General features: G+C 43.0%; 58 protein-coding genes and 2 tRNA genes (2 of these 60 cut by a window edge). 56 read left to right on the top strand and 4 right to left on the bottom strand.

The genetic code is table 11. The features are described from left to right. The 43 genes from metG to BT147_RS07330 form a co-directional block, all read left to right on the top strand. A protein-coding gene (metG, locus tag BT147_RS07540) for a methionine--tRNA ligase (protein ID WP_072333064.1) crosses the window boundary here: on the top strand, positions 1–1,483 show its 3' portion. The gene continues 515 nt to the left of window position 1, outside the view; the window shows 1,483 of its 1,998 coding nt (coding positions 516–1,998); its start codon lies off the left edge, out of view; its stop codon occupies positions 1,481–1,483. A 27-nt stretch (positions 1,484–1,510) separates the two neighbouring features. After that, positions 1,511–2,029 (top strand): signal peptidase I, encoded by a 519-nt coding sequence (gene lepB / locus BT147_RS07535; RefSeq protein ID WP_072333061.1) that lies wholly within the window; start codon positions 1,511–1,513, stop codon positions 2,027–2,029. A gap of 43 nt (positions 2,030–2,072) precedes the next feature. Then, positions 2,073–2,846, top strand: a complete 774-nt coding sequence (locus tag BT147_RS07530; protein WP_072333058.1) for a TatD family hydrolase — start codon at positions 2,073–2,075, stop codon at positions 2,844–2,846. A 105-nt stretch (positions 2,847–2,951) separates the two neighbouring features. Continuing rightward, positions 2,952–3,497 carry a ribonuclease M5 gene (rnmV, locus tag BT147_RS07525; protein WP_072333113.1) on the top strand — a complete coding sequence of 182 codons (546 nt, stop codon included), beginning with the start codon at positions 2,952–2,954 and terminating at the stop codon, positions 3,495–3,497. Then, entirely contained in the window at positions 3,487–4,365 is an 879-nt protein-coding gene (gene rsmA / locus BT147_RS07520) for a 16S rRNA (adenine(1518)-N(6)/adenine(1519)-N(6))-dimethyltransferase RsmA (RefSeq protein WP_072333056.1), read from the top strand. Before rnmV ends, rsmA begins: the two co-directional genes overlap by 11 nt. Before the next feature lie 40 nt (positions 4,366–4,405). Further along, on the top strand, positions 4,406–4,879 hold the full coding sequence (locus BT147_RS07515; protein WP_072333053.1) for a ribonuclease H-like YkuK family protein: 474 nt from the start codon (positions 4,406–4,408) through the stop codon (positions 4,877–4,879). 101 nt (positions 4,880–4,980) lie between these two features. Continuing rightward, a complete protein-coding gene (gene veg, locus BT147_RS07510) occupies positions 4,981–5,262 on the top strand; it encodes a biofilm formation stimulator Veg (RefSeq protein WP_072333050.1) in 282 nt (93 codons plus the stop codon). Between the two features lie 104 nt (positions 5,263–5,366). Then, complete coding sequence (locus BT147_RS07505) at positions 5,367–5,543, top strand: small, acid-soluble spore protein, alpha/beta type (RefSeq protein WP_143187944.1); 177 nt, start codon at positions 5,367–5,369, stop codon at positions 5,541–5,543. 138 nt (positions 5,544–5,681) lie between these two features. After that, a complete protein-coding gene (ispE, locus tag BT147_RS07500; RefSeq protein WP_072333044.1) occupies positions 5,682–6,539 on the top strand; it encodes a 4-(cytidine 5'-diphospho)-2-C-methyl-D-erythritol kinase in 858 nt (285 codons plus the stop codon). Between the two features lie 78 nt (positions 6,540–6,617). After that, positions 6,618–7,454 carry a pur operon repressor gene (gene purR / locus BT147_RS07495; RefSeq protein WP_072333042.1) on the top strand — a complete coding sequence of 279 codons (837 nt, stop codon included), beginning with the start codon at positions 6,618–6,620 and terminating at the stop codon, positions 7,452–7,454. 38 nt (positions 7,455–7,492) lie between these two features. Beyond that, positions 7,493–7,867, top strand: a complete 375-nt coding sequence (locus BT147_RS07490; RefSeq protein WP_072333039.1) for a RidA family protein — start codon at positions 7,493–7,495, stop codon at positions 7,865–7,867. Between the two features lie 128 nt (positions 7,868–7,995). Continuing rightward, on the top strand, positions 7,996–8,298 hold the full coding sequence (gene spoVG, locus BT147_RS07485; RefSeq protein WP_072333036.1) for a septation regulator SpoVG: 303 nt from the start codon (positions 7,996–7,998) through the stop codon (positions 8,296–8,298). Between the two features lie 147 nt (positions 8,299–8,445). After that, entirely contained in the window at positions 8,446–9,834 is a 1,389-nt protein-coding gene (glmU, locus tag BT147_RS07480) for a bifunctional UDP-N-acetylglucosamine diphosphorylase/glucosamine-1-phosphate N-acetyltransferase GlmU (protein ID WP_072333033.1), read from the top strand. A 25-nt stretch (positions 9,835–9,859) separates the two neighbouring features. Beyond that, positions 9,860–10,807 (top strand): ribose-phosphate diphosphokinase, encoded by a 948-nt coding sequence (locus BT147_RS07475; protein WP_072333030.1) that lies wholly within the window; start codon positions 9,860–9,862, stop codon positions 10,805–10,807. A 69-nt stretch (positions 10,808–10,876) separates the two neighbouring features. Further along, positions 10,877–11,434 (top strand): aminoacyl-tRNA hydrolase, encoded by a 558-nt coding sequence (pth, locus tag BT147_RS07470; protein ID WP_072333028.1) that lies wholly within the window; start codon positions 10,877–10,879, stop codon positions 11,432–11,434. A 68-nt stretch (positions 11,435–11,502) separates the two neighbouring features. Continuing rightward, entirely contained in the window at positions 11,503–11,733 is a 231-nt protein-coding gene (locus tag BT147_RS07465; protein ID WP_072333025.1) for an anti-sigma-F factor Fin, read from the top strand. Between the two features lie 119 nt (positions 11,734–11,852). Next, positions 11,853–15,401: a transcription-repair coupling factor gene (mfd, locus tag BT147_RS07460; RefSeq protein ID WP_177239729.1), complete on the top strand. Its 3,549-nt coding sequence runs from the start codon at positions 11,853–11,855 to the stop codon at positions 15,399–15,401. Continuing rightward, on the top strand, positions 15,379–16,344 hold the full coding sequence (locus BT147_RS07455) for a peptidylprolyl isomerase (protein WP_072333019.1): 966 nt from the start codon (positions 15,379–15,381) through the stop codon (positions 16,342–16,344). The genes mfd and BT147_RS07455 overlap by 23 nt, the downstream gene beginning before the upstream one ends. A 238-nt stretch (positions 16,345–16,582) precedes the next feature. Further along, a complete protein-coding gene (gene spoVT, locus BT147_RS07450) occupies positions 16,583–17,125 on the top strand; it encodes a stage V sporulation protein T (RefSeq protein WP_072333016.1) in 543 nt (180 codons plus the stop codon). A gap of 87 nt (positions 17,126–17,212) precedes the next feature. Beyond that, complete coding sequence (locus BT147_RS07445; RefSeq protein WP_177239727.1) at positions 17,213–18,814, top strand: putative polysaccharide biosynthesis protein; 1,602 nt, start codon at positions 17,213–17,215, stop codon at positions 18,812–18,814. Positions 18,815–18,829: 15 nt separating this feature from the next. Continuing rightward, a complete protein-coding gene (yabN, locus tag BT147_RS07440; RefSeq protein ID WP_072333010.1) occupies positions 18,830–20,293 on the top strand; it encodes a bifunctional methyltransferase/pyrophosphohydrolase YabN in 1,464 nt (487 codons plus the stop codon). Positions 20,294–20,400: 107 nt separating this feature from the next. Continuing rightward, positions 20,401–20,697, top strand: coding sequence for an RNA-binding S4 domain-containing protein (locus BT147_RS07435; RefSeq protein WP_072333006.1), 297 nt, complete (start codon positions 20,401–20,403; stop codon positions 20,695–20,697). Positions 20,698–20,743: 46 nt separating this feature from the next. After that, on the top strand, positions 20,744–21,028 hold the full coding sequence (yabP, locus tag BT147_RS07430) for a sporulation protein YabP (protein ID WP_072333003.1): 285 nt from the start codon (positions 20,744–20,746) through the stop codon (positions 21,026–21,028). Continuing rightward, positions 21,025–21,606: a spore cortex biosynthesis protein YabQ gene (yabQ, locus tag BT147_RS07425; RefSeq protein WP_072333000.1), complete on the top strand. Its 582-nt coding sequence runs from the start codon at positions 21,025–21,027 to the stop codon at positions 21,604–21,606. Before yabP ends, yabQ begins: the two co-directional genes overlap by 4 nt. Continuing rightward, positions 21,603–21,989, top strand: coding sequence for an FtsB family cell division protein (locus BT147_RS07420; protein WP_072332997.1), 387 nt, complete (start codon positions 21,603–21,605; stop codon positions 21,987–21,989). Before yabQ ends, BT147_RS07420 begins: the two co-directional genes overlap by 4 nt. 136 nt (positions 21,990–22,125) lie before the next feature. Beyond that, a tRNA-Met gene (locus BT147_RS07415) sits at positions 22,126–22,200 on the top strand. 5 nt (positions 22,201–22,205) lie between these two features. Beyond that, positions 22,206–22,282 (top strand) — tRNA-Met (locus BT147_RS07410). Between the two features lie 107 nt (positions 22,283–22,389). Further along, entirely contained in the window at positions 22,390–22,902 is a 513-nt protein-coding gene (locus tag BT147_RS07405; protein ID WP_072332994.1) for a ribonuclease FAU-1 family protein, read from the top strand. A gap of 306 nt (positions 22,903–23,208) precedes the next feature. Then, positions 23,209–25,671: a stage II sporulation protein E gene (spoIIE, locus tag BT147_RS07400; RefSeq protein WP_072332991.1), complete on the top strand. Its 2,463-nt coding sequence runs from the start codon at positions 23,209–23,211 to the stop codon at positions 25,669–25,671. A gap of 128 nt (positions 25,672–25,799) precedes the next feature. Continuing rightward, positions 25,800–27,227, top strand: a complete 1,428-nt coding sequence (tilS, locus tag BT147_RS07395; RefSeq protein WP_072332988.1) for a tRNA lysidine(34) synthetase TilS — start codon at positions 25,800–25,802, stop codon at positions 27,225–27,227. Positions 27,228–27,272: 45 nt separating this feature from the next. Next, positions 27,273–27,812: a hypoxanthine phosphoribosyltransferase gene (gene hpt, locus BT147_RS07390; RefSeq protein WP_072332985.1), complete on the top strand. Its 540-nt coding sequence runs from the start codon at positions 27,273–27,275 to the stop codon at positions 27,810–27,812. A gap of 81 nt (positions 27,813–27,893) precedes the next feature. Further along, positions 27,894–29,906, top strand: coding sequence for an ATP-dependent zinc metalloprotease FtsH (gene ftsH, locus BT147_RS07385; RefSeq protein ID WP_072332982.1), 2,013 nt, complete (start codon positions 27,894–27,896; stop codon positions 29,904–29,906). 73 nt (positions 29,907–29,979) lie between these two features. Continuing rightward, positions 29,980–30,855: an Hsp33 family molecular chaperone HslO gene (hslO, locus tag BT147_RS07380; protein ID WP_072332979.1), complete on the top strand. Its 876-nt coding sequence runs from the start codon at positions 29,980–29,982 to the stop codon at positions 30,853–30,855. 278 nt (positions 30,856–31,133) lie between these two features. Then, positions 31,134–32,057, top strand: coding sequence for a cysteine synthase A (cysK, locus tag BT147_RS07375; RefSeq protein ID WP_072332975.1), 924 nt, complete (start codon positions 31,134–31,136; stop codon positions 32,055–32,057). A 171-nt stretch (positions 32,058–32,228) separates the two neighbouring features. Then, complete coding sequence (locus tag BT147_RS07370) at positions 32,229–32,801, top strand: anthranilate synthase component II (protein WP_072332971.1); 573 nt, start codon at positions 32,229–32,231, stop codon at positions 32,799–32,801. A gap of 12 nt (positions 32,802–32,813) precedes the next feature. Further along, positions 32,814–33,638 (top strand): dihydropteroate synthase, encoded by an 825-nt coding sequence (gene folP, locus BT147_RS07365; RefSeq protein WP_072332968.1) that lies wholly within the window; start codon positions 32,814–32,816, stop codon positions 33,636–33,638. Positions 33,639–33,650: 12 nt separating this feature from the next. Then, positions 33,651–34,010 (top strand): dihydroneopterin aldolase, encoded by a 360-nt coding sequence (gene folB / locus BT147_RS07360; RefSeq protein WP_072332965.1) that lies wholly within the window; start codon positions 33,651–33,653, stop codon positions 34,008–34,010. Further along, the gene (gene folK / locus BT147_RS07355; RefSeq protein ID WP_072332960.1) at positions 34,010–34,558 is read left to right on the top strand and encodes a 2-amino-4-hydroxy-6-hydroxymethyldihydropteridine diphosphokinase; all 549 of its coding nucleotides are present in this window, start codon (positions 34,010–34,012) and stop codon (positions 34,556–34,558) included. Before folB ends, folK begins: the two co-directional genes overlap by 1 nt. Then, on the top strand, positions 34,536–35,540 hold the full coding sequence (gene dusB / locus BT147_RS07350) for a tRNA dihydrouridine synthase DusB (protein WP_072332957.1): 1,005 nt from the start codon (positions 34,536–34,538) through the stop codon (positions 35,538–35,540). Before folK ends, dusB begins: the two co-directional genes overlap by 23 nt. A gap of 29 nt (positions 35,541–35,569) precedes the next feature. Continuing rightward, the gene (gene lysS, locus BT147_RS07345) at positions 35,570–37,057 is read left to right on the top strand and encodes a lysine--tRNA ligase (protein ID WP_286119175.1); all 1,488 of its coding nucleotides are present in this window, start codon (positions 35,570–35,572) and stop codon (positions 37,055–37,057) included. A 312-nt stretch (positions 37,058–37,369) separates the two neighbouring features. After that, positions 37,370–37,999, top strand: coding sequence for a nucleotide exchange factor GrpE (locus BT147_RS07340; RefSeq protein ID WP_072332951.1), 630 nt, complete (start codon positions 37,370–37,372; stop codon positions 37,997–37,999). A 35-nt stretch (positions 38,000–38,034) separates the two neighbouring features. Continuing rightward, positions 38,035–39,558 (top strand): Hsp70 family protein, encoded by a 1,524-nt coding sequence (locus tag BT147_RS07335; RefSeq protein WP_072332947.1) that lies wholly within the window; start codon positions 38,035–38,037, stop codon positions 39,556–39,558. A gap of 179 nt (positions 39,559–39,737) precedes the next feature. Beyond that, complete coding sequence (locus BT147_RS07330; protein ID WP_072332944.1) at positions 39,738–40,589, top strand: hypothetical protein; 852 nt, start codon at positions 39,738–39,740, stop codon at positions 40,587–40,589. A gap of 38 nt (positions 40,590–40,627) precedes the next feature. Here the strand turns inward: BT147_RS07330 and BT147_RS07325 are convergent, their stop codons facing one another. Then, complete coding sequence (locus BT147_RS07325) at positions 40,628–41,896, bottom strand: MFS transporter (RefSeq protein WP_353640709.1); 1,269 nt, start codon at positions 41,894–41,896, stop codon at positions 40,628–40,630. A 109-nt stretch (positions 41,897–42,005) separates the two neighbouring features. On the opposite strand from BT147_RS07325, the gene BT147_RS07320 reads away from it, so the two are divergent. Beyond that, a complete protein-coding gene (locus BT147_RS07320; protein ID WP_072332939.1) occupies positions 42,006–43,109 on the top strand; it encodes a site-2 protease family protein in 1,104 nt (367 codons plus the stop codon). Positions 43,110–43,255: 146 nt separating this feature from the next. Here BT147_RS07320 and BT147_RS07315 read toward each other — a convergent pair whose 3' ends face one another. From BT147_RS07315 to BT147_RS07305, 3 genes are all read right to left on the bottom strand, one after another. Continuing rightward, on the bottom strand, positions 43,256–44,005 hold the full coding sequence (locus BT147_RS07315) for a FixH family protein (protein WP_072332936.1): 750 nt from the start codon (positions 44,003–44,005) through the stop codon (positions 43,256–43,258). Positions 44,006–44,125: 120 nt separating this feature from the next. Beyond that, positions 44,126–44,767, bottom strand: a complete 642-nt coding sequence (locus BT147_RS07310; protein ID WP_072332933.1) for a response regulator — start codon at positions 44,765–44,767, stop codon at positions 44,126–44,128. A gap of 1 nt (position 44,768) precedes the next feature. After that, positions 44,769–45,590: a sensor histidine kinase gene (locus BT147_RS07305; RefSeq protein WP_072332931.1), complete on the bottom strand. Its 822-nt coding sequence runs from the start codon at positions 45,588–45,590 to the stop codon at positions 44,769–44,771. 161 nt (positions 45,591–45,751) lie between these two features. On the opposite strand from BT147_RS07305, the gene BT147_RS07300 reads away from it, so the two are divergent. The 12 genes from BT147_RS07300 to ispF form a co-directional block, all read left to right on the top strand. Beyond that, positions 45,752–46,462, top strand: a complete 711-nt coding sequence (locus BT147_RS07300) for an MgtC/SapB family protein (RefSeq protein WP_143187942.1) — start codon at positions 45,752–45,754, stop codon at positions 46,460–46,462. 145 nt (positions 46,463–46,607) lie between these two features. Continuing rightward, positions 46,608–47,078 (top strand): CtsR family transcriptional regulator, encoded by a 471-nt coding sequence (locus tag BT147_RS07295; protein ID WP_072332925.1) that lies wholly within the window; start codon positions 46,608–46,610, stop codon positions 47,076–47,078. A gap of 5 nt (positions 47,079–47,083) precedes the next feature. Further along, on the top strand, positions 47,084–47,617 hold the full coding sequence (gene mcsA / locus BT147_RS07290) for a protein-arginine kinase activator protein McsA (protein WP_072333110.1): 534 nt from the start codon (positions 47,084–47,086) through the stop codon (positions 47,615–47,617). A 12-nt stretch (positions 47,618–47,629) separates the two neighbouring features. Beyond that, complete coding sequence (gene mcsB / locus BT147_RS07285) at positions 47,630–48,709, top strand: protein-arginine kinase McsB (RefSeq protein WP_072332922.1); 1,080 nt, start codon at positions 47,630–47,632, stop codon at positions 48,707–48,709. Between the two features lie 18 nt (positions 48,710–48,727). Further along, the gene (locus BT147_RS07280) at positions 48,728–51,184 is read left to right on the top strand and encodes an ATP-dependent Clp protease ATP-binding subunit (RefSeq protein WP_072332919.1); all 2,457 of its coding nucleotides are present in this window, start codon (positions 48,728–48,730) and stop codon (positions 51,182–51,184) included. Positions 51,185–51,292: 108 nt separating this feature from the next. After that, positions 51,293–52,666, top strand: coding sequence for a DNA repair protein RadA (gene radA, locus BT147_RS07275; RefSeq protein WP_072333105.1), 1,374 nt, complete (start codon positions 51,293–51,295; stop codon positions 52,664–52,666). A 7-nt stretch (positions 52,667–52,673) separates the two neighbouring features. Beyond that, positions 52,674–53,747 carry a DNA integrity scanning diadenylate cyclase DisA gene (gene disA / locus BT147_RS07270; RefSeq protein ID WP_072332916.1) on the top strand — a complete coding sequence of 358 codons (1,074 nt, stop codon included), beginning with the start codon at positions 52,674–52,676 and terminating at the stop codon, positions 53,745–53,747. Positions 53,748–53,829: 82 nt separating this feature from the next. After that, a complete protein-coding gene (pssA, locus tag BT147_RS07265; RefSeq protein ID WP_072332913.1) occupies positions 53,830–54,543 on the top strand; it encodes a CDP-diacylglycerol--serine O-phosphatidyltransferase in 714 nt (237 codons plus the stop codon). A 260-nt stretch (positions 54,544–54,803) separates the two neighbouring features. After that, positions 54,804–55,289 (top strand): CarD family transcriptional regulator, encoded by a 486-nt coding sequence (locus BT147_RS07260; RefSeq protein ID WP_072332909.1) that lies wholly within the window; start codon positions 54,804–54,806, stop codon positions 55,287–55,289. A 106-nt stretch (positions 55,290–55,395) separates the two neighbouring features. Then, entirely contained in the window at positions 55,396–56,490 is a 1,095-nt protein-coding gene (locus BT147_RS07255; protein WP_072332906.1) for a PIN/TRAM domain-containing protein, read from the top strand. 79 nt (positions 56,491–56,569) lie between these two features. Then, positions 56,570–57,259 carry a 2-C-methyl-D-erythritol 4-phosphate cytidylyltransferase gene (gene ispD / locus BT147_RS07250; protein ID WP_218159114.1) on the top strand — a complete coding sequence of 230 codons (690 nt, stop codon included), beginning with the start codon at positions 56,570–56,572 and terminating at the stop codon, positions 57,257–57,259. Further along, positions 57,256–57,671, top strand: the 5' portion of a protein-coding gene (gene ispF / locus BT147_RS07245; protein ID WP_072332900.1) for a 2-C-methyl-D-erythritol 2,4-cyclodiphosphate synthase. It continues 61 nt past the right edge of the window; only the first 416 of its 477 coding nucleotides appear in the window; its start codon is at positions 57,256–57,258; its stop codon lies off the right edge, out of view. Before ispD ends, ispF begins: the two co-directional genes overlap by 4 nt.

Below are 57,671 nucleotides of genomic sequence, written 5' to 3'. Positions count from 1 at the left end.
TGTTCAGTATTATGAAGCGCACCCCGAGTTTATTGAGCCTATTTCTCGGAAAAACGAAATGCTTCAAAACTTTATTAAGCCGGGCTTAGAAGATTTGTGTATTTCTCGATCTACTTTTAGCTGGGGAATTCCTCTACCAAACGATCCAGAGCAAGTGATGTATGTATGGTTAGATGCATTGTCTAATTACATTACCGCAATTGGTTATGAAGCGGATGAGGAATCCTTACGGCATAAATTTGCTAACTATTGGCCAGCAGATGTCCATTTGATCGGAAAGGATATCGTTCGTTTCCATAGTATTTACTGGCCTATTTTCCTGATGGCGCTTGATCTTCCGCTACCTAAGAAAGTCTTTGCTCATGGCTTTTTCTTGGTGAATGGAGACAAGATGTCTAAGTCAAAGGGAAATGTGATAGATCCTGTTTCATTGATCGATCGGTATGGTCTAGATGCATATCGCTATTTCCTCCTGCGAGAGGTTCCGTTTGGGCAAGATGGTGTCTTCACTCCAGAAGCATTTGTGGAACGTGTAAACGCCGATCTTGCCAACGATCTCGGAAATTTATTACATCGCACTCTTACCATGGTGGAAAAGTATTTCGACGGTGTGATTCCGGCTTATGTAGAAGGAGCAACCTCTTATGATGCCGAGTTACAAGCACTTGTGCATCAAGTGGTGACACGTTTTGAAAACGCGATGGAAAATCTCCAGTTTTCGGTAGCGCTATCTTCAGTATGGGAGCTCGTGCGTGCTGGGAATAAATACATTGAGAATAATGCTCCGTGGAATCTAGCTAAAGATCATGCAAATCACTCAGTATTAGGTTCTGTACTATACTCTTTACTGGAGATAGTCCGGATTGTAAGTGTTTGTATCCAACCCTTCTTAGTAAAGACACCGCTTTTAATCTGGGAGCAGATAGGAATTCAGACAGAGGAAGAGAAGAAGTGGGAAAGCATTTACCAATTTGGTGGGCTTGGTTCAGGTGTGCGGATTCATAAACAAAATCCAATCTTTCCGCGTTTAGACGGAAAAGTGGAAGTGGAGGCAATCGTTCAAATGATGAAAGATACAGCAACTCAGCATAAAGGCATTGATCAAGCGGAATCTGGAGCAGGAACGAAGCAAGAGGTGGTGGAAGTACAAGTACAAGATGACTTCATCAGCATTGATGAATTTATGAAGGTAGAGTTAAAAGTGGGCGAGATTCTAGAGGCAGAGTCAGTAAAAGGGGCGAATCGCCTTCTTAAGTTGCAACTGGATCTGGGAACTCAGAAACGTCAAGTAGTCTCTGGAATTGCTGAGTTTTACCAACCACAAGAGATTGTGGGTACGAAGGTAATCGTTGTTACCAACCTAAAGCCAGTAAAATTACGGGGCGAACAATCAGAAGGTATGATCCTAGCAGCGAAAGAAGGAGAGAGATTAGTGCTTTCTACTGTCTCTGCTGATATTCCGAATGGGACACGTGTAAAATAAATTGGGCGTAAGAGCAGGAGGATCATGATGGCAGGGGAGAATAGGACACTTCGTGAATGGCTCATGGCGGCTTTGGTGGCTACGGCGATTCTACTTGTCTGTCGATATATTTTTTTCGCACCTTATCAAGTAAAAGGTGAATCGATGTATCCGACACTGAAGGGGAATGAACTTTTGATAGTCAATAAGTTTATTTATAAGATCAAAGAGCCTAAATATGGAGAAATCGTCGTTTTCCACTCTACGAAGGATAAGGATTTTATTAAGCGGGTGATTGGCCTACCTGGTGATCATATTAAGATTACCAATGGGAAGTTATTTCGTAATGAAAAAGAAGTAGGCGAGTCGTACATTGCTAATCAAATAGATCCTAGCACCTCTTTTGAAGAAGTGGTCGTGCCTAAAGGAGAAATCTATGTGTTAGGGGATAATCGCCCTCACAGTGAGGATAGTCGCGCCATTGGGCCGGTTGATGAAAAAGAGGTTGTCGGCCGAGCTGAGCTTGTTCTAATGCCATTTAGCCAAATGCAACTACTCGAACCATAACAGTCCGCCTGGGGCTGTTTTTCCTTTAGAGAGGATGACAAACATGATTTTTGACACACATACACATCTGAATGATAAACAATTTGATCAAGATCGAGAAGAAGTGATTCGTCGTGCTAGAGAAGAGTATGGGGTTAGCTGGATGTTAAATGTGGGCTTTAACAGAGAGACAATTCAGTCCTCTATCGAGCTAGCAGAGAAATATGATTTTATTTATAGTGCGGTGGGCTGGCACCCGACAGATGCAATTACCTATCAAGAAGAGGATCTTGGCTATTTGCGCGAATTAGCTGCGCATCCAAAAGTGATAGCATTAGGTGAGATGGGGTTAGACTATCACTGGGACACTTCTCCGAAAGAGGTACAAGCCCATGTTTTTAAAGAACAGATTCGGCTTGCACGTGAAGTACAATTACCCATTATTATTCATGATCGGGATGCACATGAAGATGTGATTCGCATTCTGCGATCGGAACATGCTGAAGAAGTAGGTGGCGTGTTACATTGTTTCGGAGGCGATGAGGCCATTATGGAAGCTGCTCTCGAAATGAATTTTTACATTGGACTGGGAGGTCCTGTTACCTTTAAAAATGCAAAGTTGCCTAAAGAGATCGCTCGATTGGTGCCAGAAGATCGACTTTTGTTAGAGACAGACTGTCCGTATCTGGCACCGCATCCGTACCGAGGGAAACGGAATGAAACGGGCTATGTGAGGCTTGTTGCGGAGCAGATCGCTGAGATTCGAGGGATTTCGGTGGAGGAGATCGCTGAGATTACGACGGCTAATGCGATGAGGCTATTTCGGGTTTCGGTTTGAACGTGTGAAATAGATGATAAATGAACAGTCCTGTTAAGTAAAGTAAGCTTACATCGTTTTGTAAAGGTTGTGTAAAAGACATTGTCTGAGATTCAAATACATGAAATGATCGTAGTAGAAGGCAGAAATGATACGGTTACGATTAAACGTGCTGTGAAAGCAGACACCATTGAAACGAGAGGCTCAGCGATTGGAAAAGAAGTGATTGATCAAGTGCGCCGTGCCCAATCCAAGAGGGGCGTCATAATATTTACAGATCCTGATTATGCAGGGGAGCGAATTCGACGAGTGATATCACAAGCGGTGCCTGGCGTGAAACATGCTTTCTTACCACAAGATAAGGCAAGAGGGCGTAAGAAGATAGGGGTTGAGCATGCAACATGTGAGGATATCCGCGAAGCCTTGCTCCATGTGAGAAGTGATATAGGATATGAGCAAGTAGAATCCATTTCGTGGGAAGACTATATTGATATGGGGTTCACAGGGTTTCCGGATTCGAGCCGCTTACGTCAAAAAGTAGCGGATCGCTTAGGAATTGGATTTGCAAATGCCAAGAACTTCTATCAGCGGCTTCATGCTCTGCAGGTTACCAAAGAAGAATTGATTAGTGCCTGGTTACAGGTAAGAGAGGAACTAGAGGATGTCACATAGAACGATTTCACAAAATACAAAGCAAATCCTTGCCAAATATAAACTGGGTTTAAAGAAGAGCTTAGGACAAAACTTTTTAACAGATGATCGAGTTTTAGAACAAATTGCTGATGCGGCGGACTTAGATGAGCGTGCCGGTGTGATTGAGATTGGTCCGGGAATTGGCGCTCTCACGGAACGATTAAGTGAGCGTGCTAAGAAAGTAGTGGCTGTGGAGTTAGATCAACGTCTAATCCCTGTTCTAGGAGACGTCTTTGAGAAGCAGCTAAACATAGAAGTGATTCATGGGGATGCTTTGAAGGTTGACTTTCATGAGATTATTTCGGAAAACTTTGGGGAATGTAATAGTATTCACGTTGTGGCAAATCTTCCTTACTACGTTACTTCACCTATTTTGATTCGTTTATTAGAAGAGAAACTTCCTCTCCAAAATATCGTAATCATGATTCAAAAAGAGGTTGCCGATCGTTTAGTAGCAAAACCAGGGACCAAAGACTATGGCTCGCTTAGTGTTTTGGTTCAATATTACACAGAAACTTCCCTCGTTACCAAGGTCCCAAGCCATGTATTTGTGCCGAGACCCAATGTAGATTCTGCTGTTGTTAAGTTATCGCGACGTGAGGCGCCTGCTGTGAATGTGTCGAATGAAAGTTTATTCTTTAAAATAGTAAGAGCATCCTTTGCCCAGCGTCGAAAAACACTATTAAACACACTCCATTCCCAGCTTTTTTCTCATTTGGCGAAATCAGATGTAGCAGACTTCCTGAATCAAGCGGGAATCGATCCACAGCGAAGAGGAGAAACCCTACATCTAGCTGAATTTGCAACATTAACAGAAGCGTGGGAGCGTTTTTCTCAAGGAAGGTAGTGTGATTCGAGTTCCTTGACTCAAATCTGGAGGGATACTTGTGCATTTTTATCATCCGCGAAGGGGTAAATGTAGCTTCGAGGAAATGATGTCTGAGATTCAGAAGTATGTGCGGGAAGATCCTAACTCGGAGTATAAGTTGATGATAGGGACCGACTCGATGACCCGTTATAAAGAGACTGTCTTTGTAACGGCGATTATTATACAAAGGGTTGGAAAAGGGGCGCTTTTCTTCTATACAAAACGAACACATAGTCAGATGAAGGAACTACGTTATCGGATCTATCGTGAAACTGAGTATAGTTTAACTTGTGTGGATCTACTGAAAGAGCATGGGTTTTTCCGTATGTTTTCTGATATACAGATGGAAATTCATTTGGACATTGGACAACAAGGTGAAACGCGTAAAGTAATTCAGGAAGTAGTCGGATGGGTAACGGCAGTTGGGTATCAAGCGAAAATTAAGCCAGAATCCTATGCGGCATCCGCTGTAGCCGATCGCTTTACACGATAAAAAATAGGATTGACAAAAGGAATTAATGACTGCTATAATACCTGATTTGACTTCGAGCCTCACTTGTTATATAATCTTCTACAAGTGAGGTGGTCGAATTTATGGGCAAAAATGCTCTATCTGAAATCAAGCTAACTCTGGACAGCTTTATTGGAGAAAGAATCCGATTAAAAGCGAACAGTGGACGCCGTAAGACCATTGAACGTACGGGTATATTAGAAGAAACATACCCTTCCGTTTTTATTGTGAAGTTAGATGAAGATCAACACGCCTTTGAACGCGTTTCATACAGTTATGCGGATATACTGACGGAATCAGTAGAGTTGAAAGTTTTTCAAAATGACCAACTCGTTCCAGTTAAGTACATCAGAGCTACTCAATAATCGGACAAGACCTCTAGGGTCTTGTTTTTTTTACATAAACGGCAGTGACTGTTCAGATACTAGGAATACCCTAAATGTCTACTTGAATCAAAGAGGAGGAATGGATTATGTCACGTCGAGGTGTAATGTCCGAGTCCTTTAAGGTCGAATTGGCAAAAGAGCTAGGGTTTTATGAGGTTGTGCAGCGTGATGGATGGGGTGGTATTAAAGCGAGTGACGCAGGCAATATGGTCAAACGCTCAATCCAGATCGCACAGGAGCAACTAGTTCAGAAGTCGTAATCGAGAAGATAGGCTTAGGGTAGCTGGGGAGTAATCCTCGGCTTTTCTTTTTTCATTTCGAGTATGGGAATACCGTGGTACAATAGGATCATCAGATACTTCGGAAGAGAAATGAACAAGGTGCTGGGAGGAAGAGAAATGTACACATCAGAAAAAGCACCCGCTAAGATCAATCTAACTTTAGATGCACTTCGTAAACGCCCAGATGGCTATCACGATTTAGAGATGGTGATGACAACTGTTGATTTGGCCGACCGAATCGACCTTATGGATCTACCTTACTCAGAAATTTCGCTTGAAAGTACATCAGGCCTCGTTCCGCAAGATGAGCGGAATCTGGCATACCTTGCGGCGAAGTTACTACAACAAAAAACAGGTATTGATCGCGGTGTGAAGATAAAAATTTATAAGCATATTCCAGTAGCAGCTGGACTTGCAGGGGGGAGTAGCGATGCGGCGGCGACTCTGCGAGGATGTAATCGTTTATGGAATCTAGGTCTTTCATTGGAAGAATTGGCTGAGATCGGGGCTGAAATCGGTTCAGATGTACCATTTTGTATCTATGGGGATACAGCTATTGCAGAAGGTAGAGGAGAGGTTTTAACGCCGATCTTATCTCCACCTAGTTGTTGGGTGGTGCTTGCAAAACCAACGCACGGCGTTTCAACAGGGGATGTGTTTGGAAAACTTCGTGTGGATGAAATTTTGACACATCCGAATACTAGAGCCATGGTAGATGCACTGCAAACCAACTCATATGAAAAGGTACTTGCGAATTTAGGAAATGTACTAGAGCCAGTTACGATCGGCTTATATCCTGAGGTTTATAAGATCAAACAAAAGATGGAGCAATTCGGTGCCGACGGGGTCTTAATGTCCGGAAGCGGCCCTACCGTGTTTGGTTTGGTTCGAAAGGAATCACGAGCTAAGAGAATAGTAAATGGTCTTCGAGGCTTCTGTGATCAAGTGTTTGCAGTGCGAATGTTAGGAGTTTAATTTGAGTCTCCACTTGATTAAACCCGTACATAATGGTATATTTCCGTCATGATATTCGGATTTTCGGGGGTATTTTTGATGGAAAAAGAGAAATGGAAACGGAGTGCGAGGCTAGTTGATCTAACGAATCAATTACTTGCTCAGCCTTACAGACTGATCCCACTAACCATGTTTGCAAAGAGATATCAGTCTGCTAAGTCATCTATTAGTGAAGATCTAACGATTATTGATGAAGTTTTTCGCAGTGAAGGTAGCGGTGAATTAGAGACAGTAGCAGGAGCTGCGGGCGGAGTCCGTTATATCCCAAAATTGGACTTGGCGCGTACAGAAGAAATTTTAGTAAAACTTTGTGAGGAACTGGAAAAACCAGAGCGAATTTTACCAGGTGGCTTCTTATATATGTCTGATCTTTTGGGAGATCCGACATTGCTGAGTAGAGTAGGTCGAATCTGGGCCACTTTGTTTGCAGGTGTTAAGATTGATGCCATCCTGACAGTTGAGATCAAGGGAATCCCATTAGCTTATGCGGTAGCAAACTATTTACGTGTCCCGGTCGTGATTGCTCGTTATGATTACCGGGTTACCGAAGGATCTGTTGTAACAGTTAACACTGTTTCTGGATCAAGCGGGAAACTAAAGCCGCTCTCTCTATCCAAGCGAAGCCTTCCTCAAGGATCGCGTGTATTGATTATTGATGATTTTATGAAGGCTGGTGGAACGGTTCGCGGCCTGCAAGATCTATGTCTCGAGTTTGAAGCAACGGTGGTCGGTGTGGGAGTGTTAGCGGAAGCTCATGTTCCCGGACGATTTGTAGACGATTTTGTTTCTTTGATCAGTGTGTCTGAGATTCATGAGCGGGATCGTACGCTTCGAGTCGGGATTGGAAATGTGTTTAAAGATAAGTTTGTTGAGTAATCAGAAATTTGAATAGAACAGAGAAAGGTGGAGACAAAATGAAAAAAATTGAAACGAATCATGCACCTCAAGCAATTGGCCCCTATGTACAAGGGATGATTGTAGGGAATATGATCTTTACGTCAGGGCAGATTCCCTTAACGGCTGAAGGCGAACTGGTTTCAGGTGGAATCGTAGAGCAAACGCATCAGGTCTTGCGAAATGTGGAAGCAGTTCTGCAAGAAGCAGGTGTGGGGCTGGAGCAAGTAGTGAAGACGACGCTTTTTATTAAAGATATGAATCAGTTCCAAACGATTAATGAAATTTATGCAGAATACTTTGCGGATCATCGTCCTGCCCGTTCTTGCTTAGAAGTAGCACGTCTGCCTAAAGATGTCTTGATCGAAATGGAAGTAATCGCAGTTAAGAAGTAGTGCAACATCCTATTTGCATCCTGATTTCGAGAAAAAATTTTACCTGAATCCCATTTTTTAGCAGGAAATAAACGATCGATCTCGAAATGTAGAACTATGTCATCTTTGGAAATGGGTGGTGTATGAGGATGCAAATAACTGATGTGCGTCTTAGAAAAGTAAATCGAGAAGGTAGAATGCGTGCGATTGCTTCCATTACGATCGATAGTGAATTTGTAGTACATGATATCCGTGTGATTGATGGAAATAATGGAATGTTTGTGGCAATGCCAAGTAAACGTACTCCAGATGGAGATTTCCGTGATATTGCACATCCAATCTCCCCTTCGAGCAGGGAAAAAATCGAAGCGGCTGTATTGGAAGTGTATAATCGGACGGAAGATCCAGTGGATATGGTCCCTGTTCCTAGTGCTGTGAGCATGGATGCATAAATTGTATAGATATAATCCAAAAAATCATCCTAGATAAGGATGATTTTTTATCGTCTAAATGGACTAGGATTCGTTGGTTGCAATCATGTATACTTTGGGATATATTCAGGAAGGAAGTTTGCTAGGAAACGGGGGCATAAATCGAGTATGCAGAATCTCTTTGCGGTGATCTTAGCAGCAGGGAAAGGTACAAGAATGAAGTCCAAAACGCACAAAGTTCTTCACCCTGTTTGCGGGAAGCCGATGGTACAGCATGTGATTGATCAATTACATGCGATAGGTACGTCGAAGACCATTATGGTAGTTGGTTATTTGGGCGAAACAGTAAAGGCGAAATTATCTTCTGGAGTATTATTTGCCCAGCAAGAGCAACAACTTGGAACGGCCCATGCGGTTATGCAAGCAAAGCCCTTACTCCAAGACTTAAAAGGTACAACGATTGTTTTAAATGGAGATCATCCTCTTTTTACGAAAGAAACCTTACAAAAACTTGTTGAGACACATCAAAAATCGGGAGCTGCAGCAACGGTTTTAACGGCTCATATGCAAGATGCTACCGGTTATGGACGAGTTGTCCGCTATGACGATGGTAGCGTAGAGCGTATTGTTGAGCATAAAGATGCTACTGATGATGAATTGCTCATTCAAGAGATAAATACAGGTACCTTCTGTTTCGATAATCAAAAATTGTTTGCTGCTCTAGAAAAAGTAAACAATAATAATGCGCAAGGAGAGTACTATCTTCCTGATGCCCTCACGATTCTACGTGAAGGCGGAGAGAGAATTAGTGCACAAGTGATTCAAGATGTAAATGAAGCGATGGGTGTAAACGATCGTTTGCAGTTAGCGGAAGCTGAGAAGTTAATGCGTGAGCGAATTCTTCGTGGGCATATGTTAAATGGGGTTACGATTGTTCATCCTGAGAATACCTATATAGAAGCGGATGTCATGATTGGTGAGGATACCGTTGTTGAGCCAGGTTGTTTTTTACGTGGACAAACGGTGATTGGAGAAGCCTGCCGAATTGGGCCCGGTGCAGACTTGAAAGATGTGTCCGTAGCCGACTTTAGTAATATATCTTATACAGTGATACATGAGAGCTTAATTGACAAAAATGTAAGTGTAGGGCCTTTTGTATATGTGCGTTCAGGTACACAACTAGGGGAAGATGTAAAAGTAGGCTGTTTTGTTGATTTGAAAAAGGCTGAGCTAGGTTCGGGAACGAAGGTGTCTCATTTGGCGTATGTAGGTGATGCCGTAGTTGGCGAGAATGTCAATATTGCTTGTGGTGTGGTAACGGTAAACTATGATGGGATTAGAAAGCATAAAACGACGATTAAATCTGATTCATTTGTCGGTTGTAACGTGAATTTAGTGGCACCTGTTACCCTTGAAAAGGGATCATATGTAGCAGCAGGCTCAACGATTACAGATCGTGTTCCAGAAGATTCATTTGCGATTGCAAGACAGCGTCAAGTAACGAAAGAAGGCTATGCCAAGCTCCTTATGGAAAAGATTAAAGATAGTAACAAGTAAGCAGGAATTCGGAGGCACTCATCACATGTCAGTTAATCGCTCGCGTTTACAAATATTTAGTTGTAACTCAAACCCAGATTTGGCGCAGAAAATTTGTGATCATATTGGTATCCCTCTTGGAGATGCTCAAGTTGGAAAGTTTAGCGATGGAGAAATCCATATTAAGTTGAATGAAAGTGTTCGAGGATCGGATGTATATGTAATCCAATCTACATGTAACCCTGTCAATCAAAACCTTATGGAAATGTTAGTGATGGTAGATGCACTAAAGCGGGCATCTGCGGGGACGATTAATGTTGTACTTCCTTACTATGGCTATGCGAGACAGGATCGTAAAGCGCGTGCTCGTGATCCGATTACTGCGAAGCTAGTGGCAAATTTAATTGAAACAGCGGGTGCAAATCGAGTTATTACGATGGACCTTCATGCCACACAGATTCAAGGCTTTTTTAATATCCCTGTCGATCATCTGTTAGGTGTGCCGATTTTAGCAGAATATTTCCAGAGTAAAAATCTCGAGGATATTGTCGTGGTTTCTCCAGACCATGGAGGCGTGATTCGTGCTCGTCGTTTAGCAGAGCGCCTAGAAGCTCCGATCGCGATTATCGATAAGCGTCGTCCAGAGCCTAATGTATCCGAAGTGATGAATATTGTGGGTGATGTTAGTGGGAAAACAGCGATCATTATTGATGATTTAATTGATACGGCAGGAACGATTACTCTGGCGGCCAATGCAATTTTGGACCAAGGTGCAAAAGAGGTATTTGCTTGCTGTACGCATCCCGTGTTTTCAGGTCCGGCGATTTCTCGCATCCGTGAGGCGAGTATAACAGAGATGGTTGTAACGGATACGATCCCACTTCCAGATGATAAAATGTTAAACAAAACGAAAATCCTATCGGTTGCCCCGTTAATAGGCGAGGCAATCATGCGTGTTCACCATGAACAATCAGTAAGTAAGCTATTCGACTAAGTTTGGTTCAATAGCACAACTTCTCAGAGGGGTTGTGCTATTTTTTACATAGAGAAATGAGGAGTGGAAATGAAGTTAATCGTAGGCCTAGGGAATCCAGGAAAAAAATACGAGCCTACACGCCATAACATTGGGTTCTGGGCAATTGATCGATTAAGTGAGCGCTGGGGAATCCCACTAAACAAAGAAAAGTGGAAGGGGATCATCGGAGAAGGGATGGTACGTGGAGAGAAAGTAATCTTACTAAAACCGATGACCTATATGAACTTATCTGGTGAATCGATTCGTCCTGCTATGGACTGGCTCAAGATGGATATCGAGGATCTGGTTATCATCTATGACGAGATGGATTTACCTCTTGGAGAAGTGCGCCTACGTACAAAAGGGAGTGCAGGCGGTCATAATGGGATGAAGTCGACCATTGCCCATTTGGGAACGGATCAGTTTAAACGAATTCGTCTGGGAATTGGAAGACCGGTTTCCCTTGCTGTTCCAGACTATGTGCTTTCACCGTTTTCGAAGGAAGAGCTGCCCTTTGCTGAGGGTGCTGCTGATCGTGCATCCCAAGCGGTTGAGACATGGGTGGAGGAATCCTTTTTATTAGCCATGAATCGGTTTAATGGATGAGATGAGAATACATCTTTCTCTAACGGCAATACTAAGACCAAATTGATTTCCTTAAGGGGGAGATCTACTTGGCTTGGGAATATGTTTGCCCACATTGTCAGTTGGTTCAAGGACGCTTTGAGCAAAGCCAAGTGTCTGATGTACAACTGGGACTGGATCGGTTGACCCCAGAAGAATGGCAGGATATAATAACCAATGATGAAGATGGTACGAATCGGATTTGGGTAACCTGCGACACATGTCAGCAGGTTTTTGACCAATATCCAGAACGAACCGTGCTACCCCACCTCTATTCTTAATGGCTGGCTGGGGTTAGGGGTCATGAAATGATTTTCAGATAAATCCAAAAAAATAGCCTTGGCGATTGTAAGCTGAGGCTTCTTTTTTCTAGATTCGATGGAATATGAGGAGGAACACTGTGGGACCGCTCGTCTATCTGATGGAACAAGATCGAGATTTCCAGTCAACCGTAGCTGGACTGGAACAGGGCTTTAGAGAACAGCTGGTAACTGGATTAACGGGAACGGCACGTTGTGTATACATAGCGGCGCTCTACCAAAAGACGAAACGTCCGCTTCTTTTGGTTGCGCATAATTTGAATCAAGCGCAAAAAATGGTGGAAGACCTTCAAGAGCTACTACCAAAAGATGAAGTTCTCTTGTATCCAGCAAATGAATTGGTGACAACGGAAATTGCGTTGGCAAGTCATGATACACTGCCTGAACGGATTGATGTATTATCAAAACTTTCGAAAAGGTTTCGCGGAGTATTAGTGGTTCCTTTCTCGGGACTTCGGAAATTATTCCCCTCGAAAAAGCTTTTTGAAAGAAGTCATATCGAGATAGGAGTGGGGGCAAATTTGCCGATCGATCCGTTAGTGGAGCGATTGGTGAATTTAGGTTATGAACGCGTTGAGTTGGTAGAAAAGCGTGGGGAATTTAGTGTTCGTGGTGGAATTGTGGATATCTATCCTGTACCTTTTGTAGATCCCGTTCGGATCGAGTGGTTTGATGATGAAGTGGACTCGATCCGTACGTTTCATGTAAGCTCACAACGATCTGTTGATAAGGTAAATGCGATTACGGTTCCTCCTGCCCGTGAGCTCTTTGCTAGCCAAGATATATTGAAGCAGTCCGCTGAACGAGTAGAAGAGATATTACAAGCGCGATTGAAAAAAGTTCAAGATGAAACGTTACGTGAGAAATTGAAGGAGCAGATCGGTTGGGATGTAGAACAACTTCGTCAAGGGATGATGGTGACGGGGATTTATAAGTATATTTCGCAGATATACCCAGACTACCATAGTTTAATCGATTATATGCCTGCGGATACATGTATTGTTTTAGATGAACCGATGAGGATTGGCGAAAGCGCTCGTCAGATGGAGCGTGAAGAAGGAGAATGGCAAACGGCTTTACTGCAACAAGGAGAGTTTCTGCCACAGTTAAAAGTTTCGCTTTCATTTGAAGAAGTGGTTTCGCATACGAAGCATTCCAGAGTGTATCTCTCTCTATTTATGAGGCAGATTCCAAGTGCACAACCTCAAAACATCGTCCAATTTCTTTGTAAAGGGATGCAACAATTCCATGGTCAGATGCATGTTTTGAAGGCAGAATGGGACCGGTTTGTCAAAGCGAATTATCGAGTCATTTTTACTGCAAGTAGTGGAGAGCGTCTTGATCGATTGGAACGAGTTCTCTCTGATTATGGAATGGATGTGCACCGGGATAATTCAGAACAACCCCCTTTGCCAGGTAAGCCGGTTGTTCGTTTGCATGCCCTCCAAAGCGGGTTTGAACTGGGTTCGATGCGAGTTGTCGTGATTACAGAGAGTGAAGTGTTTACTCAAAAACAACGGCGTCCTCGTCGATCGACTAAGCTGGATCATGCTGAAAAAATTAAGGATTATCAGGATTTAAAGCCTGGTGATTATGTTGTACATGTTAATCACGGTATCGGTCGCTATATAGGGATTGAAACGCTAAATGTGGGCGGACTTCATAAAGATTATCTCCATATTCAATACGCGAGTAATGATAAGCTCTATGTACCTGTTGAACAGATTGATTTAGTTCAAAAGTATGTAGGTGCAGAAGAAAAAGCACCTAAGGTATATAGCTTAGGTGGTAGTGAATGGAGCAAGGTAAAGAATAAAGTTCGTACGTCTGTGCAAGATATCGCGCAGGATTTAATCGAGTTATATGCTCAACGTCAAGAAGCAAAAGGATATTCTTTTCCTAAAGACTCATCGTTACAACGGGATTTTGAAGCGATGTTCCCTTATGAAGAGACGCCTGACCAACTGCGCTCCATCGAAGAGATTAAAAAGGATATGCAAAGCAGTCAATCAATGGATCGGCTTTTGTGTGGGGATGTGGGTTATGGGAAGACAGAAGTGGCAGTGCGGGCGGCTTTTAAGGCGGCAATGGATGGGAAACAGGTGGCTTTACTTGTTCCGACGACGATTTTGGCACAACAACACTATGAAACGTTTCGAGAGCGATTTGCTGATTTCCCCGTGCAAGTTCGTGTGATGAGTCGTTTTCGTTCACGGAAGGAACAGAAAGAGACATTGGACGGTTTGAAAAATGGAATCGTCGACATCGTCATTGGAACGCATCGACTACTCTCTAAAGAGATTCAGTACAAAGATCTCGGACTTCTTATTATTGATGAAGAACAACGATTCGGTGTTAAACACAAGGAAAAGATTAAGCAACTTAAACATAATATTGATGTCTTAACCCTTACAGCTACCCCGATTCCTCGTACACTCCATATGGCGATGATGGGGGTAAGGGATCTCTCTGTGATTGAAACTCCGCCAGAGAACCGGTTTCCTGTGCAGACCTATGTATTGGAGTATTCAGGTGCCTTAGTACGGGAAGCGATTGAGCGTGAGATGGCGCGCGATGGACAGGTGTATTTCTTATATAATCAAGTTCACAATATCGACCAGATGGCTGAACAGATTCGCATGTTAGTGCCAGAAGCACGAGTGGCGATCGCTCATGGCCAGATGAATGAAAATGAGCTAGAAAAAACGATGCTTGACTTCCTAGATGGTGAGTACGATGTCTTGGTGAGCACGACTATTATTGAGACAGGAGTCGATATTCCAAATGTGAATACGCTTATCATTCATGATGCAGATAAGATGGGGCTATCGCAGTTGTACCAGTTACGTGGGCGTGTGGGTCGTTCCAATCGGATTGCGTATGCCTATTTCACGTACCAGAGGGATAAAATTTTGTCGGAAACCGCTGAAAAACGTCTACAAGCGATTAAAGAGTTTACAGAGCTTGGGTCTGGATTTAAGATTGCGATGCGAGATCTTTCGATTCGTGGTGCAGGGAATTTGCTCGGGGCTGAACAGCACGGACACATTGCTACGGTTGGTTTTGAACTGTATAGCCAGATGCTAAAAGAAGCTGTCGCTGAAATTCAAGGGAAGACTCCGGTTGAAGAAAAAGAGATTCAAATAGAGATGAGTGTAGATGCGTATCTGCCTTCCGATTACATTCGGGATGAGAAACAAAAAATTGAGTTATATAAAAAGATCCGTGCTGTTACAGAACGGGTCGCAGTGGTAGAGTTAGAAGAGGAGATGGAAGATCGCTTTGGTGATTTGCCTGAACCTGTACAAAACCTGCTTAAAGTGGCCAAAATCCGCGCTTATGCGATTCAGTATGGGATGGAGAGCATCGAGCAAAAAGGTACAGAAATCACCTTGCGATTACGGGAAGCAGAGAATCAACGAATCGATGGACAAAAGTTATTTAAGATCGCCCAAAACTTTCCAGGTAGAATTCGGCTTGCGGCAGGGCAAAAGATTGGGATAACATTTAAGATGGCAGGTCTGTCTACTCGTGCCGTTCTAGAAATGATTGAACAGTTTCTGATACAATATGAGACAGTACCTAAAATGAGAGGGGCCGAATCGAATGTCACAGTTCCGAAAGCGTAGATGGATTGCAGGAATGATCGCTCTTGCACTTGTTTTATCATCTTTAGCAGCAGCGTGTACGTCTAAAAAAGAAACGGAAAAGAAACCGGATGCAACGGGGCAAGAACAGAAACTTCCAGAGTTTAAACCTTTTGATACCAAGAGTCCCAAGATTCTTGCTGAGTACGAAGGTGGGAAAGTGGTAGAAGGAAAGTTTCATGCTTTCCTAAACGTGATTGCTTTTGTGCAACCTCAAAGCGTTCAGGGATTGGCTGATCCGAAAGCAAAGGAAGAGATGCTGAAGGACTATGCAGCCCTGCAATTTATATCTGAGAAAGATCCAAACAAAAAAAGCGAGTTTGTGAAGAAAGCAGAAGAAGATTTTAAGAAAGATGAAGAAAACTACGTAAAGATGTATCAACAATTTGGTAGTAAAGCAAAAACATTCGATGAAGTCCTAAAAGAACGAGGAACCACGCGTGATGATTTAAAAGAAGTCTTTGGATTAAGTAGACAACGTGCGGAGTTTATCTATGAAAACTACGACTATGAGGATGCTAAATTAAATCATATCTTGATTGGTCTCGAGCTTCCAGAAGGTAAGAAAAGAACGGATGAAGAAGCGAAGAAACGTGCTTTAGAAGTAAAGCAGAAGCTAGAAAAAGGTGGAGATTTTAAAGCGCTTGCTAAGGAATACTCCGACGATCCAGGATCGAAGGAAAATGCAGGTGCCTATGAAGGATCTCCGGCTCAATTTGTACCCGAGTTTAAAAAGGCAGTCGAAACGCTCCCGTTAAACAAGATTAGTGATCCAGTCAAAACAGACTACGGCTATCATGTGATAAAAGTAACAGAGCGTTCTACCAAGAAGCTGAAAGATGTTAAGGATGAACAACAACGTTCTCAGTACGCCCAGCCAGCTATGGATAAGTTCATGAAAGACTTTAAGGTAAAAATTTTATAACGGATCTGCGCAAATAGAGAAAAAAATGTCCGTTTCACAGCCTTTGTGCAGATAAAAGGAAACGCCTCTAGATACTTGATTCTAGGAGGCGTTTTTCTGTTTATACAGAATCACTTTTTTGGTATTTATACATTGAACCTTTTGGAATAAATAATGGAAAGCAGTCTCATACTATGGTCGTAAGATGGTAAGTCAAGGAATGATTGAATCTTTATAGGAAAGAGAGGCAATATTTTCTATGAAAGCAACCGGCATCGTTCGCCGGATCGATGATCTCGGGCGTGTGGTTATTCCCAAGGAAATACGCCGTACCCTTCGAATCCGTGAAGGAGATCCTTTGGAAATATTCGTCGATCGTGATGGAGAGGTAATTTTAAAAAAATACTCACCCATCGGTGAACTTAGTAACTTTGCACAAGAGTATACAGAAGCTTTGTATGAAAACTTGCAACATACTACGCTTATCTGTGATCGAGATAATGTGATTGCAGTAGCGGGAGCATCCAAAAAAGAATATTTGGAGAAGCCTATAGGTGAAATAGTGGAGTTAGCGATGGAACACCGCCGCCCTCAATCAGATACTTCACAAAGTACAGCCGAAATTTTAAAAGGGAGTCCCGAAGAATATCAATCTTATATTATCGTCCCTATTATTGCAGGTGGTGATCCCATTGGAGCCGTGATTCTAATCTCCAAGAAGGATGGTACAAGGATTGGTGATATGGAAGCGAAATTAGCAGGTACTGCCGCATCATTTCTTGGGAAGCAAATGGAACAATAGGATTGGAGAAACGCCCTTATCTAAACGGATAGGGTGTTTTTTTGTGTATAATGGAGGGCATGTACAAGGAAAGGCGGAGCGGAGATTGTGGAGAAGTCATTTATCAAAGGAGCTACGATTCTAGGATTAGCGGGGCTTGCTTGTAAGATATTAGGGGCTATATATCGGATTCCGTATCAAAACATTACAGGTAACGAAGGCATGTACGTGTACCAGCAAGTGTATCCGTTATTTAGCACTTTGATTATATTGGCGACTGCTGGATTTCCGCTTGCGATCTCGAAGGTGGTATCAGAGCGGGTTGCGGTAGGGGACGAAGCAGGTGCTAAGCAAGTATATTATGTATCGTCCATTGGTTTGCTCATAACAGGTGTGTTCTTTTTTTCCCTTTTATTTTTTGGGGCGCCTTGGTTTGCACAGTGGATGGGGAATGAAGCAATGCTGACTCTGCCGATCGAAACGGTTTCGTTTGCATTGTTGATAATCCCTGTAATGGCTGCGGCAAGAGGGTATTTTCAAGGTTATCAAGATATGATGCCAACAGCTATCTCACAAGTGATTGAGCAATTTGTGCGTGTTTTTACGATTTTGATTCTTTCTTACCTGATGATTGAGCTAGGGTATGGTCCTGTTTATGCAGGAGCTGGTGCTGTGTTTGGTTCTTTTACGGGTGCAGTAGCAGGTTTTATTGTCCTTTTGGTCTATATGAAAAAGAAGGGGATTGAACGGACAGCGGGAGTAGGCGTTAAAATGAGATCGCTCGCAAAAGGAAAGCGTGAGGTGTTAAGAGAGGTTTTTCTGATTGCGTTTCCGATTTGTCTGGGATCATTGGTGTTACCGCTATATCAATTAGTGGATTCCTTTACAGTGGCTAACATTTTGGAACAAGAGAAGGGGGAAGCCTTTGCGATTGCTCAGAAAGGGATTTACGATCGTGGACAACCTCTCATTCAATTCGCTTCTTTTTTCGCGGCTGCTATTTCATTATCGCTTGTGCCATCGATAGCGAATCTGAGGGCACGCGGTGAGGAGAAGAAGGCGGAGAAACGGGCTCGCTTAGCACTACGGGTTACGTGGTTGTTAGGATTACCTGCTTCTATCGGATTGTTCATTATAGCAGAGCCGGTAAATGTGATGCTATTTGAGGATTCCGCGGGCTCTACTGCCCTTGCGATACTAGCTTTTTCTGCCTTTTTCTCTACATTAGGGGTTACATCAGTTGGGATCCTTCAGGGTTTCGGTAAGCTGTACCTACCCGTTCTTTTCTTATTTTTTGGTTCGATTTTGAAGATCGGATTGAATTATAGTTTGATTCCTCAAATGGGGATCGAAGGGGCAGCTTGCGCTTCGGTGCTGGCTTATGCGCTTTCTACTTATTTGACTCTACGAGCCTGCCTGCAGCAGTTTGCTGGTAAAATGGGTAACAAAGGAACTCAGATTTGGAACAGTGTGCTCACGATTCTCCTCTTAGTTGTCAGCACGAAGGGAGTCCTCGAGATCCTGCGCTGGGGATTTGGTGAGGCTCATAGCCGTATGAGCATGACGATTATCTCCTTGGTTACTGTAATAGTAGGTGTCTTAGTCTATATCTTTGCGCTGTTTCGTTTTCATCTGATTCCAGATGAGGACTTGGAACAACTTCCAAAACTGCAATCAATGGTTCATAAATTTCGTTGGCTGAGAAGATAAAAGGTGGTGTGGGTGATGAAACAAACAATTACAATCGTAGGTTTAGGATTTGGGGATGAAACGAGCTTAAACCTCGGGACATGGAATTTATTACAGAATGCTCCTGTGATTTGGCTCCGAACCGAAAAACATCCAGTGGTGGACTGGATGAAGAACCAAGGAGTTCCCTTTCATTCGTTTGATAGGGTGTATGAAGAGCATCATCAATTTGACAAAGTGTATGAAGAAATCGCATTCCAATTACTCGGATTAGCGAAAGAGCATCAGCAAGTGGTGTATGCCGTTCCGGGGCATCCGATGGTTGCGGAGCGTACGGTTCAGATCTTGTTAAAAGAGCAAACGGAGTCAGAAATGGAAGTCGAAATCATAGGTGGCGGGAGCTTCTTAGATGCCGCTTTTGCAAGGCTACAAATTGACCCGATCGAAGGATTTCAAATGGTGGACGGTAATGATTTGCAAGCACCTCAATTGAATCCGCGTATGCATATCTTGATTGGACAAGTATATGACCGATTGATTGCTTCTGATGTGAAGTTAAGTCTTATGGAGGTGTATCCAGCAGATTACAATGTTATAATCGGTACTGCTCTAGGGATTCCGAGTTTAGAAAAGATCGTGGAAGTTCCTCTTTATGAATTAGACCATGCGGATCTGTTTACGGATTTATCAACGGTATATGTACCGCCTGTACTTCAAGAGAGTTCGTTATACAGACAGTTTGATTATTTGGTGGAAGTGATTGAAACGTTGCGTGGCCCTGATGGCTGCCCTTGGGATCGTAAACAGACACATGAGAGTTTACGCCCTTATTTGGTTGAGGAAGCATATGAAGCGATTGAAGCGATTAATAATGGAGATGAGGATTCATTAGCGGATGAGCTAGGGGATGTCTTGCTTCAGGTACTCCTTCATGCCCAAATCGGACGAGATGAAGGAACGTTTGACATTCGTGATGTGATTGAGAATCTAACAGAAAAAATGATTCGACGGCATCCACATGTTTTTGGAGAAACGGAAGTAACGGATTCGGATCAAGTGATTTCGAACTGGCAGGAGATTAAAAAGCAGGAACGCGGGGAATATGGACAAGAAGATGAGTCTATCTTGTCAGGAGTCCCAAAAGAGTATCCAACCCTTTTAAAGTCATTTGAGATGCAGAAAAAAGCGGCTAAGATCGGTTTTGATTGGGATTCCGTCGAAGGTGTTTTAGCAAAAGTGCGTGAGGAATTGGCAGAGGTGGCACAAGCACAGAATCAGGTTGAGCGGGAAGAAGAATTGGGAGATTTGTTATTTGCAATCGGCTCGCTGGCGAGATGGTTGAAAGTTGATCCAGAACAAGCACTGATTCGCGCGAATCAAAAATTCCTGTATCGGTTTTCTTATTTGGAAGAAAAAGCAAATGAGTTAGGGAAGTCTATTCAAGAGATATCGATGGAACAGCTGGATTCCTGGTGGGATGAGGCGAAAAATGTTAGATGATCGATCACTATACCAAACGCATGTTTGGCAGGATTTTAAGTGGGTAAACAGAAAAACTCTGTTATCCCTTTGCACATGCGAAAGACGAACATAGGGGAGACATATAGATGCGTTTAGATAAGTTTTTAAAAGTATCTCGTTTGGTTAAGAGAAGAACATTAGCCAAAGAGGTATGCGATCAAGGACGGGTGAAAGTAAACGGAAAAGTGGTGAAAGCAGGGACGGTAGTGGCTGTAGGGGATGAAATATCTATTCGTTTTGGCCAAAAAGTCGTGACAGCAAATGTACTGCGCTTGCTTGACCATGTGAGGAAAGAAGAAGCAGATACCATGTATGAGATCGCCAAAGAAGAACAAGTAACTGATTCCAGCAGGGTTGATACTGAAGGAGAAGACGAGTTCTAATCTTGTCCTCCCCCCCATAATATGTACCATAAAGGGGGCGTGTTAGATGGAGGAACGAAGACAGCGACCTCATGAAATTATCTGTAAGAATCGAAACATGCTTGAAGTGAGCGGAGTAGTGGGTGTAGAAAGCTTTGATAGCGAGGAATTTTTGCTGGGGACGGATTGCGGTTACTTGGGAATCCGAGGGCGTGAACTTCATATCAAAAACCTAGACCTCATGTCTGGAATAGTAGTGATTGAAGGGCAGTTTGATGATATTAGTTATCTAGATGCTAGTGCGCTCCCGTCCGAACGGCAAAAAAACTTGTTAGGCAGGTTATTTAAGTGACACTACATACTCAGTATCTGACCATGCTTCTCATGCTAGGTTCTGGCTTTTGTTTAGGTGTTATCTTAGATACCTATCGGGTATTGAAAGGACGTTTCCACATACGTGGTTGGGCAGTGTCGCTGATTGACTTGCTTTATTGGTTTGTTTGTAGTGGTCTAGTCTTTAGTGTACTCTTCTGGAGTAATTGGGGAGAACTTCGCTTCTACATTTTTCTGGCCATTATATTGGGAGTATTTCTCTATTATCAATGGTTGAGCAAATTCACGACACGTCTGATTGAGATATGTATTCGTGTGATAGAATGGATTATTCAATTCCATATCAAAGCCGTCCAGGTGATTGTGATTCGTCCTATTCTGTTTACGATCGGGCTCATCCGTAAACTTCTTTTGTTCATACTTCAACTTTTTTGGAAGATGCTCCAGTTTTCCCTTCGACCCCTTCTATGGTTATGTAGTCCCATTACGAATCGAATCGAACCTCGTGTACGTCCGTATATGAATCGAGGAGTCCTTCTAGGGAAGAAATGGATAGAAAAATGGAGACAGCGTAAGAAAAAGGATGATTCAGAATGACTAAACATCGTAATAATTCGAAGGTACTTACCTTTCGTCAACCAACAACCGATACACAAGATCTAGATTTCGCAACTCCGGCACATTCTCCCATTCGGAAACTTCATCCAAAAGCAAAACGGCGCCGGCTCATCTGGCTAGTAAGTGCGATCTTATTTTTTATTTGGTTTGGAGTACAGCTTGTGATTCAACAGATGAAAATTTGGGATCGTGAAGATATATTGGCAAAGAAGTCCCAAGAGTTAGAGAAACTTAGACAGGAATCCCAGCGATTGGATCAGGATTTGCAAAGGCTAGAGGACCCAAAATATCTACTAGAGCAAGCACATCGTTTAGGCTACGGTAAGAAGAACGAACAGAATTTTGAACTGGAATCCGAATAGATCGTGATCAACTCCCGCCCAATGGGAGTTTTATTTTACCTAAGGAATCCCCCAGCGAAAAAGTTTAGATAAACAGTTGACAATGGTGCTTTATATGTAATAGAATTAAGCATGTTGTTAGAAGATATAATAATGTCGCGGGGTGGAGCAGTGGTAGCTCGTCGGGCTCATAACCCGAAGGTCACAGGTTCGAGTCCTGTCCCCGCAACCAAATATGGCGGTGTAGCTCAGCTGGCTAGAGCGTACGGTTCATACCCGTGAGGTCAGGGGTTCGAGCCCCTTCGCCGCTACCAAATGGCAAGAGAGGAGAAGGCGGGAAGCTCCCTGAAAAGGGAACGGATTCCGCCTTTTTTTCATGGCTTTAAAAAACGAAATGATTTCATGTGGATGTAAAATACATATGAAGGAAGTAGGAGTTCGTGTGGATGTCATAATTAAAAAAATTAAGTTTACCACCATTAACAAGACATACACCGAACTAGTCCGTGACTGGCGCGGAAGGTATTGTTTTGCAACACAGTATGCAAACCCAGATGGAAAACGAATTTTCCTCACTTACTACTTTGTTCGCAAAGGATATACGATTTCAAAAGTTTTTCATCGGAATGGGGAGTTTCTTTACTATTATTGCGATGTGATGCAAATGCACCAGACAGGGCGATTACGTTACGTTATGGTTGACCTTTTATTTGACCTAATCGTACATCCGGATGGCCATTATGATTTGATTGATATTGATGAATTTGCGGATTCCCTAGAAAAAGGACATTTGAAGAAACGCCAACAGGTTCATGCACTGCGAACATTGGATCAAATGATTCGATTACAGACAGAGGGTAAACTGATTCCTTCGTTTATCCAAGATGCGAAGATGTTCCCAGTGCCCCCGGTGCCGAATAAAAGACGTGTGTAGATGAAACTCGACAAATCTTCTGTTGTGGAAGGCGAGTAATAAGAAGATTTGTCGGTCGAACCGCGATATCTTCTGGATTTGACAAGATGTGACGATAAAACCCTAGCTTGTACACCCGATGTACAGGTTAGGGTTTCTTTCTTTTTGACATACATTTCCCGTCAAGAGCTTGACATCTCTGATACGGCTCTTTGGCAGAGTGTGTCGAGAATTTTTTTCTTGACGAGGTGTGATTTTGACAAACTTATCTGATTTCCCCTGCTTATAATGAGTGACACAAACTGTTTAACGGGGGTGCAAAGCCAAATGATGGAAATAGTAACACGTGTCAAACATTTTTGGAAGTCGCCGATGAAAAAGGTAAAAAGCGGATCGCATCGAGTTCATAAGAGGCTCATCTCATGGAATGTACCGATTATGGTGATGGGCTTTTTGCTTGGTAGGGCGTTAATTTTAGAATCTGTTTCCCCATTTGCTTTGGCGTATCTAGCGGTGATGCTTTTTCTCAGTAGGAAGCAATGGCCAGTTGTGATGGCATCTCTCATTGTGGGAGCCACAACGATTTCGATGATTCATGCGGGTAAGATTACAGCCTATCTTGTTTTATTGCTAGGTGTATATAAGTTGTTTCAATCGTTTGGCAAGGCGACGTTGTACTCAGCTCCCTTGATTGTGTTAACCAGTAGCATGCTCGGAAATATGGCGACCATCTGGTATTTTGATACCTTTACCAGTTATCAGTATTTATTAGCTGGGGTAGACGTTCTGATCAGCTTTATTCTTACTTTTATTTTTGTTCAGGCACTCCCTGTCTTCACCGCAAAGCGGAATAAAACTGGTCTCAAGCACGAGGAAATGGTCTGCTTAGTGATCCTATTAGGTTCCGTAATGACAGGGACCTTAGGCTGGGCGATCGCGGATTTAGAGATCGTAAATATTGTTTCACGATACTTGATTCTTGTTCTCGCAATCGTCGGAGGAGCGATGCTGGGTTCGTCGATGGGGGTTGTGACGGGACTGATTCTCCATCTCTCGAATCCAAAATCGGTTCTGCAGATTAGTTTATTAGCATTTGCGGGCTTATTGGCTGGACTGTTTAAAGAGGGGAAGAGGCTAGGGGTTGCGATCGGTTTTCTACTCGGTACGACTATTTTAAGTTTGTACGGTGCTCCCCCTCCGAACCTGTGGCTATCGATGCAAGAAACCCTGCTAGCGTTACTACTCTTTTTCTTAACACCGGATAGTTTATTCCACAAAGTAGCTAAGTTTGTTCCAGGTACGTGGGAGAATCAGATGGAACAACAGGACTACATTAGGCGCCTGCGTGATGTGACAGCGGCTAAAGTGGAGCATTTTACGAATCTATTTTATGAGTTAGCAAGTAGTTTTCGGGAAGATATGACCAAGCAGAGGCGAGAAGATGAGGATCAAGTTCATCAATTTGTGACGACCACGATGGAACATAGCTGTATGGGGTGCGCCCAATTTCAGCAATGCTGGGAAGGCAATATCATGAAAACCTATCAAGGAATGACGAGTCTGATGACAGTCGTTGAACAGGTAGGGGCACGGAATCATGTACCGATCCCACAAGCTTGGGATGAATATTGTATCAGGCCAGAGCAGGTTGTTCGTAGCTTTCAGGATCAGTATGCGCACTATGAACACACACTGTATTGGCGAGATAAAATTAAAGATACTCGGAGATTAGTGGGAGATCAATTGACGGGTATGGCGGAAGTAATGGACAAGCTGGCGACAGAGATTCGTATCGAGACACAAGTGATGCATGCTCAAGAAGAACAGATCCATGCGGCTCTGGATGAGTTAGGGATACAGTTTCAGCGGGTAGAAATTTTAAATCTAGCGGAAGGGAAGGTAGAAATAGAAGTCTTCCTTCCACACCAAGATTCGTTTGATGAATGTAAAAAACTAATTGCCCCTCTGTTGACTGAAGTGTTAGGGGAGCCGATCAGCGTATATCGTAAAGTGATACAGGACGGTACACAAGGAGCGATTATTACCCTTGGATCTGCACAGCGCTTTGAGTTGAAATCAGGTGTAGCCAACGCAGCCAAGGGAGGAGCGATGGTATCCGGTGATAGTTACTGTTACATGAACTTGGGGACGGGCCGGTTTGCAGTGGCGTTAAGTGATGGCATGGGGAATGGTCAAAGAGCACAAGAGGAGAGCAATGCGGCGTTAAAGTTACTACGCCGTCTGCTCCAAGCGGGCATGAATGAAGAGAGAGCTGTAGAGACAATCAATTCGATTCTAAGTTTGCGAACATCTGATGAGGTGTTTGCTACGATTGATTTGGCAATGATCGATCTAAACTCGGCAAAAGGTCGATTTATGAAGATCGGTTCAACCCCTGGGTTTATCAAACGAGGGAAAAAGGTTCTAAAACTTTCTGCTTCTAATCCGCCGATTGGGATTTTGAAGGAGATTGATGTAGAGCCGATTGAAACACAGTTACAAGCAGGTGATCTGATTGTGATGATGACAGATGGAATCTATGATGCGGCACATAATATGGTGAATAAGGATGCGTTTATCACCAAGATCATTAATGAAATCGATACCAAAGATCCACAGGACTTTGCCGATTGTCTTCTAGAAAAGATTGTCCGGTATCGCCAAGGAGAGATTCCTGATGATATGACGGTTCTAGTATCCAAAGTAGAGAAGCACACAACCGAGTGGTCGACAATTCGCTTATCGAATGTGAGACCGATCGAGCGCCCGCAGGAAGTGCCGAACACCTAGAGGATTTGCTTCCTTTTGAGAAAAGACATAACATCAGTAGTATAAGTGAGAGTCCCTAGAGTGATCTAGGGGCTTTTGGACTGTTTTATCTCTAAAATTTGATTGTGGAACGGGAGGTGTCGTTGGCAATGTTGAGAGAAGTGGTTGATCGTGTCATGCAACAGGAATTAAGGATTCCAGAACATGCCTCCATTTTAGTGGCAGTATCCGGAGGGCCTGATTCAATCGCATTGCTACATATTTTGAAAGACCTCTCAAAGGAGTACAAGTGGAAGATAGGCGTGATTCATGTAAATCACCAGTTACGCGGAGAAGAAAGCTTGTTCGATGAGCAGTATGTAAAAGAGATTTGTTCCCAATTAGGGGTTCCGTGTTGGATTGAGCGGGTAGATGTGAGGAGAGCTGTGCGCCAAGAAGGTGGAAATAAACAAGATATCGCCAGAACTCTTCGGTACGAGGCGTTTGCTAAGGTAGCAAAGCGGGAATCATTTGGCTATGTTGCTTTGGGGCACCATCAAGATGATCAAGCGGAGACGATTTTAATGAGATTGATTCGCGGAACTCATTCCACTGGCTTGATTGGAATTCCGATTCGGAGGGAGTGGGAGAATCTGGAGCTGATTCGCCCCTTCTTATCCAGCTCCAGAGAGATGATTGTTACATACTGTAAGCATCATCATCTCATGCCTAGAACGGATCAAAGTAATCTCTCAAAGGAATATACACGTAACTTCTTACGTCTGGAAATTTTCCCAGAGTTAGAAAAGATGAATCCTAAGGTAAAAGAAACCATTTCGCAGTTAGGTGCTCGTATGCTTGAAGAGGAAGAAGTTTGGAAAGAATGGGAGGATAAGGCATTAGAGGAGATTTCGTTGTCACAAGATCATAGGCAAGTGTCATGGTCTCGTAAGAGGTTTCTGGATCTTTCTATTGCTTTACAGCGTAGAGTAGTTAAACTAATATTAAGTAGTCTGGAATGGTTGACAGATGTAGAAATTACATATTCTCGTATTGAACAGATTCGTCATTGGATTTCGTCACCTGGTCCTAGTGGTGAAATCCATTTGGAGAAAGGGATAGTGGTACGGAAAAGCTATGAGATCGTCACAATTCTGAAACAATCCAGCAAGGACGAAGTAACTACACTGACATGGGAAGAATTAAAATTGAATATACCAGGAAAGACGGAGTATCATCCATCTCTTGGTGCAATAGAAGCTTGTTTGTTTGATCAGCCTCAGTCCGAGGAATGGTTCTGTTCGTCACCATCTGTGGTTTTTGATTATGAACAAGTACCTACTAGTTCGTTTCTTGCTCGCCCTCGAAAAGCGGGCGATCGAATGAGTTGTTTCGGCCTTCAGGGTACAAAAAAGGTAAAAGACCTCATGATCGAGAAACAAATCCCTAGGCATTTGAGGGATCTAATCCCTGTTGTTCACATAGATGACCAAGTCCTATGGATTCCGGGTGTGAGAAGATCTGCCATTGCTCCTGTTACAAATCAGACGAGTTACTATTTGTATTTACGATGGCATTCTTATAAAATGTTAGAATGATTTTGCTGGGTATACATAAATTATTGTTTTCGAGGGGGGCCATTCATGCATCAAGATGTGAAAGAAGTATTGATTTCAGAGGAGAAGATCCAATCCAAAGTAAAGGAATTAGGAAAGCTTTTATCGGACGAATATGCTAATACACTTCCGCTTTGTGTGGGCATATTAAAAGGGGCAGCTCCTTTTATGGCAGATTTAACTCGTGCGATAAGTATTCCGCTTGAGATGGATTTCATGGCAGTTTCGAGCTATGGAGCGTCTACTAAATCTTCAGGAGTGGTACGAATCCTGAAAGATCTGGACTCTTCAGTAGAAGGAAGAGACGTCTTGATTATGGAAGATATTATTGATACAGGCCTAACATTAAGCTATCTAATCGAACTGTTAAAAGGGCGGAATGCAAAGTCAGTAAAAGTGGTTACGTTACTGAATAAACCAGCTCGGCGCAAAGTAGATCTGGTTCCTGATTATTGTGGATATGAGATTCCTGACGAGTTCGTCATCGGGTATGGCCTAGATTATCGTGAGATTTATCGTAATCTACCGTACATCGGTATTCTGAAGGAAGAAGTATATTCTTCTTAGTTTGATCTTTTTTGACCAACTATTGTTTCGTTTAGAATGGCTATGGTAAAATGAAAAAAGTGGATCGAGAGGAGGCCAGGGATGAAAAACTTCTTCCTTAGGAATGGAATACTATATGCAATCCTCATCCTTGTGACCATTGGGGTCGTAAATTTGGTGGCTAACTCTGGGAATGACCTAGAGCAGCTTAACACCACTCAGTTTAAACAAAAAATAGAGCAGAAGCAGATTATCGATGCAAAACTTCTGCCTGAGGGATTTACTTACCGCATTGATGGTAAGATGAAAGACCCAAAAGATCCAAAGAAAACGAAGATGTATTCAACTCAGACTCCTATGATGGAGAGTGACATCGTTAAGTTACTGGAAACGAATCAGATATCGTATACGACAAGTCCTCCAAAGCAAGAGTCAATCTGGGTTACTGCGCTTTCTACGATTATTCCTTTAGTCATTGTTCTCTTACTGTTTTTCTTCTTACTGAACAACGCCCAAGGTGGCGGCAATCGAGTTATGAACTTTGGTAAGAGTAAAGCTAGATTATATAACGATGAGAAGAAGCGTGTCACATTTCAAGATGTGGCAGGTGCTGATGAGGAAAAGCAAGAACTTGTGGAGATTGTTGACTTCCTCAAAGATAATCGTCGTTTTGTCGCTATGGGTGCACGGATACCGAAGGGCGTACTTCTTGTAGGGCCTCCAGGAACAGGGAAAACCCTCCTTGCACGCGCAGTGGCTGGGGAAGCGAAAGTACCGTTCTTCTCCATTAGTGGTTCGGACTTTGTGGAGATGTTTGTAGGTGTGGGTGCTTCACGTGTTCGTGATTTATTCGAGCAAGCGAAGAAAAATGCGCCTTGTATTATCTTCATTGACGAGATCGATGCTGTAGGTCGTCAACGTGGAGCCGGCTTAGGTGGCGGTCATGACGAGCGTGAGCAGACATTGAACCAATTGCTCGTTGAGATGGATGGATTTGATGGCAATTCTGGAATCATCATGATAGCAGCGACGAACCGTCCTGATATCTTGGATCCTGCTTTGTTACGGCCGGGCCGTTTTGACCGACAAATCCTTGTAAGTCGTCCAGATGTCAAAGGTCGTGAAGCGATTCTAAAGGTGCATGCTCGTAACAAACCAATGGCGGAGAGCGTAAAATTGAAAGTGATTGCTCAGCGCACAACAGGCTTCTCTGGTGCAGATTTAGAAAACTTGTTAAACGAAGCGGCACTTCTTGCGGCTCGTGAAAATAAGAAAAAAATTACCATGGACGAAGTAGACGAAGCCGTTGACCGTGTGATTGCAGGTCCTGCTAAGAAGAGTCGTGTGGTTAGCGAGAAAGAACGTAAAATTGTTGCATACCATGAAGCAGGTCATGCCATTGTCGGATATTACGTACCAAATGCCGATATTGTTCACAAAGTAACGATTGTACCGCGTGGGCAAGCGGGTGGATATGTGATGTCTTTACCAAAAGAGGATCGCTATCTTGCTACTAAAGGCGAACTCCTTGATCGTGTGACAGGGATCTTGGGCGGTCGTGTGGCAGAAGAGATTATCTTTGGTGAAGTTAGCACAGGTGCTAGCAATGACTTCGAGAAAGCAACGGCAATTGTGCGGTCGATGATTACGGAGTACGGTATGAGTGATCGCCTAGCTACCATGCAATTCGGTCGTTCTCAAGGGCAGGTGTTCCTAGGTCGCGATATTGGTCATGAGCAGAATTACAGTGATCAAGTGGCGTATGAAATTGACTCAGAGATGCAGGAACTCATTCGTACATGTTATAAGCGTGCGATGGATATTTTACATGAACGTAAAGATCAGTTAGAGCTCCTAGCCCAAACACTATTGTCTAGAGAAACGCTGGATGAAGAGCAAATCAAGCAATTACTCGATACAGGTAAGATTGACGATAAGCCTGTAGACGATAATGTAAAAGTGAATATCCAAGGGAAAGATGAGATGGATGTAGAACCTTCGGTTGAGGAAAAAGCCGACGAATCTACAGAAGTTCCAGAAACTCCTCATGACTTGGATGATGTGAAGCCAACTGATGTAGATCAAAAAGATGAGAAGAAAGACGATCCAAAATAAAAAAGGGGGCGAGTGATTCGCCTCTTTTTTTTTATACGAGAGTAAGAGAAACTTTTAAGGAGGCATCTCTTTTATGTCTGATTATTTAGTAAGAGCCATATCAAAAGATGGTAGTTTTCGTGGCTTTGCTGCGAATACGACTCAGTTAGTTCAAGAATTACAAAGAAAGCATGTTACATTCCCTACAGCAAGTGCGGCCCTAGGAAGAACAGCCACGATGGGTGCACTCATGGGCTTAGAGTTAAAGAATAAAAAAGATGTAGTAACTATTCAAGTAAAAGGCAATGGACCACTTGGAGAAATTATGGTCGTAGCAAATGGTGAAGGGCATGTGCGTGGTTATGTAGATCAACCTGATGTGATAATTCCATTAAAAGAAAATGGGAAAATTGACGTATCTGGTGGGATAGGACAAGGATATATTTACATAATGAGGGATATTGGGATGAGGGAGCCTTACCGAGGATCATCCCCAATTGTATCGGGAGAGTTAGCAGAAGACTTTACCTACTATTACTCCACCTCAGAACAGGTACCTTCTTCGATTGGATTAGGCGTCCTTGTCAATCGGGATCAAATCCTCGTTGCAGGTGGCTATATGATTCAGGTCTTGCCGGGTGCGAGTGATGAGGCTATCGATGAATTAGAGAAGCGGATCATGGGGATACCACCTGTGACTTCTTTGCTTGAAAGTGGATTAACCCCAGAAGATATACTGTATCGTCTGCTAGGGGATGATGCTGAGATTTTGGATCGTAAATCCGTCGAGTTCCGATGTTCCTGTTCGCTGGAAAAGACTAAATCGATGTTAGCGAGCTTAGGGAAAAAGGAGCTGAAAGATATCATCGAACAGGATGGAAAAGCAGAGGTGGTTTGTCATTTCTGTAATTCTAAGTATCAGTTTTCGAAGGAAGAGCTTGAGGAGATACTGGAGGGGATTACGGGTTAGTGGATAGAAAAGAACTCGAGGCGATATTGGGTCTGAGATTATGGATAGTTGAGTAGTGGGTGGGGTTAAGTAGGGTGGTTGATTATTGGCTTGCTCCACTCAAACAGTCTTCTACATGTCCTACTTCAAACTATCTTACATTCATTTATACCAATGAATCAAAAACCATAATACCCTTCGATAAATTGGATAACATATTTAATTGATGGTTTACTCTAAACTTGATAAGATAAAGTCAATAAAATCCCTATCCTTACTCGGAAATAGGAGGACAACGAATGAAAGTTGCAAATAGTGTTCTAGACCTAATCGGCTCCACTCCCCTTGTAAAACTAAACCATATCGTAGGAAAAGCCGATGCAGATATATATTTAAAGTTAGAATTCTTTAACCCAGGTGGAAGTGTAAAAGATCGAATCGCCAAAAGCATGATCGAGGAAGCAGAACAGCGTGGCGAACTAAAGCCTGGTAGTGTGATAATTGAGCCGACTAGTGGTAATACAGGAATTGGGCTTGCTATGGTAGCGGCAGCGAAAGGATATCCTGCTATTCTCGTTATGCCAGATACAATGAGCATGGAGCGTCGTAATTTACTTCGGGCTTATGGAGCGGAAATTATTTTAACGCCTGGAGCGGAAGGCATGCGAGGTGCCATTGTAAAAGCAACGGAGTTAGCGGAAGCAAATCCAGAATACTTTATGCCTCAACAATTTAATAATATGGATAATGTAAAAGTGCATATCGAAACCACAGCACTAGAGTTATGGGATCAGGTTGATGGAGAATTAGATGCCTTTGTAGCAGGAGTTGGAACGGGAGGAACGATTACAGGTGTGGGAACTGTTTTAAAGGAAAAAATGCCTAATCTTCAAGTCGTCGCTGTAGAGCCATCCGCTTCTCCTGTGCTATCAGGTGGGAAGCCGGGCCCACATAAAATCCAAGGGCTTGGGGCTGGTTTCGTTCCGAAGATTTTAAACACAGAGATTTACGATGAGGTTATACAGGTTGATATTGAAGATGCGTTTGAATTTGCTCGCAAATTGGCTCGTGAAGAAGGAATTCTAGGAGGAATTTCTTCAGGGGCTGCGGTATCAGCTGCTTTGAGAGTGGCACGGCGCCTCGGTGCAGGGAAGAAAGTTGTCGCTGTCATTCCGAGTAGTGGGGAAAGATATTTAACCACACCGTTATATCAGTTTGAATAAGGGAAAACCTAGAAAAGGGGCACGTATCAACCATAGTTGGTTCCATACGTGCCCCTTTTTATCTATACCTAAAACAGAATCCATCTGATTTGTCAAGAACGAAAGATGAACCATTCTCGTTTTTATGCTAGAATGGGAAGATATTATATTTGAGTTGAGATGAGCGAAATAATGATTTGTATGATCGATAACTATGACTCGTTTACGTACAATTTGGTCCAGTATTTTGGTGATCTGGGCGAAGAGTTGTGGGTGGTACGAAACGATCAAGTCACAATAGAAGAATTAGAAGAGCATTCTTTATCGGCATTCATTATCTCACCTGGTCCGGGATCTCCAGAGGAGGCCGGGATTTCAATGGAAGTGATTCGTACCTTTGCTGGAAAAATTCCGATATTTGGTGTATGTTTGGGCCACCAGGCGATAGCGGAAGTCTTCGGGGGAAATGTGATCCGAGCAAAGAGACCGATGCACGGGAAGGTCTCAGAGGTATTTCATGATGGGAAAGGGGTATTTTCTCATTTGCCCAGTCCGATTATCGCGACCCGTTACCATTCTCTGATGGTAGAGCGTCAGTTACTCCCGATTGATCTCGAAATTACGGCTGAAACAGCAGAGAAGGAGATTATGGGTATTCGGCATCGTACTTTTGCTGTCGAAGGAGTTCAGTTTCATCCTGAATCAATCTTAAGTGAGTCTGGTAAGCAGATGCTTGCTAATTTTCTTCAGACTTATGTCAAGTAGGAGGAAGTTACTATGAAGGGATTCCGGGTGGGGAATCGAGATTTGCCTATCGGAAAACGAACATTGGTCATGGGGATTCTGAATGTTACTCCCGATTCTTTTTCGGATGGGGGTAGCTATCAAACAGTGGAACGTGCTCTCTTGCATGCGAAGAAACTGGTTGATGAAGGAGCGGACCTGCTTGATATCGGTGGGGAATCGACTAGACCCGGAGCTGAGATCGTCTCACTGGATGAAGAATTAGAGCGTGTGATTCCGGTTGTGAAGCGAATTACATCTGAGCTTGATATTCCTGTTTCGATTGATACGTATAAGGCACAAGTTGCGAAAGAAGCGATCCAATCTGGTGCCCATATCATCAATGATGTCTGGGGGGCGAAGAAAGACCCGCTAATGGCAAGTGTGATGTCTGAGCTAGATGTCCCGGTGATCCTGATGCATAATCGTGACGTCCCGGGGTATCAAGATTTGATGGCAGATGTAAAAAAGGATCTTCAAGATTCTATAGTGCTTGCTATGCGAGCAGGAGTGAAGCCGGAGCGGATCTGGCTGGACCCTGGAATTGGCTTTGCTAAGAACTTGCAGGAAAATGTGCAGGTCATGCAGCATCTAGATCAATTGGTGGAGATGGGATATCCTGTACTACTGGGGACATCCCGTAAATCGATGATCGGGAAAATCTTAGATCTTCCCCCCACTGAAAGGATAGAGGGAACACTGGCTACGGTGGGATTTGGAATTCAGAAAGGCTGTCAGATAATGAGAGTCCACGATGTACAAGAAACGGTCCGATTCTGCCGAATGATGGATGCCTTGGTATACGCGCCCCTTAACTAGGAGGAAACGAGAATGGATCATATATTTTTTGAGAAAATGCTTTTTTATGGTTATCATGGAGCGTTTCCAGAAGAAAACAAACTAGGGCAACGCTTTCAGATAGATTTAAAACTGTTTCTCTCCTTACAAGCAGCGGGATACACAGATGATCTTACGCTTACTGTCGATTATGGCAAGGTGTATGAAACGGTTCAGCAGATTGTCGAAGGGGCTCCATTTAAATTAGTGGAGAAGCTTGCTGAAGAAATCGCTACTCGTCTGTTATCTGGATATCCACTTGATGAAGTAGTGGTTCGTGTTACGAAGCCAGATCCTCCGATTCCGGGTTACTATCAATCGGTTGGTGTTGAGATTACGAGGGGGAAACAATAATGGTGCGTGCATATGTAGGGCTGGGTGCCAATATAGGGGACCCTGTTCAACAGTTAAAACAAGCCATTCATCTGATGCAAGATTCATCTGATGTACAGGTTCGGACTTGCTCCTCGATTTATCGTTCTGATCCAGTAGACTATCTGGAGCAGCCTGATTTTTATAATGTGGTAGCAGAGTTAGAAACTACTTTATCGGCAGAAGAACTACTCAGACGATGCCAGGAAGTGGAACAAGAATTGAAACGTGTGAGAGTGATCCGCTACGGACCTCGTACGATTGATATAGATATTTTGTTTTATGATCAACTGTTGATCCAAAAAAAAGATTTAGAAGTCCCACATCCGAAGATGAAAAATCGTTCATTTGTTGTCCTTCCATTGGCAGAGATCGTAGAGGATACAGAGCGTTTTTCTATACCAGGAACAAGTGAATGTCTGAGTGATTGGGTGAAACAAATGGGGAATCCTCGGGGAATCCTCAAGCTAGAGCCAATGCTTACGAAAAGGGAGGAGGAAAACACAAATGTGGAAAATCGGAAATGTTGAGATGAAGAATCAAGTTGTTTTAGCACCTATGGCGGGGGTTTGTAATCCTGCTTTTCGCCTGATCGCGAAAGAGTTTGGAGCAGGTCTCGTCTGTGCGGAGATGGTAAGTGATAAGGCGATTTTACACGGTAATAAACGGACGAAAGAAATGTTGTTTGTCGACGAACGAGAGAAGCCACTTAGTTTGCAAATCGTGGGTGGTGATCGTGAGACTCTAGTGGGAGCGGCGAAAGTGGTAGACCAATGTACGAATGCAGATATCATTGATATTAATATGGGGTGCCCTGTACCGAAAGTCGTAAACAATGATTCAGGAGCCAAGTGGCTTCTAGATCCAAATAAAATTTATGAAATGGTCTCTGCGGTAGTAGAAGCGGTCGATAAGCCTGTTACGGTAAAGATGCGCATTGGTTGGGATGAGGATCATATTTATGCGATCGAAAACGCCCAAGCAGTGGAACGTGCAGGTGGATCAGGTATAGCCGTACACGGTCGTACTCGTGTGCAGATGTACAAAGGAAAAGCAGATTGGAATATTATTCGCGATGTGAAACAAGCTGTTTCGATTCCGGTTATCGGAAACGGAGATGTGGCATCACCAGAAGACGCACGTAAGATATTAGACTTAACGGGTTGTGATGGTGTGATGATCGGACGTGCGGCTCTGGGGAATCCATGGATGCTTTACCGTACGGTTGAATATCTGACCAATGGAACACTCGCTCCAGACCCAAGCGCAAGCGAGAAGATGAGGATTGCCATTCTTCATATGGATCGATTGGTCGCGCTACGGGGTGAATCGGTGGCAGTTCGTGAGATGCGTAAGCATGCTGCGTGGTACCTAAAAGGACTACGTAATTCAAATATCATCAAGGATGCAGTAAATGAGCAAGAAACAAGAGATGGTATGGCGAATCTATTATTAGGTTTTGCGGAGCAAGTAGAGAAAAACGAAGCTGAGGCGGAAGCTAAGGCTGTCTAATAAGAGGGTCAAGGGGAGTTGAAGTACAAGTGCAAGAGGAATTAAATGAGTTGTTACAAGTACGTCGTGAGAAACTGCAAAATCTGCGAGATCGTGGAGTAGATCCGTTCGGGCAAAAATTTATCCGCACTCATCATTCAGCAGACGTGACAAGCCAGTTTGAGCCATTTAGTAAAGAGGAGCTAGCGCAGCGAGAAGAGAAGGTAGCCATTGCAGGTCGTTTGATGGCAAAACGGGTACAAGGAAAAGCTTCTTTTGCCCATCTCCAAGATCAAACTGGACGTGTACAGATCTATGTGCGCCTTGATGTAGTAGGTGATGAGCAGTACGAGACGTTCCAAACAGCGGACATCGGGGACTATATTGGGATTCGCGGTATCATGATGAAGACAAATCGTGGGGAACTAAGTGTTCGTGCACAAGAGGTTTCTTTTTTGAGCAAATCTCTGCGTCCACTACCTGAAAAATATCATGGGCTCAAAGATGTGGAGCAACGTTACCGGAAACGTTACCTAGATTTGATTATGAATCCAGAGGTAAAAGATACGTTTATTGCTCGTAGCCAAGTGATTAGCTCAATGCGTAACTATCTAAATAACCACGGCTATCTCGAAGTAGAAACACCTACTTTGCATAGTATTGCTGGCGGAGCGAGTGCTCGTCCATTTGTAACGCACCATAATACACTTGATATGACGCTTTATATGAGGATAGCGCTAGAGCTTCCTTTAAAACGTCTCATTGTGGGTGGGTTAGAAAGAGTATATGAGATTGGACGAGCATATCGGAATGAAGGGATTTCTACACGCCATAACCCTGAGTTTACGATGCTGGAGCTATATGAAGCGTATGCAGACTATCACGATATCATGAACCTAACCGAAAATATGATTGCGCATATCGCTCAAGAAGTTTGTGGTACAACGAAAGTCAACTACCAGGGAGAAGAAATCGATCTCTCCATAGGTTGGATGCGGAAATCGATGACCGATCTGATTCGAGAACATGTAGGAGTCGATTTCATGGCTCAGATGACGGATGAAGAAGCTCGGGCCATTGCGAAGGAAAATGGTGTACATGTAGAGCCTACGATGTCATTTGGGCATGTTGTAAATGAATTCTTTGAGCAAAAGATCGAACACTTGTTGATTCAACCTACCTTTGTAATGGGGCATCCAGTAGCGATCTCTCCTTTAGCTAAGAAAAATGCAGATGACCCACGATTTACTGACCGTTTTGAGCTATTCATCGTAGGGCGTGAACATGCAAATGCCTTTACAGAGCTAAATGATCCGATTGATCAACGTCAGCGTTTTGAAGCGCAAGTGAGTGAAAAAGCGGCGGGTAACGACGAAGCGCATCCAATGGATGAAGATTACTTGGAAGCGATGGAGTATGGGATGCCGCCAACAGGTGGTTTGGGAATCGGAATGGATCGCCTAGTTATGCTTTTGACAGATGCACCATCGATTCGAGATGTGTTACTCTTCCCGCATATGCGCGGTACGCAAGAATAGAAAATAAAAAAGCACGGAAGTTCTTGTCTTTCGTGCTTTCCTTCTTCTTATATACATTTGTAGATTTATAGAATGGTTGCCAACCGGGGCATTTTGCGAATAAAATAGAAGAAAAAATGGAGTTAAGAATAGTAATAGATAGAGTTTACGTATTTTTCACATTACTTTAATTGGATTAATGGATATAAATAGAAGAAATTTCGTGCGATGGAAGATGTTAGTTTTATTAGGTTTCATTTTTTCAAGCACTTTTTATGAAATAGGCTGTTATAATAGATTTATGTAAACTAGTGCACAAAGGGAGGAACAAGTATGGGTCCCAAAAAAGAGAACCGAAGATTATTTGGACAAGGTTCCCAACTACCACAACAACCAAAACGCATGAATTTACCGCAGATGCGCGAGCGGACCGGCGACGTAGAGGGAAAACCCGTTGATCGTCAACAGCAACAGGTTCTCTCTTTCTTATCTAGTTTGCAATCAAACTTTACTTCGCTCGTTCGTTTAGTTGAAAAGCGGCTAACGTACGATAAAACAAAAGAACAAGCGTTTGAACGATTATATCAAGAGATGGATTCGATGAAGCAGGATCAAGAATTAACAAATCTGAGGCCACTTTACATAGATTTGATCTTATTACATGATCGGATGGAAATGATCTATAAAGACGGTGCGGAGAATGGAAGTCTCTCACCCGAAGTAGCTGAATTACTTAAATCTTTAAATGGAGAGCTAATGGAGATCCTCTATAGACGTGGAGTAGAACCTATTTTCTTAGAATCGATTACGTTTGATCCTCGTTATCAAGAAGTCGTTCAAGTGGTACCAACTGAGGTACAAGAAGAAGACAATGAAATTGCAGCAGTAGTCCGTAACGGATTCCGCTATAAAGAGGTCATTCTGCGACCTGCTAAAGTGATTATAAAGAAACATCGTGTATAAGTAACAGAACCATCTTCCCTGAAGGAGTGAAGTCAATGGGTAGAGTAGTAGGGATCGACTTAGGAACAACATATTCCGCCATTTCCGTTGTGAACAAGTTTGGCAAGCCCGAAATCTTGGTGAACCGAGAGGGAGAGCGTATCACCCCTTCGGTTGTTTTATTTGATGGGGAAGACCCAATCGTAGGTAGTATCGCGAAGCGATCAGCAGTGGCAAGCCCTTTTAATGTGATCCAGTTTGTAAAACGTCAAGTAGGGGACAAGAATTGGCGCTTTATTACCGAACAGAAAGAAGTGTATTCACCCGAAGAGATATCCGCGATCATCCTACGCCGACTAAAGGAAGATGCAGAGACGCTAACGGGAGAAAAGATAACCGATGCAGTCATTACAGTACCTGCCTATTTCGATGATGCCCAGCGTAAAGCGACACAAGATGCGGGTAAGATTGCCGGCTTAAATGTATTGCGCATCATCAATGAGCCGACTGCGGCTGCTCTTGCTTATGGACTCGATAAAATGGATCAACGTCAAACCATCATGGTATATGACCTTGGAGGCGGAACGTTTGATGTGACTATCATGCGGTTATCACCAGAAGGGCTTCGGGTTTTATCTACGGGTGGAGCGAAAAACTTAGGTGGTTGTGACTTTGACAATGAGGTTATGAATTATTTAAATGAAGAGTTTCGTGTGCAAAGTGATATTGACCTACTAGATGATCCTATGTATGAGCAAGATCTTCGAGATAAGGCGGAGATTGCGAAAAAAACGTTATCTTCTCGGGAGCGTACCAATGTGTTTATCTCGGTTGGTGGTCATAATGCCTCTATCACCCTCACCCGTCAAAAATTTGATGAGCTAACAGGCTCTTTGTTGCAATTGACTCGTGTCATCATGGAGAAAGTGCTGTCTGATGCAGGCCTTCAATGGAAAGATATTGACCGTGTATTGATGGTGGGTGGTTCTACTCGTATGCGGTCTGTACCAGCTCTCATCGAGCGTGTGACAGGAATTCGACCTTCGCTCGATGTGAATCCGGACGAAGTTGTGGCGATGGGTGCCTCGATCCAAGGAACTCTCTTACATATGAAAGCGGGGCTTTCTGATCCTGATTTACTAAAGGCTTTCCCTGCTGTCGAAGTTCAAGATGTGAATTCGCATAGCTTGGGTGTTGTTGCTTTAGATGAAAATGGAGCGGAAGTAAACTCGATTGTATTGAAAAAAGATACCGTCATTCCTGCCCGGGTAAGCGGTCACTATACGACTACGGTAGATGATCAGACCCAACTTCACATTCAAGTAACCGAAGGCGAGAGTAGTGATCTGGACTTTGTAAAAGTTGTAGGGGATGGGATGATTGAACTTCCTAATTATGCCAAGGGAGCCCCGTTAGAAGTAATATTTGAGTACGATAGTGATGGAATTATCCATGTATCCGTCATCGACTCTACGGCGGGTGCTCTGCTCGGCGAAATTAATATTGAACGTACCTCTAACCTGACAGATGAGGAAGTAATAGAGAAGCAACAGCGAGTAGCACAACTTGCTATTAGTTAATGTTTCGAAGCAAAAAGGCCTTAACTAGATTTTTTCTAGTTAAGGCCTTTTTGCTTAAAGGAAGGATATGAGTGAAATGTGACAAAAAAAAGGAATTTAAATAGATCATAGCGAAAATGAAATGGTATGATGGGGGCATGGAAATTTGTTGAGGATAAACTTGGAAGCGAGGAAATGAAATGCAAGACACTAGCATGATTCCTACTTTTATAGTGAATCTGTTTAAAGAAACGTTACCAGAAGAACAGCCAGAGATCTTTGAATCTAAGATTCCTGTAGAGGGTCATGAAGGGGCTTACTATTTTGGACGATTCCATCCTTCAGGGAAGGTCTTGGTGGTGCGAGAAGATGGATCCGTGCCATTCTTTGAAGAAGTGGAGCCCGTTGTCGAACGCGTACTGCAGTATGAAAGCCTCAAAAAATCCAATGATTTATTATACGTGCTTCTAACAGGCGAACAAGAGATGTACCAAAGTTTGGTACAGATGCTAGACGAGATAAAGAATCATTATGAAGAACACATGGACCTCTTCCCGAAAGAAGAGTTTCAACGTGTTGCCCAAACATCACATGTTTTATTCGTGCAACAAGGTGATTTAGAAAAGGCTAACGAGGAATTAAACCAGCTAGCGAGTAACATGTATCGAAACCATGAAATTACCCCTAGTAACTTAATGAAGTTAAAGGCTTTACATATATCAGTAGCACAGCTTTTTCAGAAACAGATCTTAACCTACAATAAAACGACCCAGGATGAGCGTGTAGTTGTAGAGTATTTGTATCGTCATACCCCCATTTGGAAATTTAACTGGCGCGGCGTATTACGAGACCTAAAATCCGTTCAAAAGCAAATTGCTACTGGCTTGTCCAAAGAGCTTCTTGAGGATTCGAATGTGACCCATTTATTTAGCAAGGGTGCATCCCTTTCGCAGGAAGAAAAAGAGGCGGTGATGGAGCAAGTAGTGAATCATAAGACAGAAGTGGTTATGGAATTGATGAAGGAGTTAGAGCATGATTTAAACCAAGTATAGCCGCCCTGCTAAGGGTTATACTTGGTTTTTTCTACATGTTACATGTTTATCAGGGGTGCTTCGTCATTAAGTGCTTCCTTCTCGCCTTTTGGTATGTTTACTCTAAATAACAGAATAATCCCAACGACGAAGAAGAAGACGAGAGACAAAATACCTAATCGACTAGAACCGCTCAATTGCCCAACGAGAGCAAAAACAAATGGGCCTAGTATAGAGGCACATTTACCTGTTAGACTAAAGAAGCCGAAAAATTCCGTATTATGGTAGACTGGAACCATACGACTAAAGATCGAACGGCTAATGGCTTGGCTTCCTCCTTGGACGAGTCCAACTAATCCAGCAAGAATATAGAAGTGCATAGCCGATTGCATGTAGTATCCGATACAAACTAGGATGAGATAGGTAAATAGTGTAATAAATAGAGTACTTTTGGACCCCACTTTCTCCGCTATTTTTCCAAATAACAAGGTACTCGGAAAGCCAATAAATTGGGTTAAGAGTAGAGCAGTGATGAGGTGTGTGGTCCCGATGCCGATTTCTTTTCCGTATATGGTAGCCATTTTAATAATTGTATTAATCCCATCATTGAAAAACCAAAATGCTATCAGAAACTTTATTAGTTCGGGATATTTTGTTATTTTACTAAGTGTGTGACGGACATCTCGAAATCCAATTCGTGTCCATTGCCAAGCACTTCTTTTTTCTGCAACCATCTTTTTTTCAGGGACGTTTCGAAATAGCGGGATGGCGAACAGAAACCACCAGACTCCAACGGATGCTAGTGAAATCTGGGTAGCGGTAGTAGGAGTTACACCAAATATCTCCGCATTTAGGATAAAATATAGTTGGGCGGCTAGGAGGATTCCCCCACCAATATAGCCGTATGAGTAACCGACACTCGATACATAATCCCTTTTTTCTGGTGGAGCGATATCAGTTAAAAACGCATCATAGAAAACATTTGCTCCAGAAAAGGCAATCGTCCCGATACATATGAGTAGAGAAGCCCAAATCCAATTGCCTGCTCCAATGGTAAACATGAGTAGACAAGATATAGCACCAATATAAGTAAAGAAACGTAGAAATATTTTTTTTGAGCCACTAGCGTCTGCGATGGCTCCAAGGATTGGGGATAAGAGTAAGACGAATAGGGAGGCAATTGAATCTGTGTATCCCCAGTAAGCAGTCGCTGTTCCCGGGTCAAGTCCCTTGGCTGCTGTATCAGAAAAAAAAGTTGGCATTACAGCCGCGATAATGGTTGTGGCAAATGCCGAGTTGGCCCAATCATAAAGAGCCCAACTACGGATGACTTTACGATTCAGAAAAATTCCTCCTTATATGATGTAAGATGAAAGCGATTTTATTTAGTGTATCATAACCCTGAGAACGATGGATAAATAGGAATGGGGGATTCAAATGGATCCGAAGAAAAAGAAATCTTCGATCGGAACATGGTTAGCTAGTTTGGGGATTTTGCTCATTACGTTTGGTTCAAAGTTAAAAGTGCTTTTTCCACTTTTGAAGGTAGGGAAATTTTTACCTACCTTTCTTACGATGATCCTCTCGATTTGGGCGTATACGTTAATAGCTCCCTTTCAAGTGGCCTTTGGTCTCGTTATGATGATTTTGATTCATGAGATTGGACATGTATTAGCTGCTAAGCAAAGAGGGTTGCCTGTATCTGCTCCTGCTTTTATCCCCTTTGTGGGTGCATTTATTACGATGAAAAAGCAACCACGAGATGCGGAAACGGAAGCTTTTATCGCTCTGGGAGGACCCTTACTAGGGACAGTTGGAGCATTGGGGTGTTGGATACTTGGTTATGTGACAGGGGATTCCTTTTATTACATGATTGCTTATATTGGTTTTTTCTTAAATGTGTTTAACCTTGTTCCCATTCACCCACTAGATGGTGGTCGAATCGTGGTTGCGATTTCGCGCTGGTTCTGGGTGCTTGGCTTAATAATGGGCTTAGTACTGATTATTTACCTGAGAAGCATCTTACTTTCCATCATTTATGTGATGTTTGTGTATCAATTATATGCAAAGTATGTAAGAAAGAAGAAGCCGAAAAAGCAAGAAAGGTCGAGAATCGAGATATTGTCGGTAAAGTTGGATCCCCATCGATTTGCAGAAGTAGGAGCGTACATACCAAGTGAATTACACAGGAGGGAACTTGATTACAGGTACTATACAGTTCTTGCAAGCAAAAGGGCGTTTTTAGATGTGTTTTACCCTGGCTTAGGGAGAATTGCAACCATACCAGACCTACATGCTGAGATAAAACGGGTCTACTTAATACGTACTCAAATGACAGATGATGGTAAAGTAGAGTTTGCCATTGAAATGGAGTATCGCCCCTTTTATCAGGATAATCAGGCGAATTCACCTGAGGATAAGAGATATTATGATGTTTCCAAAAAACATAGACTCCTATATGGTGTTTCTTATTTAGGTCTGGCTACATTATTACTCTATATGATGTGGATTACCCAGACGATGGTCCCGGAGGTTAGGTAAAGATCACCCCCTGATAAGTGGATTATCAGGGGGGTGATCTCATTTATTGAGTATATCTCATAGATCATTGTCTTTAAATAATGTGCTTTCATTAAGCGAAATCATAAGTCTGAAGGCTGAAAAAGATCCTGAATCCCACTCTCAAACTACTTAACCGAAACGGTCTTTTCCACATGCTCATGTAGCTTGATAGAAGGTTTTTCTACATGTAGTTGTACATGATACTTGCCCGATTCAGCAAAGCTATAATCCTTAGTGTATTCTCCAGCTTTCCCTTCTGAAACATCGATAAATTGGTGCTTCTTATCGCCTTCTTTCCAGATTTCAAACTTCACGTTAGCTCCTGTTAACGGTTTTCCCTTTGCATCCATCACATGGCCCATTAGTGAAAATGACTTCCCTTTTTCCAGTGAATCTGGAAGCATGATATGCAGGCGATCCTTTTGGTCCCCGTGTTGGTGACTATGCCCTTCCGCCTTTTGGTCCCCTACTTGAAACGTTCCTTCTGCCATCTTATGATCCTTGTCGGTATACACATGAACGACTACATTATAAGCGCCTGCCTCCTTAAAGGAGTCACTAGCTGTGTAATCTCCATTCGATATATGCTTTGCAGGATATTGCTTATGATCCGTGCTTGTCCCTTTCCAAACTTCAAACTCCACCTTCGCATTCGTTACCCCGTTCCCTCCTTGCTTCACATTTGCTTGGAAGGTTACAGGGTCACCCGTATTTGACTTATCGGGATTTGCTAGAAACGAAACAGATAGTTCTCCAGTCGCTTGGGTCTGTTTGTTCTGATTCTCTGTAGTCTTCGGACCACCACATCCACTTATCAACGAAACAGTAGCCACAACACAGATAGACGAGATCAATAACTTCATTTTCTTGTTCATAATAAAAAACTCCCTTTCAAAATAGTAGTGATATGATTTATAACTAAATAACAGACTATTTCAGATCATAAAATGAGAATCAAAAGAACCAAGCTCGACCAATCAGTCTAATAGCATCTTTTAAGTACTCATGTACCCCTGTTCAAATGCAAATCGAGTCAATTGCACCCGATTACTAACATGTAGTTTTTGCATAATATTCTTCAAATGATTTTTCACCGTATACTCCGAAATTGTGAGTAAGTGAGCAATATCCTTGTTGCTATTCCCCAATGCCACTAACGATAGAATTTCCTGTTCCCGAGATGTTAGCCGGTGTTCTTGCTGTGTTTTCGGCTGGCTCATAAACTCAGTTAAAATCCTTTTTGCTATTTCCTTGGAAATAGGGGCATCATCTTTCATGATGGCATGTAAATAGTCTAACCAAATGGAAGGGTTTAAGTTCTTCAGCAAGTAGCCTTGTGCCCCTTTTTTAAGTGCTTCAAATAGATCTGCTACATCGTCAGATACCGTGACCATGACGATTTTGATGTGAGGTAGTTCTTCTTTTAGTATTCGGGTGGCGTCTAATCCATTTAGTACGGGCATATTGATATCCATTAATACAAGGTCGGGTAATAATTCTTTACAAAGCTGAATCATTTCTTTCCCATTTGTTGCTTCTCCGATCACATGAAAAGCAGGATCGCTTCCTAAAATGATTTTGATTGCAGCTCTGGCATGTTCGTGGTCATCACCAATTAAAACTCGGTATTTGCTCATTTTAAGAGACTCCTTTTTCAACCCACACTTTGGTTTTTCCCATTTCGTGCGTAATCGAGAATGTTGCCCCTAGTTCTTCTGCACGATCTCGCATCATTTTACAGCCAAATCGATCAGCGTGATCGAGGGGATCTGTTTGATATCCCTGGCCATCATCTTCCATTTCAAGACGCCATCCGTGAGTGGTAGGCCGGATGTGAAGAAAAACATAAGTCGCTTGTCCAGCATGCTTGTATACGTTAGTAAAGGCTTCTTGGATGATGGCGATTAGTTCTGTCTGCTCTTTTAAAGTGAAGGAGTCCTCATGAATTTTCAATTGAACAGATACGGGAATCCCTATCTTTTTTTCAAATTCGCTTACGAGTTCATCTATTTGCTGACTCCACGTCATCGGTATTAATTGGGTCTCCTCCTTTAATGTAGCAATAGAGTGGCGTACATAGTTATGAATTTGATGTAGGTTGTTTCGAATGGGATTCCATTGGAGATTAGGCTGTTGCTTTTCAAGTAAATCGAGTTGGACAGAGCATAAAAATAAAGTCTGAGCAATTCCATCATGCAATTCTCTGGCGATTCGTTCCCGTTCCTGTAAAACTGCTTTTTCAGCAAGCTCGCTTTCTAATCGCTTTTGCAGTTGCTCATATCGGGCAAATAATAATCGCGAAACGGTTAAGGTGACGAAAAGCACGATCAGGGGAGAGAGCCAGTTTCCCATTTCCATCGAGATATGGGATAACAAAAAATCATGACGTATATATTCCCACAGACCGATCACGATTGTGGGCAACAGTAAAATCGACCAACGGATACTTTTGTATGACATACACACACCTCTCGTACAATAAGGATAATCATTTAGCATACCATGAAATCATATAACGCTTTATAACGATAGTTTGTCTTTCAACAACAGCTTTGAATCATCCTAAACATTCTTATGTTATGACGAATTTCATTATAAATCTATAGCTCTTAGGAGGGATCATGTTGTCCAGTATTTGGTATATCTCAGAGTGGGAAATGGTATTACGATTGATGGTTGCTGCTGTTCTTGGTGGGCTAGTTGGATGGGAACGAGAGGTAAATAATCACCCAGCAGGTTTTCGGACTCATATCTTAGTAAGTGTTGGCTCTGCATTAATTATGTTGATTTCGATCTATGCTTTTGTCCCGTTTATTGAAGTGGACCGCCGTTTCTTATTCGATCCGGCACGTTTAAGTGCTCAAGTAGTAAGTGGTATCGGTTTTCTCGGTGCTGGAACTATCTTAAGACAGGGAGTAACAGTAAGTGGACTTACGACGGCGGCATCGCTGTGGGTCATAGCTGCGATTGGATTAGCTGTGGGTTCAGGTTTTTATTTCGCGGCAGTGATTACCACATTGTTAGTCTTAGTTAGTTTAGAGTTATTAAATCGTATCGAGAAATATATGGTGAAAAAACGTTGCCTTTATCGATTTGAAATCATCGTACAAGGAGAGGATCGGGGGAGAATAATAGGTAATTTGGCAACCTATTTTGCGGGAAAAGAGATTCAACTAAAAAAGCTACGTGTAGATGAAGAGGAAGGAGCATTAAGCGAATTTCGTCTGACCATTACACTCCATTTGAATGATTCCAGTGATGAAAGTTTGACCAATGTGATCGGAGATCTCCAAAAAATAGGTGGGGTTCATGAGGTGAGAAGGATCATTTAAGTAGGTATGAAGCACTGCTATTCGTGGGAAACTGAAGAGGAAGATTGGGTGGAGTTGGTATAAAAAATGATTGGCATTATCAGATGAAAACGATATAATAAAATCAGAAGGTCAAAGATAGTCAAAGTCAGCAGGAGGTTTTCCGATGAGTAGTATTTCAGACATCATTGAACACTATCTAAAGCAGATGCTCGTTGATAGCGAACTGGGTGTCGTGGAAATCAAGCGGAGCGAGCTGGCTGATTCATTTCAGTGTGTTCCCTCCCAAATTAACTACGTCATTAGTACTCGCTTTACCTTGGAAAAAGGCTTCCTCGTCGAGAGTAAGCGTGGTGGAGGCGGTTACATTCGGATTAAGAAAGTTCCTGTGTTGGATAGTCAGAGGTATTATATCGAGCTATTGGAACGGATTGGAGATTCGATTCCCCAAGTGACTGCCGAGCATGTGATACATCGCCTGATTGAAGAGGGTTTTATGACTCCAAGGGAAGCTCACTTGATGAAAAGTATGATTTCGCGAGATTTGATTCAACTACCTCTCATCATGCGCGACCAGTTGCGAGCGCGCATGATGAGGATGATGATTACAATATTATTCGCAAACAAAGGAGAGTGATGGATGTGCTCTGTCCTGAATGCGGAAAAAGGTCGGCTACGATTCATTACAAAAAGGTAGTGAATGGACAGAAGACGGAATACCATCTGTGTGAATTATGTGCACAGGAAAAAGGAGAACAGATGCCTGGTTTCGATCACGGATTCTCTTTCCACCATCTACTGTCTGGTCTTTTGAATTTTGAGCCGATTACGCAGATGGGGAATCCCCAGGATGATGCGAGTCATTCACCGCAAGTACTTCGTTGTCCATCATGTGGTCTAACATATAATCAGTTTTCAAAAATGGGGCGTTTTGGCTGTAGCGATTGCTACTCAACATTTCAGCAGTGGCTAGATCCATTAATGCGGAAGGTCCATGGCAATACCAAACATAACGGGAAGGTACCCGAACGCGCCAAAGGAAAAATCCGCATGCGCCATAACTTAGAGAAGCTAAAGGAACAATTGCATCGCAAAATCCATGAGGAAGCTTTTGAAGAAGCAGCTCAGATTCGCGACCAGATTCGAGCCCTGCAAAAACAATTAGAAACAGAGTAGGAGGGGGACCTGATGTCATTAGAAAATTTTATCCAACGTGCAACGAGCGAATGGATGAAAGTGAAGGGGCCTCAATCTGACATTGTTTTTAGTAGTCGGGTGAGGATAGCTAGAAACCTAACTGAACTTCCATTTCCGATGATGGCGGGCACGTCTCAAGGAGAAAAAGTAGTAAAAACGATTGAGAAGGCTTGGAAAAAAATTAAGAAACACCAACCTATCTTGCAATCTGCTGAACTGATTCGTATGGAAAACTTGACTGATCTAGAGAAACGAGTTCTGGTGGAAAAACACCTAATCAGCCCGAGTCTAGCTGAGGAATCTAGACATGGAGCAGCGATTATCAGCCATGATGAATCGCTCTCCATTATGATTAACGAGGAAGACCATCTACGTATCCAGGTTTTATATCCAGGGTTGCAACTTGAAAAAGCGTGGGAACTAGCGAGTAGTATTGATAATTTACTAGAAAAAGAACTATCTTTTGCCTTCGATGATCAAGTTGGGTATATGACGAATTGCCCGACCAATGTAGGTACAGGGATTCGTGCATCTGTCATGGTTCACTTACCGGCACTTGCGATGACACAACAATTGAACCGCCTGATACCAGCTATTATGCAAGTAGGTTTAGCGGTTAGGGGAATTTACGGCGAAGGTAGTGAAGCACTCGGACAATTGTATCAAGTGTCCAATCAAGTCACGCTAGGACAATCAGAGGAAGAGATTATCGAAAATTTAGTTGGAGTCGTCCTACAGATGATCGAGCATGAGCAATCAGCTCGAACTAGGCTTACCAGTATTTCGATCATTCAACTAGAGGATCGTGTTTATCGTTCGCTCGGTATTCTAGCTTATTCACGAATCATGGACTCCAAAGAGGCCATGAAGCGCTTGTCCGATGTGCGACTGGGGGTTGATTTAGGTATGATTCAAGACGTGGGCTCTAATGTCATGAATGAGTTAATGGTGATGATTCAACCAGGTTTTTTACAACAATATGCAGGAGAGCGCTTGAATCCCGAAGAACGTGATATTCAGAGGGCTGATTTCATTCGAGAGCGCTTACGTATGGAAAAACAAACAGACTAGAAAAAGAGGTGTTAGCTTATGATGTTTGGTCGCCTAACAGAAAGAGCGCAAAAAGTATTGGCACTTGCTCAAGACGAAGCAGTACGACTAGGTCATAGCAACATTGGTACGGAGCATATCTTACTTGGTTTGCTTCGTGAGGGAGAGGGAATTGCAGCAAAGGCATTAGTCGCTTTAGGGCTTGGGCTGGAGAAGATTCAAAAGGAAGTGGAGAATCTAATCGGTAGGGGGACGAATCAACCTACCAATATTGCCTATACTCCTCGTGCAAAAAAAGTGATTGAGCTATCCATGGATGAAGCGAGAAAGCTAGGCCACACCTATGTGGGGACAGAACATATTCTTCTTGGTTTGATCCGAGAAGGAGAAGGGGTAGCCGCACGGGTATTAAATAATTTGGGAGTAAGCTTAAATAAGGCACGTCAACAAGTCCTACAGCTTCTGGGGAGTAATGAATCAGTTGGTGGAGGTCATGTGGCTAGTGCCAATACACCTACTTTAGACGGACTTGCGCGTGATCTCACTGCTATTGCACGTGATGGACATCTAGACCCTGTGATTGGTCGAGGGAAAGAAATCGAACGTGTAGTCCAGGTTTTATCTCGCCGTACGAAAAACAACCCTGTCCTCATAGGGGAACCCGGTGTAGGAAAAACAGCAGTGGCAGAAGGCTTGGCTCAGCGAATTGTTGCTGGGGAAATTCCGGAAACACTTCGTGGAAAGCGGGTTATGACCCTAGATATGGGTACGGTTGTTGCAGGTACTAAGTATCGGGGAGAATTTGAGGATCGTTTAAAGAAGATTATGGACGAAATTCGCCAAGCAGGGAATATCATCCTGTTTATTGATGAATTGCATACGTTAATTGGAGCTGGCGGAGCAGAAGGAGCAATTGATGCTTCCAATATTTTAAAACCAGCTCTGGCTCGTGGCGAATTGCAATGTATTGGTGCGACCACCTTGGATGAATACCGGAAATATATCGAAAAAGATGCGGCATTAGAGCGTCGCTTCCAACCGATTACGGTGGATGAACCTACTGCAGAAGAAGCAGTTCTGATCTTAAAAGGGCTTCGTGATCGCTATGAAGCGCACCATCGCGTGAAGATTACAGATGAAGCGATTGAGCAAGCTGTGAAGCTTTCGGATCGTTACATCACAGATCGTTATCTACCTGATAAAGCGATCGATCTTGTTGATGAAGCAGCTTCGAAGGTTCGTCTATCCTCTTATACCGTACCGCCTGATTTAAAAGAGTTAGAGAAGAAGATGGTAGATGTTAAGAAAGAAAAAGACGCCGCTGTTCAGAGTCAAGAGTTTGAAAAAGCAGCTTCCCTTCGTGATCGTGAGCAAAAACTTCGCGAAGAATTAGAATCGACCCGCAATCGCTGGAAGCAAGATCAAGGCCGATCAGACTCGGAAGTAACAGGGAATGATATTGCTCATATTGTGGCAAGCTGGACAGGGATTCCGGTCGTTAAGTTGGCTGAGGAAGAATCGGCTCGTTTGCTAAATATGGAGGCGATCCTGCATAATCGGGTGATTGGTCAAGAGGAAGCAGTGAAGTCTGTTGCCCGTGCGATACGCCGGGCTCGTGCTGGACTTAAGGATCCTAAGCGCCCCATTGGCTCCTTTATCTTTCTTGGACCTACTGGTGTAGGGAAAACAGAATTGGCTCGCGCACTTGCAGAATCGATGTTTGGTGATGAAAATGCGATGATTCGGATCGATATGTCTGAGTACATGGAAAAGCATACTACTAGCCGTCTGGTTGGATCTCCACCGGGGTATGTAGGGTATGATGAGGGTGGCCAATTAACAGAAAAAGTACGCCGGAAACCGTACTCAGTTGTTCTCTTTGATGAGATTGAAAAAGCCCATCCAGAAGTATTCAATGTCTTGTTACAGGTGTTAGAAGATGGACGGCTCACAGACGGAAAAGGTCGTACGGTTGACTTCCGTAATACCGTCATCATTATGACTTCCAACGTCGGGGCTTCTACGATTAAGAATACTCGCCTAGGGTTTGCTACCGGTGATACGAGCAAAGACGAGTATGAGCAAATGAAGAACAATGTTATGGAACAGTTGAAGAAAAGCTTCCGCCCAGAGTTCTTAAACCGAATTGATGATTTGATTGTGTTCCATTCTCTAAAAGAAGAACATCTTCAAGAGATCGTAAGCTTGATGGCAGAAGAGCTACGTAGACGTTTGAAGGAGCAAGAGATTGATTTTACTCTTTCGCAAGCAGCAAAGAGTTACCTTGCAAAAGAAGGATTCGATCCACAATACGGCGCTCGTCCACTCCGTCGTGCGATCCAAAAGCATATCGAAGATCGTCTATCGGAGGAATTGCTTCGCGGCCATATTGTGCGAGGGGATACCGTTCAAATTGATTTAAAAGATGGAGCCTTAGTCGTAGAAAAGGGAGCCATTAAATCAGCAGCCAAGTCAACCAAGTCTAAACAATCCTAAACGATTAGAACAGCCTTGAGGGATCGGGGCTGTTCTTTTTTCTAACCGATGAATGCCTTATTTGCTATAATGAGGGATGAATTCCATTTGAGCTTTGAGGTGAATCCTTTGGCAAAAGTTAAGACTCGATTTATTTGTCAAGAGTGCGGTTATGAATCAGCAAAGTGGATGGGGCGCTGCCCAGGATGTGAAGAGTGGAACTCAATGGTGGAAGAGCGGGAAAATACTTCTCTGCGGATTCCTGGGACGAATATTAAACCAAAAGCTAAGCGTGAGAAGGCTTCGCGAATTACTCAAGTGGAAAAGTTATCTACTGATCGTACAGACACCGGTATGCGTGAACTAAATCGCGTACTTGGAGGGGGACTTGTTCCAGGTTCGCTAATCCTAGTTGGCGGAGATCCTGGGATTGGGAAATCGACTCTTTTACTACAAGCCACGTATCGGTTAGCGCGATCTGGTACTTCCATCCTGTATGTCACAGGTGAGGAATCCCTTGAACAAATTCGTATGCGGGCTGAACGTTTGGAATCATTACATGAAGAATTATATGTCGCCTCCGAGACAGACCTTACAGCTATTGAAGAATTAATAAGGGAAACGAATCCAAAGCTGGTTGTGATCGACTCCATTCAAACGATGTATCATCCAGAAGTAACTTCAGCTCCAGGGAGTGTGGCTCAAGTACGTGAATGTACGGGACAACTCATGCGCTGGGCGAAGGAACAAGGTGTGGCAATTATCATTGTGGGTCATGTTACGAAATCTGGCGCTATTGCGGGCCCGAGGATGTTGGAGCACATGGTGGATTGCGTTCTGTACTTTGAGGGAGAGCGTCATCATACATATAGGGTACTCCGGGCTGTTAAAAACCGTTTTGGTTCTACCAATGAAATCGGTGTATTTGAGATGAAAGAGCTTGGATTAGAGGAAATTGATAATCCATCTGAAGTGTTTTTAGCAGGGAGGCCTGTTGGGGTTCCGGGTACAGCTGTTACAGCGAGTGTAGAGGGAACGAGGCCCGTTTTGGTGGAATTGCAAGCTTTAGTAACACCTACCAGCTTTGCTACTCCGAAGCGTTCAGCCTCTGGTATCGATCATCAGCGTTTGACGATGATTATGGCGGTTCTTGAAAAAAGAATTGGTATGTTTTTACAAAATCAAGATGCGTTTGTAAATGTGGTAGGTGGTGTTCGGTTAGATGAACCTGCTGTGGATCTAGCAATTGCCGTAGCGCTGGCATCTAGTTTTCGTGATCGCCCTACCGGAGTGAGCGAATTATTTATTGGGGAGGTAGGGCTGACAGGTGAAGTTCGGGCAGTATCCAGAATTGAACAACGGGTGGCGGAGGCTGTTAATTTGGGCTTCGAAAAGGTAATACTACCTAGTAAGAACTTACGCGGTCTAACATCGCCTTCAGGTGTTCAATTAATAGGTGTCAATAGTGTGACAGAGGCTTTAAAAGAAGCGATGGGGGGGTAGACATTCATTGAGTAAAGAATTTGATTCGATTTTAAGTGGAGCACTAAAACTACTTGCCCCAGGAACGGCCTTTCGAGAAGGCCTAGACAATGTGCTAGGTGCTAAGACAGGGGCACTTATTGTGGTGGGATATGATGACTCTGTAAAGGAACTTGTGGATGGTGGATTCCATATTGATAGTCCTTTTACTGCCGCGCATCTGTATGAATTATGTAAAATGGATGGTGCGATTATTTTAAGCAGTGATGTGAAGCGGATTCATTATGCAAATGCACAGCTAGTTCCGAGCTCTTCCATGCCTTCTACAGAGACGGGAATCCGTCATCGAACAGCGCAACGAACGGCGAGACAGACGGGTAAACTCGTCGTATCTATCTCCCAACGTCGTAATACTATTACTGTTTATAAAGGTAGTGTTCGGTATGCCTTGCGGGATATTCGTGTGATCTTGACGAAAGCGAATCAAGCGATACAAACATTAGAAAAATATAAATCGGTGTTGGATCAAGCTACTACCAATTTAAGCGCGCTTGAGTTTGAGGAATTGGTCACACTAAATGATGTGGCTCTCGTGATTCAACGAATTGAGATGGTGCTCAGGATCAAACGAGAGATTCAGAGCTATATCAATGAGTTAGGATCAGAGGGTCGGTTAATTCATATGCAGTTAGAAGAGTTGGTTTCACATGTCGAAGAGGAAGCGGAATGGTTAATCAAAGACTATGCCAAAGATCCTGTTATTCAAACGCCTACGAGAGTATTTGAGGATCTAAAACACCTGTCGAGTGATGACTTGTTAGAACAGATCCATATTGTGCGGGTTCTAGGCTATCCAGGTAACACCAATCTCCAAGAAGGAACGGTTGCACCGAGAGGATATCGGATTTTAAACAAAATCCCTCGCTTGCCATGCAGTATTATCCAAAAACTTACATTTCGATTTGGGAAGTTGCCTAAAATTATGATGGCCTCAATCGATGAATTGGATGATGTGGAAGGAATTGGAGATGTTCGAGCAAGGGCGATTCAAGAAGGTTTACGTAGGATTCAGGAACAGGTCTTTATTGACAGACATATCTAAATACCTTACAATGAAACATTATACAAATGAACGAAAATGAAAGGTCCTCGATAAGGACTTAATCCAATAGGGGGTTCCCTGTATGTTTACAAAGTCATTACCTAACTGTTTGACCGTCGGGAACTTATTCCTCGGTATCATGGCTATTTTGTTAGCGATTCATGTAGAGCAATATTGGGAATATGCAGCCATCATGGTTATTATCGGGATGTTATTAGATGGCTTGGATGGTCGTGTAGCTCGTATGCTTAACGCACAAAGTGAATTCGGAAAACAATTGGACTCATTATCAGATCTTATTACATTCGGTGTTGCTCCGGCAGTTATTATGTATGTATCTGTTTTACAACCTATGGGCTTCGGAGGCTGGGTTGTAACCGCGATTTTCCCTATTTGTGGGGCATTGCGCCTTGCGCGATTTAACGTTCACCCTGGAGTCCCTGGCTACTTTATCGGACTACCGATTACTGCGGCGGGCGGAATCTTAGCCACATTGGCACTCTATAAAACGTATGTAGATAGCCCAGTGGTTTTGTTGGTCGCTACTTTATTCCTATCTTATCTGATGGTAAGTCAGATCCGTTACCCTGCTTTCAAGAAAACTACGATTCCAAAAAGTGTTTATTGGATCGCTCCACTCTTTTTGATTGCCGTTGGAGTAGCGGCTATCTATTTTCCGAAAGAGCTTCCAAAGGTGATCTTTATTCCACTAGGCATCTATGCATTATACGGTGTTAAAAAGACACTTGAACGGAAAAAACGTACGGAAGAGCACGATGAGCCGGTTGAAGAATAAACTCGATTGATGAAAAACAACGCACCTTCAATTGTTGGATACAAAAAAACCAACAGTTGGAGGTGCTTTTTCTATGTGCGATGGGGGTGTTCTGTTAGATATATTGAATTCTTATTTATTTTTGACAAGCTATTTATTATGCAAAAAGATATTGACTCCTACAAAAGTTATGTGCTAAGATATTAATTTTAAATTTCGTTGACAGTTTCTCTCAGTTGTGATATCTTGGAAATAGATATTGTCTCTGGGGGTGGATCTATTTGTTCAATATTGGTGACAAGGTGGTTTACCCGATGCATGGCGCTGGGATTATTGAATCCATTGAAGAGCGCGAGATCTTAGGGGAACGTAAACAATACTATGTGATGCGTATGCCAATTGGGGATCTGAAAGTGATGGTTCCTTTGCAAAGTATTAATAGTATCGGGTTGCGTGAGGTTGTCGACGAAAGTACGGTAGATAAAGTATTAGATCGTATGAGAAATTTCGAAGAAGAAGAAACAACCAGCTGGAACCGCCGTTTTCGTGCCAATATGGACAAGATGAAAAGCGGAGACATCTATGAAGTTGCGGAAGTTGTTCGTTCCTTGATGTTTCGTGATGAGGAGAAAGGACTCTCCACCGGTGAGAAAAAAATGCTAGACAATGCAAGACAAATCTTAATTAGCGAGTTGGCACTAGCTAGGGATTTACAAGCCGAACAGGTTTTTGAACTTATTGATGAAATTATTTCATCCCACACATAGCTTGAATTTTCACCCTTATTTTTTTATGAAGGTCCAATAGGTTTGTATTTCATTAATTTGTCTATACTGAATACTAGATTTGATGTGAGAGGGGAGGTGAAGCCCCATGATGAATCGTTTTGTGCAATTAGCATTCACACTCCTAGGAGCATCCGCGGGTTGGGTACTCGGTCCGAAGTTTTTTCGGGTGCTTCAAGAATCTCCTCTGAATTTTGGAGAAGTTCCGTTTTCAGGTTATGTTGGTGCTTTTATTGGGGCTGCGCTCTTATTTGTAGTAGCGATTCGTGTTTCAGAAAGTGTTATTAGCTGGATTAAGTGGTTTGAAGAACACCTTGTAAAAATTCCAGCGGCGGATGGATTATTTGGTGTATTTGGCTTAATTATGGGTCTTCTTATTGCATTTTTAATTCAACAACCAATTTCTGAGCTTTCAATCCCAGGAGTTGAACGAGTTTTACCGATTATTGTATCGATTTTGTTTGGATATCTTGGTTTTAGTGTCGGCTATAAGAAAAAGGATGAGCTTATTACTATCATTACGTTTGGCCGGCAAGGAAGGGATAAACAAGCTAAAAAAGAGAATCAAGACATCGTAGAACACAAAATTTTGGATACCAGCGTCATTATCGATGGACGGATCGCTGATATATGTCGGACGGGCTTTCTAGATGGAACGATCGTCATTCCTAGTTTTATTCTAGAAGAACTGCAACACATCGCGGATTCCTCTGATGTATTGAAGAGAAATCGTGGTCGTCGGGGACTTGATATCCTCAATAAGATCCAAAAAGAGCTTAATATGAAAGTATTAATCTATGAGGGTGATTTTGAGGATGTTGCGGAAGTGGATAGCAAATTAGTGAAGTTGGCTAAAGTTCTATCAGGTAAAGTGGTAACCAATGATTTTAACTTGAACAAAGTATGCGAACTACAAGGTGTTAGCGTACTAAATATCAATGACCTAGCCAATGCAGTTAAACCAGTTGTATTGCCGGGTGAAGAGATTAATGTTCAGGTGATCAAAGACGGAAAAGAACACGGCCAAGGAGTCGCCTATCTAGACGATGGAACGATGATTGTCATCGAGGGTGGTCGGGATTATATAGGGGATCATATTGATGTCCTTGTAACGAGTGTACTTCAAACTTCGGCAGGCAGAATGATTTTTGCTAAGCCTAAGCTCCTAGAGCGTGCGTTATAATAAGGAATAAACAATAGCCCGTATGGTGTCTTTCGATGCCGACGGGCACTGTTTTATTTGTGTATAAGGAGGATGGATCATGAGTGTTGGAGTGGTCATCCCTGCTGCTGGCCAAGGAAAGCGTATGGGTGGCAAGGTTAGTAAACCGTTTTTGTTGCTAGATGGACAGCCTATTTTGGTTCACACGCTTCGGCTTTTTGAGACTCATCCTCAGGTAGATGAGATTATTTTGGTCATGAAAAAAGAAGAGATAAGTGGAACAGAAGAAATGCTTAGCCCCTACGGATTTGCTAAGGTGAAGGCGATTGTTGAAGGTGGAAGAGAGAGACAGGAAAGCGTGTATAAGGGATTGCAATATTGTCAAAGTGATTGGGTTTTTATTCACGATGCTGTGCGTCCGTTTGTCACACATGAAGCCCTAGATCGCCTGATTCGGGAGGTAAAAGCTACAAAGGCAGCGATTTTAGCAGTACCAGTAAAAGATACGATTAAACAGATAAATAGTGATGGTTGGGTAACGAATACTCCAGCGCGAAATGAATTGATCTCGGTGCAGACGCCACAAGGATTTAGTAGGGATTTAATTGTACAAGCTCATCGGAAGGCTCTCGAGTGCCCAAATTGGGCGACGGATGATTCGATGTTGATGGAGCAGTTAGGGTTTCCTGTTAAAGTAGTAGAGGGTGAATATAATAATATTAAGATCACGACTCCTGAAGACCTTGTACTTGCCGAGAAAATATGGGAGATTAGGAGAGTAGAAGTATGATTCGGATTGGACAAGGCTTTGATGTGCATCAGCTAGCAGAAGGGTATCCTCTCATTCTAGGAGGAGTGCAGGTTCCGTATGAAAAGGGCCTAGTTGGTCACTCTGATGCAGATGTGTTATTACATACGATTACAGATGCTATTTTAGGTGCAGTTGCTTTAGGTGATATAGGAAAGCATTTTCCTGATACAGATGCGGCTTATAAGGGTGCGGATAGTGCTGAATTATTAATGCACGTGTGGGAATTGGTGAAGGAAAAGGGGTATCGGCTTGGAAATGTAGATGCTACGATTATTGCACAAAAGCCGAAAATGTCCCCTTATATTCCGCTTATGCAAAAGCGTATTGCGGAGTTGCTTGAGGCGGAGCTGGAGCAGGTGAATGTGAAGGCTACGACGACGGAGCAACTAGG

Source organism: Thermoactinomyces sp. DSM 45891, from assembly GCF_900119485.1.
GTDB lineage: Bacteria > Bacillota > Bacilli > Thermoactinomycetales > Thermoactinomycetaceae > Baia.
The sequence above is the reverse complement of the archived record's forward strand: the minus strand, read 5'-3'. Positions and strand labels throughout refer to the sequence as shown.

What these genes read in the sequence shown, in the direction of transcription:
- lepB (WP_072333061.1), top strand. Translation starts at nt 1,511, where the DNA reads ATGGCAGGGGAGAATAGGACACTTCGTGAATGGCTCATGGCGGCTTTG.
- BT147_RS07530 (WP_072333058.1), top strand. Translation starts at nt 2,073, where the DNA reads ATGATTTTTGACACACATACACATCTGAATGATAAACAATTTGATCAA.
- rnmV (WP_072333113.1), top strand. Translation starts at nt 2,952, where the DNA reads ATGATCGTAGTAGAAGGCAGAAATGATACGGTTACGATTAAACGTGCT.
- rsmA (WP_072333056.1), top strand. Translation starts at nt 3,487, where the DNA reads ATGTCACATAGAACGATTTCACAAAATACAAAGCAAATCCTTGCCAAA.
- veg (WP_072333050.1), top strand. Translation starts at nt 4,981, where the DNA reads ATGGGCAAAAATGCTCTATCTGAAATCAAGCTAACTCTGGACAGCTTT.
- ispE (WP_072333044.1), top strand. Translation starts at nt 5,682, where the DNA reads ATGTACACATCAGAAAAAGCACCCGCTAAGATCAATCTAACTTTAGAT.
- purR (WP_072333042.1), top strand. Translation starts at nt 6,618, where the DNA reads ATGGAAAAAGAGAAATGGAAACGGAGTGCGAGGCTAGTTGATCTAACG.
- BT147_RS07490 (WP_072333039.1), top strand. Translation starts at nt 7,493, where the DNA reads ATGAAAAAAATTGAAACGAATCATGCACCTCAAGCAATTGGCCCCTAT.
- spoVG (WP_072333036.1), top strand. Translation starts at nt 7,996, where the DNA reads ATGCAAATAACTGATGTGCGTCTTAGAAAAGTAAATCGAGAAGGTAGA.
- glmU (WP_072333033.1), top strand. Translation starts at nt 8,446, where the DNA reads ATGCAGAATCTCTTTGCGGTGATCTTAGCAGCAGGGAAAGGTACAAGA.
- BT147_RS07475 (WP_072333030.1), top strand. Translation starts at nt 9,860, where the DNA reads ATGTCAGTTAATCGCTCGCGTTTACAAATATTTAGTTGTAACTCAAAC.
- pth (WP_072333028.1), top strand. Translation starts at nt 10,877, where the DNA reads ATGAAGTTAATCGTAGGCCTAGGGAATCCAGGAAAAAAATACGAGCCT.
- BT147_RS07455 (WP_072333019.1), top strand. Translation starts at nt 15,379, where the DNA reads ATGTCACAGTTCCGAAAGCGTAGATGGATTGCAGGAATGATCGCTCTT.
- spoVT (WP_072333016.1), top strand. Translation starts at nt 16,583, where the DNA reads ATGAAAGCAACCGGCATCGTTCGCCGGATCGATGATCTCGGGCGTGTG.
- yabN (WP_072333010.1), top strand. Translation starts at nt 18,830, where the DNA reads ATGAAACAAACAATTACAATCGTAGGTTTAGGATTTGGGGATGAAACG.
- BT147_RS07435 (WP_072333006.1), top strand. Translation starts at nt 20,401, where the DNA reads ATGCGTTTAGATAAGTTTTTAAAAGTATCTCGTTTGGTTAAGAGAAGA.
- yabP (WP_072333003.1), top strand. Translation starts at nt 20,744, where the DNA reads ATGGAGGAACGAAGACAGCGACCTCATGAAATTATCTGTAAGAATCGA.
- BT147_RS07420 (WP_072332997.1), top strand. Translation starts at nt 21,603, where the DNA reads ATGACTAAACATCGTAATAATTCGAAGGTACTTACCTTTCGTCAACCA.
- BT147_RS07405 (WP_072332994.1), top strand. Translation starts at nt 22,390, where the DNA reads ATGAAGGAAGTAGGAGTTCGTGTGGATGTCATAATTAAAAAAATTAAG.
- spoIIE (WP_072332991.1), top strand. Translation starts at nt 23,209, where the DNA reads ATGATGGAAATAGTAACACGTGTCAAACATTTTTGGAAGTCGCCGATG.
- tilS (WP_072332988.1), top strand. Translation starts at nt 25,800, where the DNA reads ATGTTGAGAGAAGTGGTTGATCGTGTCATGCAACAGGAATTAAGGATT.
- hpt (WP_072332985.1), top strand. Translation starts at nt 27,273, where the DNA reads ATGCATCAAGATGTGAAAGAAGTATTGATTTCAGAGGAGAAGATCCAA.
- ftsH (WP_072332982.1), top strand. Translation starts at nt 27,894, where the DNA reads ATGAAAAACTTCTTCCTTAGGAATGGAATACTATATGCAATCCTCATC.
- hslO (WP_072332979.1), top strand. Translation starts at nt 29,980, where the DNA reads ATGTCTGATTATTTAGTAAGAGCCATATCAAAAGATGGTAGTTTTCGT.
- cysK (WP_072332975.1), top strand. Translation starts at nt 31,134, where the DNA reads ATGAAAGTTGCAAATAGTGTTCTAGACCTAATCGGCTCCACTCCCCTT.
- BT147_RS07370 (WP_072332971.1), top strand. Translation starts at nt 32,229, where the DNA reads ATGATTTGTATGATCGATAACTATGACTCGTTTACGTACAATTTGGTC.
- folP (WP_072332968.1), top strand. Translation starts at nt 32,814, where the DNA reads ATGAAGGGATTCCGGGTGGGGAATCGAGATTTGCCTATCGGAAAACGA.
- folB (WP_072332965.1), top strand. Translation starts at nt 33,651, where the DNA reads ATGGATCATATATTTTTTGAGAAAATGCTTTTTTATGGTTATCATGGA.
- folK (WP_072332960.1), top strand. Translation starts at nt 34,010, where the DNA reads ATGGTGCGTGCATATGTAGGGCTGGGTGCCAATATAGGGGACCCTGTT.
- dusB (WP_072332957.1), top strand. Translation starts at nt 34,536, where the DNA reads ATGTGGAAAATCGGAAATGTTGAGATGAAGAATCAAGTTGTTTTAGCA.
- BT147_RS07340 (WP_072332951.1), top strand. Translation starts at nt 37,370, where the DNA reads ATGGGTCCCAAAAAAGAGAACCGAAGATTATTTGGACAAGGTTCCCAA.
- BT147_RS07335 (WP_072332947.1), top strand. Translation starts at nt 38,035, where the DNA reads ATGGGTAGAGTAGTAGGGATCGACTTAGGAACAACATATTCCGCCATT.
- BT147_RS07330 (WP_072332944.1), top strand. Translation starts at nt 39,738, where the DNA reads ATGCAAGACACTAGCATGATTCCTACTTTTATAGTGAATCTGTTTAAA.
- BT147_RS07320 (WP_072332939.1), top strand. Translation starts at nt 42,006, where the DNA reads ATGGATCCGAAGAAAAAGAAATCTTCGATCGGAACATGGTTAGCTAGT.
- BT147_RS07315 (WP_072332936.1), bottom strand. Translation starts at nt 44,005, where the DNA reads ATGAACAAGAAAATGAAGTTATTGATCTCGTCTATCTGTGTTGTGGCT.
- BT147_RS07310 (WP_072332933.1), bottom strand. Translation starts at nt 44,767, where the DNA reads ATGAGCAAATACCGAGTTTTAATTGGTGATGACCACGAACATGCCAGA.
- BT147_RS07305 (WP_072332931.1), bottom strand. Translation starts at nt 45,590, where the DNA reads ATGTCATACAAAAGTATCCGTTGGTCGATTTTACTGTTGCCCACAATC.
- BT147_RS07300 (WP_143187942.1), top strand. Translation starts at nt 45,752, where the DNA reads ATGTTGTCCAGTATTTGGTATATCTCAGAGTGGGAAATGGTATTACGA.
- BT147_RS07295 (WP_072332925.1), top strand. Translation starts at nt 46,608, where the DNA reads ATGAGTAGTATTTCAGACATCATTGAACACTATCTAAAGCAGATGCTC.
- mcsB (WP_072332922.1), top strand. Translation starts at nt 47,630, where the DNA reads ATGTCATTAGAAAATTTTATCCAACGTGCAACGAGCGAATGGATGAAA.
- BT147_RS07280 (WP_072332919.1), top strand. Translation starts at nt 48,728, where the DNA reads ATGATGTTTGGTCGCCTAACAGAAAGAGCGCAAAAAGTATTGGCACTT.
- pssA (WP_072332913.1), top strand. Translation starts at nt 53,830, where the DNA reads ATGTTTACAAAGTCATTACCTAACTGTTTGACCGTCGGGAACTTATTC.
- BT147_RS07255 (WP_072332906.1), top strand. Translation starts at nt 55,396, where the DNA reads ATGATGAATCGTTTTGTGCAATTAGCATTCACACTCCTAGGAGCATCC.
- ispD (WP_218159114.1), top strand. Translation starts at nt 56,570, where the DNA reads ATGAGTGTTGGAGTGGTCATCCCTGCTGCTGGCCAAGGAAAGCGTATG.